Here is a 57,391-nt window from a genome sequence, read left to right on the forward strand (position 1 = left end):
ACACGATTACCCCGTGGTGCAAGCCTGCCTGTTGATGCTGGCGATGGCCGTCATGCTTGGCACCCTGCTAGGCGACATCCTACAAGCCGCAATGGACCCGCGCGTCCGGGCGGCGCTCGCATGACGCTGCCCGCCCCAATCCGCGCGCTGCGTCGCCCCGCAGGTGCCCCGGCTGGCCTCTGGCTGATCCTTGTGATCTTCGCCGCCATCGCGGCCCCGCTGCTGACTCCCTATGCCTATGATATTCAAGAGCTTAAATCTGCATGGCAACCGCCCTCGGCCAGCCATTGGCTTGGCACCGATGAATTTGGCCGCGATCTGCTCACCCGCCTGATGTATGGCGCGCGCACCTCGCTGTCGGTCAGCAGCATCGCCATTTCCATCTCAGTGCTCTGCGGCATGACCCTGGGCGCCGCCGCCGCATGGTTCGGCGGCTGGTTTGACCGCGCCGTCACCACCGTGGTGGACCTGACATGGAGCTTCCCCGAAATCCTGATCGCGCTGATCTTGGTCGCGATCATCGGCCCCGGCACCACCGGCACCATGGTCGCGATCTCGGTGGCATATCTCGCGCAATTCACCCGCCTGACCCGCGCCCAGATCATGACGCTGAAGGGCGAAACCTTCATCGAAGCCGCCGCCAGCCTTGGTGCCGGCAACGGCCATATCCTGTTCCGCCACCTGCTGCCCAACGCCCTCGCCCCCGTGCTGGTCAGCGCCATGCTGGCAACGGGCGATGCCATCATCCTCGAAGCCACCCTCGGCTTCTTCGGCCTTGGCGCACAACCCCCGGTGCCATCCTGGGGCGGCATGATGTCGGCAGGCTCGGCCCTCGTGTTCAAAGCCCCGTGGATCATCATCTTCCCCGGCCTCGCCGTCGCCATCACCGTCGTCGCGATCAACCTCTACGGCGATGCGCTGATCGCAGAACTCGACATCCGCGCCCGGATGCGGAGGGCGGTATGACCACGCTGCTGGAACTGCAAAACGTCAACGTTTCCATCGGCTCGGCGCAGCTGCTCGATGGCGTCAGCCTAAAGCTGGAACGCGGCCAAACTCTCGGCCTCGTTGGCGAATCCGGTTCCGGCAAATCCCTCACCGCGATGGCCGCGATGGGCCTGCTGCCCTTGATCGGTGGCCGCGTCAGCGCCGGTGCGGTGCGGTTTGACGGCCAAGATCTTGCCACCCTCACCGACCCGCAACGCCGCGCCCTGCGGGGCAGGCGGATCGGCTTTGTCACCCAAAACCCGATGACCGCGCTGGACCCCGTGCAACGCATCGGCGCGCAGATTGACGTGGTCTCCCGCCTGCATCTGGGTCTGACCAAATCAGCCGCCCGCGCCCGCACCCTTGATCTGCTGACGCAACTGCGCATCCCCGAAGCCCATGCCGTGGCCGAGGCTTGGCCGCATCAGCTTTCCGGCGGCATGAAGCAACGCATCGTCATCGCTATGGCGCTGGCAGGCGACCCCGAACTGATCGTCGCCGATGAGCCGACCACCGCGCTGGATGTCACTGTGCAGGCCCAAATCATCCAGATCCTCGCCGCCCTCGTGCGCGAAAAAGGCGTCGCCCTGCTGCTGATCACCCATGACATGGGCGTCGTCGCGCAAATCTGCGACCGGGTCGCGGTGCTCTATGCGGGCCGTCTGGCCGAGGAAGGCGCCGTCGCCCCGATTTTCGCCGCCCCGCAGCACCCCTATACCAAAGCCCTGATCAACTGCATCCCGCAGGAAGGCATGGCGCGTGGCACCCTGCGCGGCATTCCCGGTGCTGTCCCCTCCGCCCGCCAATACCCCACAGGCTGCCGCTTCCATCCCCGTTGCGCCAAAGCCACCGACGAATGTGCCGCCCAAATTCCACCTCTGACCGCCCGTGGCGATGGCCAAGCCGCCTGCCTGCACCTGCCAGAGCCCGCGCTATGACCGCCCCGATGCTCCAGATCGAAGCCCTGACCAAACGCTTCCAAACCGGCGGTGGTTTCCTCAAACGCCCCCGCGCCATGCTGGCGGTGCGCGATGTGTCGCTGACCATCGCCAAAGGCGAAGTCGTCGGCGTTGTGGGCGAAAGCGGCTGCGGCAAATCCACCCTCGCAAGACTGGTTTTGCGCTTGTTAGAGCCTAGTTCGGGTCGCGTCGTCATGGATGGAACCGACCTCACCAGTCTTGGCCCCAGCGCCTTGCGCGCCGCGCGCAAACGCATGGCGATGGTGTTTCAAGACCCGTATTCCTCGCTCGACCCGCGCTTTTCCGTGGCTGATGTGCTGACCGAACCCTTCACCGTGCAACGCCGCCCGCTGCTCCCCGGCCAGATCGCCGAAATGCTCACCGCCGTCGGCCTGCCAACCCACATGGCGACCAGCCACCCGCATCAACTGTCTGGCGGCCAGCGCCAGCGCGTCGGCATCGCCCGTGCCCTTGCCCTGCGCCCCGAATTTGTCGTGCTGGATGAACCGACCGCTTCCCTAGATGTCTCTATTCAGGCCCAAATCATTGATCTGCTGGCAGGCCTGCGCGATCAGATGGGCCTGACCTACCTGTTCATCAGCCACGATCTCGGCCTCGTGCGCTATTTCTGCGATCGCATTGTGGTGATGTATCTCGGCGCTGTGGTGGAAATCCTGCCCACCGCCGATGCCCAACCCCGCCATCCCTACACCCGCGCCCTGATCGACAGCGGTTTTGCCCCGGACCCGCAGCGCCGCCGTGCCATAGCCCCGCTCAGCGGCGAAATCCCCAGCCCATTTGACCTGCCCCCCGGCTGCGCCTTTGCCGGACGCTGCCCGCGCGCCACAGATCGCTGCCGCATAGAACGCCCCGCGTTGGATGCCTCAGCCCACCCCACCGCCTGCTTCCACCCGCTTTGAAAGCCCAATCATGCCCTTCCACATCCTGACCGGCTCTTTCGTCCACGAAAGCAACACCTTCAAAAAGGGCGAAACCACCCTGCAAGATTTCCGCAACGATGTGCTGGATCTGGGCCAAACTGCCATCGACCGCTTCGGCGATGTGAACGAAGAACTGGCGGGTTTCCTCGACATTGGCCGTGCCGCAGGCTGGCAGATCACCCACACCGTTTCCGCCCATGCCACCCCCGGCGCGCGTGTGGCGCCTGAGGCGTTTGACCATATCGCGGGCCTGATCTGCGATAGCGCGCGGCAGCATCGCCACACATTGGACGGAATCCTCCTTAGCCTGCACGGCTCAATGGTGCCGACGTTCTGCGAAGATGGCGAAGGCGAACTCCTGCACCGCCTGCGCGGCATTGTCGGCCCGGATATGCCCATCGCCGTCACGCTGGATCTGCACGCGATGGTCACCCCCGCGATGGTCGCGGCAGCGCAGATCATGGTCAGCTACAAAACCTATCCGCATATCGACATGCGCGAGACCGGCCGCCACGCCGCCCGCCTTCTGGATGCGATGCTGCGTGGTAAAACCCGCCCCACTACCCTGCGCACCCACCTGCCGATGCTGGATGAAGCCAACGCAGGCCGCACCGATGTGCCGCAAACCGCCGCCCTCTACACCCGCGCCACACAGCACGAATCCGAACCCGGCATCCTTGCGGTGTCGATCAACGCGGGCTTCGCCGAGGCTGATATTCTGGAGGCTGGCCCAACCGTTCTGGTCAGCTACGACCAGAATATCCCCTCAGCCGATACCCGCGCCCGCGCGATTGCCGAAGGTCTGGCCAATACGATCTGGGCGCAGCGCGACTCTGTCTCGAACGATTTCCTCACCCCCGCCACCGCCGCCCAACAAGCCCGCGATTTCGACGCCAGCCACGGCCCGCTTGTTATCGCCGACTACGCCGACAACCCCGGCGCAGGCGCCTACGGCGACGCCACCGCTTTGTTGCAGGCGCTGTTTGACGCCAAAGCCACAGGCGGCGCTTTCGCCCCGATGATCGACCCTCAGGCGGCAGCCATCCTGCACCGCCACACTGTCGGCGATCATGTCACCCTCGCCCTTGGCGGCAAGCAAGACCCCAGCTTTGGCGGCGGCCCGCTGAATGTGACAGGCGAAATCATCCACCTGTCCGATGGCAGCTATACCGGCAATGGCCCGATCCTCGGCGGCATCACCCACAGCTTCGGCCCCACCGCCGTTCTGCGCGTCAATGGCATTGATATCCTTGTCGTCACCCAGCCGGCTCAAATGCTCGATCTGATGCAGGTTCGCACCTTCGGCATCGAACCCGCCAGCTTGCGCTTTCTGGTGGTGAAATCCATGCAACACTTCCGCGCCGCGTTCGAGCCGATCGCGGGCAAAGTCATCGTCTGCGACACCGGCGCGCTCGCCACCCCGCAAGCCCACCTGCGGCCCTACACCCGCGTCCGCCGTCCAGTCTGGCCACTGGATCGCACTGGGTTTAGCCGCGCATAAACGGCTCTAAACGGCCTAAAGTAACGGTTCCACGGCGGCTTCCTCAAAGAACCGCACCATCCGCGCCGCGATCACATCCAGGTCCGACGCAACCGCCAGAGACGCCCGCGCCCGCGCCGCCACTTCCGCAGGCAATTTATCCGCATATTCCGCCACCAGCGCGGTCATGAACCCCTGCGTCATCTCGGGATGATACTGCGTGGTCAGCACGCTCCGCCCAATCGCAAAGCTTCCCACCGCACAATCCGCATTGCCCCCGAGCACCACCGCCTCCTCTGGCACCGCCAAAACTTGCTCTCTATGCGCCGCGTAGAGCCGCATTTGCGCCCCCTCCATCACCGTATCCACCGCCCCAAACACCCAACCGCCGGGGTTGTCGCCAACCAACCCGCCCAAAGCCACCGCAATCGCCTGATGCCCAAAGCACGCGCCAAACAACGGCTCTCCGCGCGCCACGATCTGCCGGATCAGCCCCAACAACCGCCGCACCCAAGCGTCCGAATCATGCACCGAGGCCGGGCTGCCGGTGATGATCCAGCCGTCAAACCGCGCCGCATCCGCCGGAAACTCGCCATCCTTCACCGAGAAACTGCTCATCCGCCACTCCGGCCGCAGCCCCTGCAACAGGCTGGCAAACTTCGCGCCATCCTTCGGATGCGCCTGCGCAAAGTCGCTCTCATCGGTGTTCGCCACCAGCACCGCAATATGCATAATCTTTCTCTTTACATATTTATGAACATGTATAGCATATTTATAAATCAGCCCCACGGCAAGCGAGGAAATATGACGCTCTGGACCCCCACTGACGATGGCCATGCCAATCTGTCCAGCCATGATGCCTTCGCGCAGGGTGCACCGCTGAACACCTTCGCCCGCCTGCGCCGCGAGGATCCGATGCACTGGACCGACTATGCCCAAGGCGAAAACTACTGGTCCGTCACCCGCCACGCCGATATTCTGGAACTCAACCGCCAGACCGATCTGCTGTCTTCCGCCCGTGGCATCCGCATCGAGGATCAGTCTTACGAAGAATATCTCGCCCGCCGCACCTTTCAGGAAACCGACGGCGCCGAGCATATGGCCACCCGTATCCGTGTCGCCAAAGCCTTCTCGCGCCCGGTGATCGCGCAGTTTGAACAGGTGATCCGCGACATCTGCATCGACATCCTTGATAATACCCTGCCGAAAGGCACTTTCGACGCCACCGCCGAAATCGCCCGCCAACTGCCGATGCGGATGCTGGGCCGCATCATGGGCACGCCCGACGAAGACCTGCCGTGGCTGGTTGCCAAAGGCGATGCGCTGATCGCCAACACAGACCCGGATTTCACCACCCATGTCCTCGACAAGATGACCACCGATGAATTCCGCATGATGCCGTTCAACTCCCCCGCCGGGGCCGAGTTGTTCGTCTATGCCAAAGACCTGATGGCCCGCAAAGCCGCTTCCGGTGACCGCTCGGGCATCTTGCCACTGATCATGGAACCCGCCGCCGATGGCACGGTGATGCCGGAACACGAATTCCGCAATTTCTTCTGCCTGCTGGTCGCCGCCGGCAACGACACCACCCGCTATTCCATCGCGGCTGGTCTGCAAGCCCTTGCCCATCAGCCCGAACTGCTGCCGCTGCTGCAATCCGGCACCGTCTGGGATACCGCCCCGGATGAAATCATCCGCTGGGCCACCCCGGCGATCTATTTCCGCCGCACCGCCACCCGCGATTTTGACTACCACGGCAAGCAGATCAAGGCGGGCCAAAAGGTGGTATACTGGTTCCTGTCCGGCAACCGCGATGAGACCGCCTTCGACAATCCGATGCGCGTCAACCTTGCCCGCCAGAACAACCGCCACATGGCTTTCGGGCAAGGCGGTCCGCATGTCTGCCTTGGCATGTGGCTCGCCCGCCTAGAGGTTCGTGTGCTGTTCGAAGAACTTGCCAAACGCATCCGCAAGATCGAACCTGCGGGCGATCACAAATACCTGCGCTCGAATTTCGTCGGCGGGCTGAAATCTTTGCCCGTCAGCGTCACGCTCAATTAAGCGACTAAAAAGCGGCCATCAGAGCCGCCTCAGGGAGTTACCATGACCGATCACCCCCAGCGCCTGCGCGCGATGTTCTGCGATCACCTGTCGATCATGCGCGGCAAATACCTGCCCGCCAGCAAGTTGAAAGACGACGAAAGCCGCTTCGCCCGCCCGACCTTTTCGGTGCATTACGACAAAGACCTGCTGATCGAAGCCCCCGGCACCAAGTGTCTCGAAGGCCTCCCCGACATGGCCCTGCGCTGGAAGGGCGACGAAATCCGCCAAGGCTGGGAGCCGAACACCAAAGTCGTGACCGGAGACCTCTACGCCGCCGATGGCACCCCGATCCCGATGTGCCCGCGCTCTGCCCTGAAACGCGCGGTTGCCGCGTGGGAGAAACACGGCCTGACCCCGAAAGTCGGCATCGAGCTGGAAGCTTACGCCTTCATCCGCGACGAAAACGGTCAGATCGTGCCCTACGACACCCCCGGCGGCGTGGTCTATGGCACCGGAAATTTCAGCGATCCCAAGCGCTTCACCGATGCGATCTGGAACAAGGCGCAGGAGATCGGCCTGCCGCTGGATCTGATCACCGCCGAATATGACACCCCGCAATATGAATTCACCCTGACCTTCGGCCCCGCTGTCGATCACGTCGATACTGTCGTGCTGTTCCGTCAAATGGCCCGCGAAATTGCTTGGGATCATGGTGTGATCCTCAGCTTCCTGCCGAAACCAATCCCCGGCAAAGGCGGCAATGGCATGCACATCAACCTGTCTTTCTCCGATGCCAAAGACCACAACGCGCTGGCCAATGGCGATCATGGCGACCCGAACAACCTCAACCCGCTCGCCAAAGGCTGCATCGCCGGCTGGATGCAGCATCACAAAGCCATGGCGGGCCTGATCGCCCCCAACGCCCAATCCTATAACCGCCTGCAACCTGCCAGCCTGTCGGGTTATTGGTGCAACTGGGGCGGCGACAACCGCAACGTCACCGTCCGCGTCTCTGCCGAAGGCGGCAAGAAGGCCCGGCTGGAACACCGGATGGCCGATGCCACCTCAAACCCCTACACCGCTACAGCCACCATACTGCAAGCCGCCCTGCTTGGCTTTGAGGGCAAATATGCCCTACAGCCGATGGAATCCGGCAACGGCTTTTCCTCTAACGACGCCACCCAAGGCACCGCCGCCTCCCTTTCCGAGGCGCTGAATGATCTGGAAGCCGACACCCCCCTTACCACCGCCGTAGGCGCAGGCTTGGTCGAAAACCACCTCTATATGAAACGCGCCGAGGTTGAGAAAACCGCCCTGCTTGATCCCGACGCCCTGCGCGATTGGTACATCTGGTATCTGTAGCCCGCCAATCCCTTCCAATCGGTAAACACACACGAGTGCGGCGCGAAAATCGCAAAGAATCCTCTGCCGCTTTCACATTGGCATAAATATCCCGGAGGCCCGGGGGCTGGCCCCCGGCATCTCCGCCAAACCGGAGCGTTATATGCAAGCCACCTGGCATCTCCCCAACGGTCAAACCGTCACCGCAACCGTCAAACCCGGCCTCAACCTGATGGAAGCCGCCGTCGCCAACAACATCCCCAATGTCATCGGCGAATGCGGCGGCTCGCTGTCTTGCGCCACCTGCCACGTCGTCGTCGATCCCGCATGGGCCGCCCGCACAGGCCCCCCCAGCGGCTTTGAAGACGACATGCTCGACGTCACCGACGCCGACCGCCAGCCCACTTCCCGCCTGTCCTGCCAGATCAAAATGACCGAAGCGCTGGATGGCATCATCCTGCACGTTCCGGGCTGATCCCCCTTGCAAACCGCCCGCGCCCGCGCCACACCCGGCAAAACCGCGAGAAGGCCCGTCATGACCCTCATCCCCGCCTGGATCAACGGCACCCTCACCGCCACCGATAAACTCGAAACCCACCGCCGCGGCCTGCGCCACAAGGCGGTCTCGGTCTTCGTCCTCTCGGGCGATCACGTCCTGATCCAGCAACGCGCCCTCAGCAAATACCACACCCCCGGCCTCTGGGCGAACACCTGCTGCACCCACCCGCACTGGGACGAACCCGCGATAACCTGCGCCCACCGCCGCCTGCACGAAGAACTCGGCCTCACCAACCTGCACCTCACCCCCGCCGGCCAAGTCGAATACCGCGCGCCCGTGCCCCCCGACATGATCGAACACGAACTCGTCGAGATCTTCACCGCCCACGCCCCCCGCACCCTGCACATCACCCCCAACCCCAGCGAAGTCATGAACACCGCCTGGGTCCCCCTCGCCAAACTCCTGCACGACACCCAAACCACCCCCGAAATCTTCACCCCTTGGCTGCGCATCTACCTGCACGACCACCCCGAAATCCTACAGCGCGCCCAGATAACCCAACCTTAACCACGCCCCGGCACCCTGCACCCCAGACAGGAGGCCACCATGCACCCCGACATCACCCAGATCCCCACCGCCGAAATCCTCGAAAACGCCCTGCTGCGCGACCGCTCGCACCTCGACACCGCAGCGCTTGAAGACCTCGCCGCCTCCATCGCCCGTGATGGCCTGCGCCAACCCATCGAGGTCTGGGCGCTCTCCCAACCCACCGAAACCCACCGCTACGGCCTGATCTCCGGCCTGCGCCGCCTCACCGCCACCCGCCTGCTGCACAGCCGCAACCCCAGCGCCCACACCACCATCCCCGCCTTCCTGCGCACCCCCGCCTCGATCCCCGACGCGATGGCGCAAATGATCGCCGAAAACGAAATCCGCGAAAACCTCACCCCGTGGGAGCGCGGCCTCACCCTCGCCACCTGCGTCGCCCAAGACCTGTTCCCCACCATCGACGCCGCCATCGCCGCCCTGCACCCCACCGCCACCAAACAAAAACGCACCCGCCTGCGCACCCTCGCCCTTGTGGCCGAGGAGTTAGAGGATGCCTTCACCACCCCCGAACTGCTCTCACAAAACCAGATCGAGCGCCTCGCAGCCGCCCTCCGAGGCGGCCTCACCCCCCTCATCCATCAGATTCTCAAGGAAAACCGGAGCTATAGCCTGCCCAGCCAATGGGCCGCCCTGATCCCGACGCTCGCCGAGGCCCTCGCCCCCGAGTCCGACCCCACCCCCACCAAACCCGGCCGCCCGCGTCGGCTGCTGACCCTGAAACAGGGGCTGACGATAAGGCGAGAAGTCTGCCGCAACGGCTGGATCATGCGCTTCACCGGGCCGGAAGCCCGCAAAGCAGGTTTGATCGACGACATTTTCGACGAAATCGAGCGGCAGTTTCAGCCGAGGGGGTGATCAGGGCGAGGAGGGGCCACTGAGAGTTGTGATGATGAAATTAATGACTATTTAACTCGATGATGAGAAGCTTGCGCTTGTCGACGGCTTCTTCAGCCCCATATGTCAAGAGTAAAGGTTGCTTGACTGACGTGCGGGCGAGCGGCTCGCGACGGCGAAAAGTGTGCCGAATCAGTCGCTAGAAGCGATGTACGGTTTGTCAAGATATTGTATGTTGTGCAGGTATAGGTGTAGAACTGTGTCAAGCCCCTTGACGCGGAATCAATCAAATAGGGGTAAGAGAAGTACAAACGATGACTAAAAGACTTAGCGGAGAAGCGCGTTCGACTGAAGCAGTCGAGGGCGCGATTGTCTTGGCGGTGCTTACCGCTGAGAGAGGGCCGCGGACTGAAGGCGTGACAAAGAATTGCCGCATTGGCGGCGTAGCTGGGTCTGAAGGATGCACGAGTGGCTCACATGTTGAGAGTCTCATGAGCACTTTTCTGGACACTGTTGAGTTTAGGCGGACAAAGGAGGCGACGATGTTTGATGATGCAGAAACTGGTGTGAAGTCCCTCTATCAGGCTAAGTGCCGCGACGAGGGCCTAGTCGATGTCAAGTTTCTTCACAAGAATCTTGATGAAGGCAGTCGTGAGCAAGTTCTTCAAGACCTACTCAATATACAAAACGCTATTTCGCAAGGCCAGACCCAACCACTCGATTTTGGTGACTTTAGCCTTAAAAAGGCCATATAAGCACAAGCAGTTGACTCTTACTTCTTCGCCGTATAGCCATAATTTGGGCCACGGCGAGAGGTAAAATTTTGTCTGACAAGCTGTTAAAGTTGTTTGATGCTTTTTACCAAGCCAAGCGAGTTAATCATTATTATTGGATGCACACTGACGGCGATGAAGCCGGCGGGAAAGTTAGTATTGAAAACCTTCAGTGGATTATCCAAACCCTCACAGGCTTTGTAATTGAAAAGAAGACTGTGAAGGTAAAAAGTGATTTCCATCGGGCGTTTGTCGAGCGTCATGAGGAAGGCAAAGTTAACAAAATTTGGGTTATGGAAGGCGAACACATCACTTGGCAACGGTTTGCAACTGTAAAAGAGATGTGCCATTTGCTTGTTGACCAGACCGGAGACCATCAGCCAGACCCTTGCCAGACAATTGATAGCTTAAAAAATGGTTCGGGGCTTTTCGATGACTTCTCGGTTCCAGAGGCTGACTCAGAACGGCTTGCTGAGATCATCGCGACCGAACTGATTTACCCGTTAGAGTATCGCAAACCGGATCGTGACAAAGTGCGAGAAGGGGCCTCAACCATTGATCAGATAGCAGAGTTGCGTGGCGTACCAAGCAAGTACATTTCGCTTGGCATTAGCGACACTTGGATAGCTGTCTGCGAAACGATTTGGAAATCGTTGAAAGATGTTGATCCTGCGAACTTGAACGAACACTTGTGAGGATACGTGCGCGTTCAGGGCGTAACCTATTACAATAGTAGAGGCATAACAAATCCTTAACGCCTCACCCCAATCCACTGATATAAAACAACAAAAAAAGGTCCCGAGTTGGGACCCTACCCGATCCGGCCCCGAACCCCGCCGGTCTGGCCCCGGTCCAGCAAAAGATGGTCGGCCAGAACGCAGGCCATCATCGCCTCCCCCACCGGAACCGCCCGGATCCCCACGCAAGGATCGTGCCGCCCCTTGGTGACCAGATCAATCTCCGCCCCGGTCGCATCAATCGTCTCCCGTGGCGTCAGAATAGACGAGGTCGGCTTCACCGCGAACCGCACCACCACCGGCTGCCCGCTGGAAATCCCGCCCAAGATCCCCCCCGCATGGTTCGACAAGAACTCGGGCCCATCCGCCCCCATCCTGATCTGATCCGCATTCTCAACCCCGGTCAACGTCGCGGCATCGAACCCGTCCCCGATCTCCACCCCCTTCACCGCATTGATCGACATCATCGCCGCCGCCAGATCCGAATCCAACTTCCCATAAATCGGCGCCCCCAACCCCGCAGGCACCCCCGAAGCCGTGACCTCAATCACCGCCCCCACCGAATTGTGGTCCAGCCGCAACCCATCCAGATAGTCAGCCCACTCCGGCACCGCGACCGGATCAGGACAGAAGAACGGGTTCCTCCCAATCTCCCCCGCATCAAACCGCGACCGATCAATCCCCATCACCCCCATCCGCACCATATACCCGCTGATGCGAACCTGAGGCGCCAACGAAGCCAACACCGCCCGAGCAACCCCCCCCGCAGCCACCCGCGACGCCGTCTCCCGCGCCGAAGACCGCCCACCCCCGCGATAGTCCCGGATCCCGTATTTCTGATGGTAGGTGATATCCGCATGCCCCGGCCGAAACGCCTGCGCGATGTTGCCGTAATCCTTGCTGCGCTGGTCGGTGTTCTCAATCATCAACTGGATCGGCGTCCCGGTTGTGACCCCCTCAAACACCCCCGACAGAATCCGAACCTCATCCGCCTCTTTCCGCTGCGTGGTGAACTTGCTGGTCCCCGGTTTCCGCTGATCCAGCCAAGGCTGCAAATCCGCCTCGCTCAACTTGATCCCCGGAGGACAGCCATCCACCGTGCAACCAATCGCAGGCCCGTGGCTTTCGCCCCAAGTGGTGACGCGAAACAGATGACCGAAGGTGTTCAGGCTCATGGGCAGGCTCCTCTTTGTTCCCCCAATAAGCCAAGCCCGCGCCAGACAGAAGATTTTTCGCAGAAAAATCGACACGCGGCTGAAATCCCCAAGCGACGCTTCCGCAAAAAACCTGCGCGGTGCGGCTTCACTCCTGACACCACGCTGTCAGCAGGGCTGTGCTTCTTACTGGACTGTGAACAACGTGATGAGGAAGCACAGGCTATGAAAAGAACACCAGTCAATCCGTGGCCGTGGTCGCTGAAGCTTGGTTACAATCAGGGCGAAATCCTGCAAGCCGCTAACCGGCACCTGATCTGCGCCGGCCAGAGCGCCATCGACGCCGAGGGCAATCCGCAGCATCCCGGCGATATGCGGGGCCAGTTGCAGCTTGCGCTGGATAACGTAGAGGCTGTCTTGAATGCGGCGGGTATGGGTCTGGCCAATGTCACGAAGCTGACCATCTTCGCCACTGATGTCGACGCGGCCATGCAGCACTTCGACCTGCTCGGCATCCGGTTCGGCCGACTTGGAGCTGCACCGCCGATGACTTTGCTGGGCGTCACCCGACTGGCGATTTTGCCGCTTATGATTGAGATTGAGGCGACCGCCGCCGACTAGCCGCAATGCCCTTTCAGGCCGTCCTCGCGCCAGATGTCCGGCGCGGGGATCCGGTATCGCGCGCTCAAGACTCGCGGGAACGGGCGCTGCATGCTAGAGAATAGCTCCGAGCCACCCTGCTTGGATGAACGCAGAAAGGGGAAGCCCATTCGCCGCGCAGAACGCCTTTTCAGATTGGTTAACCAAATGCGGGGCCGTGGTGTCAGCCGGGCAGATGACCTTGCTGCGCATCTGGAAGTCAGCAGCCGCACCATCTACCGCGACATTGCCCATCTTCAGGCCTCTGGTCTTCCGATTGAGGGCGAGGCCGGTGTTGGCTATCTGTTGCGGCCCGGTTTTGACCTACCAAGTATGACCTTCACCTATGACCAGTTGGAGGCACTGGCCGTCGGGCTTTCCTTTGCAGAGGCTGCGGGCGATCCGGCGTTGATCTTGGCCGCCCGCGAAGCCCGCGCAAAAATTCAAGCCAGCATGCCGCAGCCCGAGGCGCGCAAACTGGCCGATGCGCCGTATTTCACGTTGCGCCAAAATTCCCATGCTCCGCCACATGCAGCGTTGCTGCGCGCTGCGATCCGCAAGCGGTTCGTGGCGCAGATGATCTACAGGGGCGCAGGCGGAGAGTGCTCTGATCGCCGTGTCCGCCCTCTGGCGATCTGGAACTTGAGCGATGGCTGGATGTTTTCGGCTTGGTGCGAACTGCGGCAAGGTTTTCGCACCTTCCGGTTCGACCGCATCGCAGAACTGGCTTTGACCGAGGACAGGTTTGACGATGATCCTGCAGCCGGATTGCGCGCTTTCATGGCGCAAGATGAGTGTGCGGCATAGGATCATTGAGCGATGGCTGCTGTGTCTCAGCAACATTGCGGGCTTAACGCACTTAAATGCTTGCCAGACAAAGAGTGTTACGGGGGTGCAAACCCTAAAATTTGGTAAACTGCACACCCATAACCCATTGAAATCATAGCCGCACGCATCGTGTCCACGCGTGGACACGCCTCATCCCAAACTCCCCCTTGCACCTAACACGGGTTTCCCTATGCTTCGCCCCACCTCGGGGTGCCCACGGTCGTTTTGTTGAAACGACCCGAAGGATGAGATGCAGCGATGCGGACCCGTTGAACCTGAACCGGATCATACCGGCGGAGGGAAGGTGCTGGATTTCTCCATCCCCGACCATTTCCGTCGCAACGTTGGAGAGACACATGACCACCAAACTCCTCGCTGCGGGCCTCGCTGTCATCGCCTCACAGGCGGCAGCCGACACCCCCGTTCTTACCGTGCTGACCTACGACAGCTTCACCTCTGAATGGGGCCCCGGCCCCGCAATCGAGAAGGGCTTTGAGGCCAGCTGTGGCTGTGACGTTCAATTCGTCACCGCAGGCGATGGTGCCGCTTTGCTGGCACGGGTTAAGCTGGAGGGGGCGGACAGCAAGGCCGATGTCGTGGTCGGCCTTGACACCAACCTGACCGCTGCGGCCACGGCAACCGGGCTGTTCGCGCCGGTCACGGCCCAGCCCAACACGCTTCCGGTGCCGTTCGAGGATGCAAATTTCGTGCCGTTCGACTGGGGCTACTTTGCCTTCGTCTATGACAAGACCAAGGTGGCCACCCCGCCAAGTTCGTTCGAAGAACTGGCGGCGTCTGATCTGAAAGTGGTGATTCAGGATCCGCGGTCTTCCACACCTGGTCTGGGGCTGGTTCTGTGGGTGAAGGCGGCTTACGGCGACAAGGCCCCGCAGGTCTGGGCCGATCTGGCGGATAACATCGTCACCGTGACGCCCGGCTGGTCGGAAGCTTACGGCATGTTCACCGAGGGGCAGGCCGATATGGTGCTGTCTTACACCACCTCGCCCGCCTATCACCTGATCGCCGAGAATGACGATAGCAAGGCGGCGGCGGCGTTTTCAGAAGGGCATTACATGCAGGTTGAAGTGGCGGGCAAGCTGGCCTCGTCGCAACAGTCCGCGCTGGCGGATCAGTTTCTGGCCTATCTGACGGCGGATGCGGCGCAGTCTGTGCTGATCACCACGAACTGGATGTATCCGGCAAAAACCCCGGCGGAGGGCTTGCCGAAGGGCTTTGAAACGCTGGTGCAGCCCGCGAAATCCCTGCTGATGTCGGCATCTGAGGCCGACGCTGCCCGCGCACCCGCGATTGCGGAATGGCAAGCCGCGCTGTCGCAATAGGCCCAGCCCTTGGGCTGAGTCTTGCCATCGCCGTGCTGATTTTAGGCAGTGCGGCGATGGTGGCCGCACGCGCGGACAGCTTTGCCTTGGCCCCGGCGGATTGGCAGGCCCTGCGGTTTACCGTGCTGCAAGCCAGCCTTTCGGCGGGGATTTCAAGCTTGCTGGCGATCCCGGTCGCCCGCGCCTTGTTTCGCCGCCGCTTTCCGTGGCGGGGGGTATTGATCCGGCTGCTGGCGGCCCCGTTTGTGCTGCCGGTTGTGGTGGCTGTGATGGGGCTGCTGACGGTGTTTGGCCGGGGTGGGCCGATCAATACCGGGCTTGAGTGGCTGGGGCTGCCCGAGGTTTCGATCTTTGGCCTGCATGGCGTGGTGTTGGCGAATGTGTTCTTCAACATGCCGCTCGCCACCCGGATGTTGCTGCATGGTTGGCAGTCGATCCCGGCGGAGCGGTTTCGTCTGGCGAAATCGCTGGGATTGCCGCCCTCCGCGCAGTTCCGGCATCTGGAAGCACCGATGTTGCGCGCACAGCTTCCGGGGATTTTCGCGGTGATCCTGTTGATTTGTCTGGCGAGTTTTGCCATCGCGCTGATGCTGGGGGGCGGTCCGAAGGCCAGCACGCTGGAGCTTGCGATCTACCAATCCTTGCGGTTTGAATTTGATCTGGGCCGCGCGGCCATGCTGTCGGCAGTGCAATTTGCGCTCTGTGCAGGCATCACCCTGCTGGCGGCGCGGATGACCTTGCCGCAGAACTTTGGTGCCGGATTGGGGCGCAGCCTTGACACCCTCGCGCCGCAAGACTGGCGGGAGGGGGTGGATGCGCTGACCATTGCGGCCGCCGCGCTGTTCCTGTTTGCACCGTTGCTGGCGGTGGTGATCAAGGGGTTGCCCGGTTTGCTCGATTTGCCCAGCGGGCTGTGGCCCGCGGCACTGCGTTCGGTGTCTGTTGCTGCGGTGTCGGCAATTCTGGCCTCGGGCGTGGCGCTGATCTTGGCGACAGCTGCCGCACGCAGCCGCAGTCGGATGATCGAGCTTGCCGCCATGCTACCGCTTTCGGCGAGTTCGCTGGTGCTCGGCACCGGCTTGTTTCTTGCGGTCCGCCCCTTTGTGACGCCGGAAACCCTAGCGCTTCCGGTGACAGTGCTGGTCAATGCCACGTTGACATTGCCCTATCTGTTTCGCCTGCTGTTGCCCGAGGCCCGCCAGTTGGAGGCCGATTATGGCCGTTTGACCGCCACGTTGGGTCTGCCACGCCGGTCGGAGTTGCGGTTTATCACTTTGCCCCGGCTTGCGCGGCCTTTGGGCTATGGCGCGGGGCTGGCGGCGGCGTTGTCGATGGGCGATCTGGGGGTGATTGCGCTGTTTGCAGGGGATGGCGGCGCAACCTTGCCGCTGTTCGTGCAGCATTTGATCGGGGCCTATCGGTTGCAACAGGCCGCCGCTGCGGCATTGATCCTTGTGGCGCTCAGCTTTGCCTTGTTCTGGGCCTTTGACCGATTGGGAAGCCGCTATGCTGACGCTTGAAACGCTGGTTTTGCAACAAGATGACTTCCGGCTGACAGCTGACTGGCAGGTCGCGGCGGGCGAGCGCGTGGCGCTGATCGGCCCATCGGGTGCCGGAAAATCGACGCTGCTGATGGCTTTGGCCGGGTTCTTCGCGCCGGCGCAGGGGCGCGTGCTGTGGCAGGGCCGCGATCTGGCCGAGATTGCGCCGGGGGATCGGCCGCTGACCATTCTGTTTCAGGATCAAAATCTGTTCCCACATCTGACGCTGGCGCAGAATCTTGGGTTGGGTCTGTCACCGACCCTGCGGCTGAGTTCTGCGCAGACCGCGCAGATCGACACTGCACTGACACGGGTGGGCCTTGCAGGCATGGGGGCACGCAAGCCGGGGCAGCTTTCCGGCGGGCAGCAGGGCAGGGCGGCACTGGCACGGGCCTTGCTACGGGCGCGGCCCGTGCTGCTGCTGGATGAGCCTTTTGCCGCCTTGGGCCCCGCCCTGAAGGCGGAGATGCTGGAGCTGCTGGACGAAGTTGCCACCGCCACCGGGGCTGCGGTGCTGATGGTTACGCATGATCCCAGCGATGCCAAGCGCTTTGCCGACAAGACGGTGTTGGTGGCGGACGGCGTTGCGCAGGCGCCGGTGGTTACAGCAGAGCTGTTCGCCAATCCGCCGCAAGCCCTGCGCGATTACCTCGGGTAGCCCATCAAGGCCGGGCATTAAAAAACCCCGCGCGAGGCGGGGTTTTTCCGACAGCAATGATCCAAAGATCAGTGCACTTTCTTGCCTTTGATGCCAGCCCACAAACGCTTGTTGGACAGATACAACAGCGAGGACAGGATGATCAGGAACAGCACGGCTTTGAAGCCAACGTCCTTGCGGTCATTCAGCTTCGGTTCTGCCGACCACATCAGGAAGGCCGACACGTCTTCCGCCATGTGCTTCACGTCATTCGGCGCGCCATCGGCGAATTCCACCTGACCATCGCTGAGCGGCGGGGACATCGCGATCCAACCGGTCGAGAACGCGTGGTTCTCATAGAAGGTCGTTCCGGCTTCTTCTTTGGTCTCACCGGTGTAGCCCGCCAGAATAGCGACGATATACTCGGGGCCGCCCATGCCTTTGAGAACCTGGTTGATGCCCAGGCCATAGGGGCCGTGGAAGCCTGCACGCGCCTTTGCCATCAGCGAAAGGTCAGGCGCGCCTGCTGCGGTGTTGGCCGGGAAGTGATCGGTCGGCAGACCTTCACGATCTTCGCCGGTTTCCTTGTCGACCACGGTGAAGGCCTTGGCGTAAGCGCGGACCTGATCTGCTGGCAGGTGCGGACCACCTTCGTCCGACAGGGCACGGATCGGCACGAACTTCAGGCCGTGGCAGGCAGAGCAAACCTCGGTGTAAACCTGAAGCCCGCGTTGCAGCTGATGCTCATCATAAGTCCCGAACGGGCCCTCAAAGCTGAAGGCCACGTCCTCGATATGGCCGCCACCTTCGGCAGCGAGCGCCACGCCTGTCATCAGACCCAGTGCAGAGACAGCGCTGATTGCGATTTTGCGAAACATCTCAGTCAGTTCCTTTCTCTCACTCAGCCGGATCGGCGTAGTGCGACTTGAAGTCTTCTTCGATCGTGGCGGGTTGCGGCAGCGGTTTTTCCATCACACCCAGCAGCGGTAGGATGACAAGGAAATAGCCAAACCAGTAGAACGACGCGAACAGCGAGATCCACGGATAGATGCCATCGGTCGGCATGGCGCCCACCCACATCAGGATCACAAAGTCGATCACCAGCAGCCAGAACCAGCCCTTGAACATCGGGCGATACTTGCCCGACCGCACCGAGGAAGTGTCCAGCCACGGCACCAAAGCCATCACCGCGATTGCACCGAACATCGCCAGAACGCCGAAGAATTTGGCGTCGATGATGCCGAAGGAGAGGAATTCGACCACTTGCACCACGAAGACATCGGCGGTGAAGGCGCGCAGGATCGCGTAGAACGGCAGGAAATACCATTCCGGCACGATATGCGCGGGCGTCGAAAGCGCGTTGGCTTCGATGTAGTTGTCCGGGTGGCCAAGGAAGTTCGGCATGAAGCTGACGACTGCGAAGAAGATCGCCAGAACGACGGCCAGCGCGAACAGGTCTTTGATCACATAGTAGGGCCAGAACGGCACGGTGTCTTTCGCGGCCTCTTCCTTCGAGGTGCGCCGGACTTCAACACCCGTCGGGTTGTTGTTGCCGGTGTTGTGGAACGCCCAGATGTGCAGGGCCACAAGTGCTGCGATCACGAAGGGCAGCAGGTAATGCAGGCTGAAGAAGCGGTTCAGCGTGGGGTTGCCGACCGCCGGGCCACCCAGCAGCCATTCCTGCAAGACTGGGCCAATGCCGGGGATCGCGCCGAACAGGCCGGTGATCACGGTGGCACCCCAGAACGACATCTGACCCCAAGGCAGAACGTAGCCCATGAAGCCGGTCGCCATCATCGCCAGATAGATCAGCATGCCGATGATCCAGGTCACTTCGCGCGGGGCTTTGTAGCTGCCGTAGTACAGGCCGCGGAAGATGTGCAGATAGACGGCAAAGAAGAACAAAGACGCGCCGTTGGCGTGGATGTAGCGCAGCATGTAGCCGCCGTTCACATCGCGCATGATATGCTCGACCGAGGCGAAAGCGAAATCGACATGCGGCGTGTAGTGCATCGCCAGCACAATGCCGGTGACAATCTGAAGCCCAAGGCAGAACGCCAGAACGATGCCCCAGATCCACATCCAGTTCAGGTTTTTCGGCGTCGGGATCATCAGCGTGTCATAGGCAATCGCGACAATCGGCAGGCGGTTGTGCAGCCAGGTCTGAAAGCCCGGCTTCGGTTGGTAATGGTCGTGCGGAATTCCGGCCATGATTTCTGTCCCTTACCCGAGCTTGATCGTGGTTGCGTTTTCGAACTTCGCCACCGGAACCGGCAGGTTGCGCGGTGCCGGGCCTTTGCGAATGCGACCAGCCGTGTCGTAGTGCGAACCGTGGCAAGGGCAGAACCAGCCGTCGAACTCGCCCGCGTCACCCAAGGGCACGCAGCCAAGATGGGTGCAAACGCCCATCATCACCAACCACTCACCCGCTTCATCCAGCGTGCGGTTTTTGTCTTCTGCCGTGGCCGTAGGGTCGAGGTTGGCGTTCTCGGCACCGGTGTCGGGAAGATCGGTCAGTGCAACCGCGCGGCCCTTCTCGATGTCATCGGCGTTGCGGCGGCGGATGAACACCGGCTTGCCGCGCCATTTCACGGTGATCTGCGTGCCAACGGCGACGCCCGAGATATCAACCATGATCGACGCCAAAGCGCGGGTGTCCGCCGAAGGGTTCATCTGATTGACCAGCGGCCAAACCGCCGCGCCAGTGGCAACAACGCCCGCCCCGGCGGTTGCGTAATACAGGAAATCCCTGCGGGTGCCTGCGTGATCGTCTGCGTGGGACACGAGAACTTCTCCCTTCAAAGGCCGCAAGGCGCGCGGCCGATATATAGCTGCGGCCCCGGTTTCCCGGAGCCTTACACGGCGGGTTTAGCCACAGAACGCGCGGGCGTCCAGCGGACAAAGACGCACAGGGGCGGCGGAAATCAGCTTTTCCTGAAGTGCGACCTTGAAGCTACGCAATTCATTCCTATCCACCGCCCGATTTAGGCTTTCCGGCGAAATTAAAGCGATTTTGTCAGGTTTATCACCTCAGATCGCCACCGGTTTTGTCGCCTGCATGGCCGGACGTTTGGCAAATTCGGCCTGCCAAGCCGCCAGCTTTGGCCGCCCCTGCCGCCAGTTCCGCGCGTCCAGTCGGAAATCGAGGTATTCCAGCGCACAGGCCAGCGCGAACTGCGGCATGTCCAGCGGGCTGTGCAGGTGATCCATCCACTCTGCCTCGATCAGATCCAGTGCACGGCTGGCCTTGGTCCATTGCGCCTCGATCCATTCGGGAAACTGCTTGTCTTCGGGGCGCAACCGCACTTCATAGACCATCGCCAGGGCGGCTTCGAGAATGCCGTCCACCGTCGCCTCCCGCGTCAGGGTCTGCCACAGCGCGGGGGCGGAGGGATACAGCGTGCCACCCGCCAGATCGTTCAGATACCGGCAGATCACGCGGCTGTCGTAGATCACTCCGGCATCGGTTTGCAGCGCGGGGATCTTGCCCAGCGGGTTCTGCGCCACTGGCAAACTACCGGGGGCCAGCGGCGTGCCGCTGACATGTATCACCTCGACCTGATCCTTCAGGCCAAGTTCCAGAATCACCACCATGACCTTGCGGCCGAAGGGGGTGGCGGGCGAGTGGTAAAGCAGCATGGGGTCTCCAGTATGCAAGGCCGTGATTCGCGGGGCCGATCGGGGTTTGCGCCAGTTAAGCCGTCCTCTGGTCCGCATGACAACACTTGTCAGTTGCCAACTGCCGCCGCGCCATCGCAGGCTGCGAACATCCTTGCCGGAGCTTTGCTGTGCGCGCCCTTGTCCTTGCTGCCTTTCTCGCCACGCCTGCGGTGGCTGAAGATGCCTTTCAATGGGTGGTTCAGCCCGGTTTTCAAGACGCTGGTGCCGCGCATCACGGCGTGGTGCCGCTGAAGCAGGGCGATCTCTGGGGGCTGATGGGGCGTGACGGCCAATGGCTTGCCCCCCCGCAGTATCAGGCCGTTGGCGATCCCGGTGAGGGGTGGTTTCCGGTGCAGAAGGCGGGAAAGTGGGGAGTCGTCGATGTGAACGGCGCCGAGGTTGCGGGCTTCGACTATGAGTCCATTGGCAAGCCCGCCACCTATACCCCGTTCCGGTATCAGGGCCAGTGGTATGCGCTGGCGCCCAGTGGCAATTTTGAACCCAATCCGCTGCCGTTTGACACGTTTCTTGCCAATGATGGCAGCTGCATCACTGGCACCCAGAACAACAATTTTGTCAGCTATTCGGGTGGCACAGAGCCTTTCACTCAGACTCTGCCCGAGGTGCAAGACGCGCTGCCGCCGTCCGAAGGCTTTGTCGCGATCAAACTGCCGGGCGGCTGGGTGCAGCTGAACTGTGCCGATGGCTCGTCGGTGGTGGGCGATGATGCGCCCTTCCCGGCGATGCGCGGCGTCAGTGACAGCCATGCGGCAGTGCAGGGCGATCAAGGCTGGGGCTATGCCATCCCCTACGGTGTCGGCATCGAGTTTGGCGGCGATTATACGGCGGCGGGCGATTTTTCCGAAGGTTTGGCCCCGGTGCAGATCGCAGGTGGAAAATGGGGCTATATCAACGGCCAGAATGAACTGGTGATCCCGCCAGAGTTTGACCGCGCCTATGGCTTTGCCGATGGGCTGGCAGGCGTGCTGATTGGTGACAAGCGCGGCTTCATCACCCCTGACGGCACATTGGTGGCCCAGCCGCAGTTTGATGATTTCTGGCGGCATCACGGTGGCGTCGTCCCCGTGCGTATCGGCGATCTGTGGGGGGTGATTGCCCCGGATGCGACTGATCCGCTGACCCGCTTCAACCTGCCACTGGCCAATCTGACCGCAGCCCAGGCCCAGCAGCCGAAGGGGTTCGATCTGGTGCCGTCAAACCCGCATTACTATGTCGCGCAAGACGATGTCTCGTTGCACTCCATCAGTTTTGCGCAGGATGGCACAGCAATGCTGACCGTACTTGCCGCCAATTTCAACGCTGAACTGGCGCTGTGGGACATGCGCAGCCACCGCTTGATCCGCAAGGTCAAACAGCCCGACCTGACCCAAGCCATGCTGATCCCCGGCACAAATCTGATCGTGACCGGCTATGCCTCGGGTCATATCGCCGTGCTGGACGCGCTGACAGGCGCCGAAGTGTTCCGGCTGCATCCGTTCAAAGGCCCGGTGCTGGATATGGTTGTCTCGCCCGATGGCAAGATGCTGGCAATCGCTGACGGCACCACTATCCGCATCTGGGATACCACCACCGGGGCCAGCCAGCCACCGTTGTATGAGCCCGCACACAAGCTGCGCTTCACCGCTGATTCGACACAAATCTATGCTGCAACCCTGCGCGGCGGGTTGGTGCGGCTGGGGTTGGCTGGTGCGATCCTCGCCCGTGTGCCGGAAGGGCCGCCACCGGAATATCCGATGCAACTGACCTCTGCGGTGCCGACGATGGCGCTTGGCCCGGATGGCACCCTGGTGCTGGCGGGCAGCCAGTTGGTGCAGCAGCCGGATGGCTTTTACAAACCGCAGAACTGGTTGGATGTGATCACCGAAACCGGCAACCGCCGGATTGAACTGCCCGCCAATCTGGACCGGGTGATGACGCTGGATATCTCGCCCGATGGCAAAGTGCTGGCCTATTCCGGCACGCAATCCGATCCCTATGTCGCCTATCTTGCCAGCGTCAATCTGGCCGATGGCACGCTGATCGCTGGGCAAAGCCTTGATAACTCTAGCGAAGCGCAGGCAAAAGGCATGCCGCGCGCGCTGTCGGCGCTGGATCGGATCAGCTTTGCGCCGGATGGCGGCCTTGTGCTGATCGGCTCGGAAGGCACCGATATTCTGGCGGTTGATCCCGTCACCCTGACCAAACAAGCCACCTTCGCCACACGCCTTGCCATCGCGCAAAGCGGCACGGCCCTGCTGGACGGCCATCGCTTTTTCACCAGTGACGGCGGCGGCACGGTCTGGGTCTGGGATCTGGCGCAAGGCCGGCTTGAGGCACGGGTGGCGATGGCTGATGCGGGCTTTGGCGTGGAAGAGCAGATCGAGCCTGCGGGGGATCGGTTTTACCTCTATTCTGGCCTTGAAGAAGGTGCGGCTGCGGCGTTTGACATGCAGACGCTGACACAAATCCCCCTCAGCCAGGATGAGATCAACACGCTTCTGGCCGATATAGATTACGACCCGTCGTTGCCCTATTCGGATGAGATGAACGCGCAACTCAGCCAACTGCCCGGCGGTGGCGCGCGCGCGGCTTTGTTGGGGGGACGCGCAGCGGTGATGCTTGATTCGGTTGGCATTCATCGCGCCTACGATCTGAAAACCGGGGCGCTGCTGGCCGAGTTTCTGGCCACCCCCGATGGTGAATGGCTGATGCTGACGCCGGAAGGCTTCTTCGCAGCCTCGCCGAACGGCGCGCAGCTGGTGTCTGTGTCCAATGGTCTGCGGGCGTTCTCGGTCGATCAGGTTTATCAGGCCTTGTATCGCCCCGATCTGGTGGCGGCCAAACTTTTGGGCGACCCGGAAGGGCTGGTTGCCAAAGCCGCTGCCGAATTGGACCTCGCCCGCGTGTTAGGCTCTGGCCCCGCGCCGATCACCCGGTTCAAACTGCCGACAGCGAAATCCTCTGACCCAGAATATGAGGTCGAGATCGAGTTGCAAGACGAAGGCGGCGGTATTGGCCGCATCGAATGGCGGCTGAACGGCATGACTGTCGAGGTGCAGCCAACCCGTGCCCCCGTCGCCTTGGACGAAGACCTGCCCACCGCGAAAGCCCGCGTGGCGCTGGACCCCGGCGACAATATCATCGAGGTGGTGGCCTATAACGCGGCGGGCCTGCTCGCCTCGCCCCCCCGCCAGATGACCGTGACATGGGACGGCGTGGCCAGTTCCGAACCGCCCGCGCTGCATGTGCTGGCGGTGGGGGTGAACGATTATGCCGATGGCCGCCTCCAGTTGAAATACGCCGCAGCCGATGCGCAAGCCTTTGGCAATGCGATGAAAAAATCCGGCGCTGGGCTGTTCAAGACGGTCAACGTCGTCACCCTGCTGGACAAGGATGTGACCGAAGCCAAACTGGACGCCGCCTTCACCGAAATGGGCAAAAAGGCGAAATCGCAGGATGTGTTCCTGTTCTTCCTCGCGGGCCATGGCAAAACGGTTGAGGGCAAATATTACTTCATCCCACAGGATTTCCGCTTTGAAGGCGATGATCCGATCCGTGATCGCGGCATTGATCAAGACCGCTGGCAGGAATGGGCGGCGCGGGTGAAGGCGAAAAAATCGGTGATGATCTATGACACCTGCGAAAGCGGCAGCCTGACCGGCACCCGGTCTGTTGATGCCGCGATGGCGCAGTCGGCGGCGGTAGAACGGCTGACGCGGGCGATGGGGCGCACGATTCTGTCGGCCTCGACCGACGATGCCCCGGCGCTGGAGGGCTACAACGGCCATGGCGTGATGACCTGGGCGATGCTCGATGCGATGGGCAAGGCCGATACCAATGGCAATGCCACCATCGAAGTGACCGAACTTGCCAGCTTTCTGGATGTGACAGTGCCCGAGGTATCCTTTGCCGCTTTCGGGCTGCGGCAAATGCCGCAAATGTCGATCAAGGGGTCTGATTTCGCTTTAGGATCAATGGTTTCCGTGCTGGATGCCAGCGCAGAAAGTTTCCCCGCGACTCTCAGCCATGTCGTCGAGGGCGGCACCGATGTGCTGGACGCACCCGGTGGGGCGGCGGTTTTAGTGATCGAATCCGGGGTGTTTTATGGCGTCTACAAGATCGAGGAAAAGGACGGCTTCGTGCGGATTGCCAAGGATGGCACGGCTTTGGGCTGGGTCGCGGCAAGCGCGCTGACCCCGTTGCAATAGCGGCGACTCAATCAGCCCAAATCGCGCCGCATCAGCGCGGCGATCTCCTGCGACCCCGCATCGGTTTGCTGCGCCAGATGATCGGCAGCACTTGCCCGCACCTCGGGCGCTTTGTTCTGGTTCAGCTTCCAGGTGCCATCCACCGAGGCCACCTCAAACCGAAACGGCAGGATCATACGCAGCATCCGCGGCAGCGCGCCTTCAGACATCTTCTCTGACCCCCAAGGCTGTTTCGGCAGCAGGCGGGTTTCATGCTCGGCAGACAAGGCGTCAACATGCGGGTGCAGCGAAGATTCGGGCAGCGGCGACAGCACCCCCCGTAGATGCACCGCGATATAATTCCACGTCGGCACCTGATCGCTGATGCCATACCAATCCGGCGAGATGTACGCATCCGGGCCGGAAACCATGATCAGGGCGGGAAGGCCCGCTGTGCAGGCGCGCGCAATCGGATTGGATCGTGCCAGATGCAGTTCTGCAAAGCTGGCATCGGGCGACAGCAAGAACGGCACATGCGCCGCCAAAGGCCCCTCCGCGCCGTTCACCGACAAGATCCCAAAGCCGCGCGCACGGGCGAAGGCGAGGTTGTCTTGTAACGGAGTGGTGCGGAACGCGGGATTAGGGTGCATGGCAGGCTCCATAAGTGCTCTCACAGCGCCTAAGCGGCGCTGAGCCTCACGACAATCTAATCTTTCTTATCTCGCATTAGACAGACGCATCTACCGCGTACCCAGCGCAACCCAGCCAGCGCCAATGAAAAAGCCGCCAGAGATTGCTCTCGGCGGCCTATTCGGTGCTGCTGCGCGCGATCAACCCTGACGGGCCTTGTAGCGCTTTTGCGTCTTGTTGATCACATAGACGCGGCCTTTACGGCGCACGACCTGGCAATCACGATGACGCGTCTTCAGCGAGCGGAGCGAGTTTGCAACCTTCATGGCTGTCTCCCTTGTTCGCGGCGCGTCTTCGCGCCAGTTGAAAAGCGTTGCCCCCTTGAGAGGAGCGGCGAAATGGTGGGCGGTACTGGGATCGAACCAGTGGCCACTACGATGTCAACGTAGTGCTCTACCGCTGAGCTAACCGCCCACAAACCTGACGTTCCCGCCCAGACTTTTCACCTGACCAAGCGCGGCCAAACAAAAGGACGCGGGCGGAACCGCGTCGGATGGCTGGGCTATAAACAGAGTCGCAGCCCTGTTCAAGGGGGTAAAGGGGGGTATCGGTAAAGGATATTTTGCAGTTATATCACAAAGTAACAGGAGTGTGGCGTGTCGCAGGTCTATCGAATCCATCGCCCTGAACGGCAAGATACTGCCGTGGTGTTTGCCTCGCCGCACAGCGGGCGGGTCTATTCAGCGGCGTTTCTGGCGCAAACGGTGTTGTCCCGCGATGTGATCCGATCTTCGGAAGATGCCTTTGTCGATCAAGTGTTTGGCGCGGCTGTGCAGCATGGTGCGCCGCTGCTGGTGGCCGATGTGCCGCGCGCCTACCTCGATCTGAACCGCGCCCCGGATGAGTTTGACCCCGGCGTAATCGAAGGCATCGCCCGCGTGCCGCACAACCCGCGTATCTCCTCCGGTCTGGGGGTGATTCCCCGTGTGGTGTCCGGTGGGCGGCTGATCTATCGCGGCAAGCTGGGTCTGGCCGAAGCCGAAGCGCGGATTGCCGAGGTCTGGCACCCTTACCACCGCGCGCTGCGCCAGTTGCTGGAAGAAACTCACAGATCCTTTGGCGAGGCAGTGCTGATCGACTGCCATTCGATGCCACATGAAGCCATCGACGGCCACGGCCGCCCCGGTCAACCCAAACCCGATGTCGTGCTTGGGGATCGGTTTGGTGCTGCGGCGGGTCGGCATGTGATGGACGCAGTCGAGGCGGCGTTTCAACGCGCGGGCCTGCGGGTGGCGCGCAACACCCCCTTCGCCGGGGCCTTTATCGCGCAAAGCTACGGGCGGCCCTCGGCGCGGCGCCATGTGATCCAAGTGGAAATTGATCGCGGGCTTTACATGGATGAAGCCACCATCACCCCGCACAGCGGCTTTGAGGATTTTAAGGCCCTGATGGCCGAGGTGATCGCCGAGATCGTCGGAATTGGTCGCGAGCAGCTGCCTTTGGCGGCGGAATAGCGGTTCTTTGGGGCTGGCCGTCCTTGGGCAGAGAGTGCCAAGATGCATTGCGGCATGGCCCCACACACTCAATCGTTAATAATGTCTTAAACTCACCACATCAAGTCATTGATATAAAACACATAAAAAAGGTCCCGAGTTGGGACCGCCCCACTATCGCAACGCCCGCCCCTTAATGATCGCCTCCCGGCCAAAACGGGCACGGATGGCATCAGTGGCGCGCTCAGCCGCGGCACGCTTGCCTGCCGTGGGGTCCAGCAGATCGGCGGAAAGATCGGCCTGCGCCTCGGGGGCAAGATCGCTGATGCCGACGCCGATCAGCCGGTAGGGGCCTTTGCGATCGGTCTGATCAAACAAGGCACGGGCAGCACGGTAGATTCGGTCGCTCAGTTGCGTGGGGTCGGTCAGGGTGTGGCGGCGGCTGATCAGCTGGAAATCCGAGCGTTTCAGTTTCAGGGTGACGGTCTTGCCCGACAAAGCCTTGGCCTTGGCGCGGTCGGCCACTTGCTCTGCCAACCGCCAGAGGTGACCATCCAGCAGATCGGGATCAGAGGTATCCTCAAAGAACGTCGTCTCCTTGCTGATCGACTTCAGCTTCTCATCTCGATTGACCCGCCGCGTATCCAGCCCCCGCGCGAGGTGCCACAATCGGTCGCCCATGCTGCCGAAGCGGGCGATAAGATCGGTGCGGTCCCAGCGCAAAAGGTCGTTGATGGTGCGGATACCGGCCTTTTCCAGCGAAGCCTGCGCAGCGGTGCCGACGCCCCAGATGATGCGGACGGGTTTGGGACGCAGGAAGGCTTCGGTTTCGGCACGGCCAATGATGGAAAACCCGCGCGGTTTGTCGAGGTCTGACGCAATCTTGGCGAGGAATTTGTTGTGCGACAGGCCGATCGAGCCTGACAGCCCCAACTCATCCTCCATCCGCTTGATCAGCCTTGCCAGCACCACGGCGGGGGCCGCGCCGTGCAGGCGTTCGGTGCCGGTGAGGTCGAGGAAGGCTTCATCCAGCGAGAGCGGTTCGATGGCGGGGGTCAGCGCCTCCATCATCGCGCGGATGGCACGTGAGGCGTCGACGTAGACGGACATCCGGGGTTTCACCACCACGGCTTCGGGGCAGAGTTTCAGCGCCTGAAACATCGGCATCGCAGACCTCACCCCGTGGATACGGGCGAGGTAACAGCAGGTTGAGACCACGCCGCGGGTGCCGCCGCCGACGATCACGGCTTTGTCGCGCAGATCAGGATTGTCGCGCTTTTCCACGCTGGCGTAGAAGGCATCGCAATCCATGTGGGCGATCGAAAGCAGGTTCAATTCGGGATGGGCAAGCAGACGCGGAGAGCGGCAGCTTGGGCAGCGGACTCCGACTTCAAATTGGGTGAGGCAGTCGCGGCACAGGCTGGGCATGGCGGGATTATGCCAGATCGGAGGCGGGGTTGTCCACGTGTGGCGCATCGGGGCGCTTTATATAAATCAATGGGTTAGTGGTGTGGCGTTTACGATTTGTTTACTGTTGCGTCGGTAAGGGGCGTTGGTCTGGCTGCGGCGTGGGAATGTTCTATACTCGGGCCGGAATGGCGGAAGAGGCGGTATGGCGGGGCTGATCAATCAAACCTTAGTGGTGGGCGCGAGCGGGCGGGTCGGGCGGCTGCTGGCGCGCGCTTGGGCACGGGTCGGGCAGGCTCCAACTTTGCAGCACCGTGGCGAGGCATTGGCTGCGGATTTGCCGCAGGTGGAGTGGCATCCGCTTTCGGGGGCTTCGCTGGATAAGGGGCGATTTCGGGCGATGATCGTGCTGGCGGGGGTGGTGCGGGGGGATATGACGCTGAACGCGCTGTTGGCAGAGGCGTGCTGTGCGGCGGCGGTTCAGGCGGGGATTGCGCAGGTTTTGCTGGCCTCGTCCTCGGCGGTTTATGGGGTGAATGGCGGACTGGCCTGCCGTGAGAATACGCCCACGCATCCGGTAAATGACTATGGCCGTTCCAAACTGGAGGCTGAGGCCGTGGCCAACGGTTGGCGGGCGCGGGGCCTCGCGATCACGGCTTTGCGCATTGGCAATGTGGCGGGGGCGGATGCTCTGCTGGCGGGGATACAGCCGGGCCAGCCGACCATGATCGACTGTTTCGCTGACGGCACGGGGCCGGTGCGCAGCTATATCGGGCCGATCACCTTGGCGGATGTTTTGGCGCGGTTGCTGGGGCAAGACCTGCCGCCTGTTCTGAACCTAGGCGCACCGCATCCGGTGGCGATGGCCGATCTGGCACAGGCGGCGGGGGCGGATTGGCGCTATCAGGCAGCACCCGCGACGGCGTATCAGCGTATTACGCTTGATTGCGACCTGCTGGCACAGCATTACCGCTTTGCTGAAGACCAGTCAGACGCCGCCACAATGGTGGCAGAATGGCAATCCACCCGAGGGCCGCAATGACGCCGATGAAACGCTTTCTGGATGTGCTGGCGGTGCTGGTTTTGGCGATTCCGCTGCTGCCTTTGGGGCTGCTGACCGCGCTCGCGATCCTGATTTTGGATGGCCGCCCGGTGATCTACTGGGCCGAGCGGATGAAGACGCCGACGCAAAGTTTCAAGCTGGCGAAGTTTCGCAGCATGACGGTGCAGCCTGCGGAGTCAGGCGTTTCAGGCGGCGATAAATCCAGCCGGATCACCCGGACCGGGCGGTTTATTCGCCGCACGCGGCTGGATGAATTGCCGCAGCTTTGGAACGTGCTGAAGGGTGATATCAGCTTTGTCGGGCCGCGCCCGCCGCTGCGCGAATATGTCGAACGCTTCCCCGAGATTTACGCGCAGGTGCTGAAATCGCGCCCCGGCATCACCGGGCTTGCGACGATCGTGTATCACCGCCACGAGGAACTGCTGCTGGCGCGCTGCAAGACGGCGGCGGAAACCGATGCGGTCTATGCGCGGGCTTGCGTGCCGCGCAAGGCCAAGCTGGATTTGATCTATCAACGGCGGCGCAATCTGCGGTTTGATTTTTATCTGATGCTGAAGACGGTGTTCAAGCAGCTGCCGTTATAGGGTTGTCGCAGGATGCGAGTCAGCAAGAGGGGCGGGCGAGCATGAGCGCGAAGCAACGGATGAATGACGGCATCGCCGCCGCCCGCGCCTTGGTTGCGACGGGCGATTTCGATGCCGCGACTGCGATTCTGGATGGGTTGACCGCAGATCGCGGGATCGCCGCCTTGCCCGCGCAAACCGCACTGGGTTTGCCGCGCAGGCTGCATGCGGCGCGGCTGCATCTGGCGAAAGCGCAGGGCGATGCGGTTGCGCGGGCGGGGTATCAGTTTCATCTGGTGCCTGCGCCCGAGCTGCTTGCACCGTTGTTCCGGTTTTCAGCGGCGGAGCGACAGGGGATTGTGGCGGCCAACCGTGTGGCGGTGCCACGGGTGATCCATCAGATCTGGATCGGCAGTCTGCCGGTGCCTGCTTCGGTGGCGGCATGGCGGCATCATGCGGTGGTGCAGGGCTATCAGTATCGGCTGTGGCAAGAGGCCGATCTGGCGGGTTTGGGACTGCCCGATCAGCCTGTTTATGCGGCGATGCTGGCGCGCGGGGATTATCCCGGTGCGGTGGATGTGGCACGCTATGCGATTTTGGCCGCTGAGGGCGGGATATATTTGGATTGCGATTGGTATCCGGCGCGGGATGACATCAGCTTTCATGACCTGCTGCCGCTGATCGGCCTGACCGCCTGGGCCGAGAGCGTGCCGCGTCACACCGGGTTGGGCAGTTTGTTGTTGGGCAATTCGTTTATCGCCACGCCACCGGATCATCCGGCGCTGCATCGGCTGAATGCGCGGTTGGGGCAGGCGCTTGATCTGCTGCCGGAGGCTCCGGCGTGGTGGTCAACCGGGCCTTTGGTGTTCACACTGGCTGCTCGGGGTGGGGCGGTGTGTGTTGCGCCGCAGACGTTGATTGCGGGCGCATTGCCGGACCGTGCCGCTGTGGCCGAGGTGGAAGCATTGCGGGCACGGGCTATGGCTATGGAGGATGGATTGCTGATCGCGTGGAAATCATGGTGAGGCGATCAGGTCGGGCAGGCTGACCCAGCGGCAGCCCGGATGCGTGGCGGTGAGGGCGAACAGCCGCGTCAGGAAGCCCCAGACCTGTGCGTCATGCACAAGGTGGTGGGTCAGCAGGCCAACCGGGGCATCGCTGCGCTGCATGGCGTGGGCGATTTCGTCCATCAGCAGGGCATCGGGGCGGCCAGAGCGGCTGCCGCGCCAGTCGATCACATCGACATGGGTGTTGTAGAGCGGCAGGGCGGTGGCGGCTTCGGGGCCGTAGACGGACAGGGCTTTGAAGCCGAGGGCGGGCAGTTCTGTGATGATGTGTGGCGCGATACGGTTCCACGGCGGCACGAGCACGGGGGTGAATTGCTGGGGGTGGAGTTGCGCGAGATGGCTGAAGCCGCGCGCGAGTTCGGCAAGGATCTGGTCGATTGGGCGATGCGGGCCGAGTTCCTGTTTCTTTTCGCCAACGGGGGCGTGGTTGGTGTGCGACCAGCCATGCACGGCGACCGAAACGGCTTTTGCGGCGTCCAGCCGTTTGGCCAGAGTGGCGCCGGAATCGGCGGGTATGACGGCGAGGGTGACGGGGACGTTTGCGGCTTCGGTCAGTGACAGCAGGTGGTCTAGCGCTGCGGTGGGTTCTGTGGCGTCGTCGTCGCGCAGCCAAAGCTTTGCGGGATTTCCATTGGCGGCGCGCAGATCGAGGGCGCGGATCAGGGATGTGGTCATGGTTTGGGCTCGACTATGGTTTGCAGCAGGGTGTTCAGGCGCTGGGCTGCGCCTGTTATCGAGTGGTCGCGCTGAACGCGCAGGCGGGCGGCTTGGCCCATGCGGCGTTGCAGGGCGGGTTCGGTCAGCAAGCGTGTTATGGCTGTCGCTGCTGCCGCATCGTCGCCGGGTTCGGTCAGGAAACCCGTTTCACCGTCAGTCACCACTTCAGGCACGCCTGCGGTGCGTTGGGCTATGACGGGGACGCCTGCGGCTTGGGCCTCGAGATAGGCGAGGCCGTAGGCTTCTCCACAGCCGGGCCAGATATAGGCCGAGGCTTGTGTAAGGGTGGCCGCGATTTGGGGCTGGGTTTGCAGGCCCAACCATGTCAGGCGATTGGGCGGCAGGTCTGCGAACATCGCCTGCACCTCGGCGCGCTGCGGGCCATCGCCGATCACGCTGAGATGCCAGTGCAGGCCGGGCGGCAACAGGGCGAGGGTTGCAGCGAGGCGGCGGTAGCTGTCGCGCTTGTCGCCTGCGCGCATCATCGCGACCGTTACCAGATGGCCGGGCTGCGGGGTGGCGGGGGCAGAGAAGACATCGGTTTCGATGAAGGGCGGGAAACGGGCGAGGTGGGCGGTGGGGGTGGCGTCATGCAGGCCGTTCCTGTCGCGGGCGGTGAGGCAGAGGTTGAGGCTGGCTTGCTGCACGGCGTTCCCTACCTGGGCCTGCATTTCCGTCCAGATGCCGATGTTGCGGCGGGCGGAGAGGGAGGCTTCAACCGTCACATAGGGCAGCGCGAAGCGGTGGGCGAGGTTGGGGCCGAGCATGTCGGGGGATTTGTAATAGGGGTGGTAGCAGAGCCACAGATCGGGCGGATCATTGGCCCAGAGGGTGCTGATCCGATGGGCTTCGTCGTCGGCATCGGCGCGCAGTTTGGTCCAGCCTGCGAGGTCTTGCGGATCGCCCAGATAGGCGCGTAGGTCTGAGGCCAGATCCACCTGATGCCCCGCTTGGGTCAGGCAGCGCGTCAGCAGTTGCGCCATCAGCCGATCGCCCGAGGGCACCGGATGCGTCGGGGCCTTCAAAGGCGCGTAAAAGGCGATCCGCAGGTGGCGGGTGGGCGGCGGCATCGGGCAATGATCCTAAGGGTTTGCAGGTCTGCGCCAAGGTTATGCGCAAAGCCTGTGGAGGGCGACTGGAATCGCGCAGAGCCGCGCTCAAGCTGTTGCGATCCTTGACAGGCTTGGCAAACTGGCCCATTTCCAGATGACCCTCAGCTGTGGCGGAGTGAACCTTGCCCCTATCCCATCTTCTTGAAAACATCACCAACCGAACCGCCCGCGTTGGGGTGATCGGTCTGGGTTACGTTGGCTTGCCGCTGGCGATCACCGCCGCGCGGGCGGGGTTTCGGGTGACGGGATTTGATACCGATCCCGGCAAGATCACCGCCGTTGACGCCCGCAAAAGCTATATCGAGGCGGTGCCGGATGCGGTGCTGGCCGACGAGGTGGCGGCGGGGCGCTTTACCGCAACGGCAGATTTCGCCGCGCTGGGCCTGTGCGACGTGATCGTGATCTGCGTGCCGACACCGCTGACGCGGCACCGCGAGCCGGATTTATCTTTCATCACCCGCACCTGCGACGACATCGCAAAGACCCTGCGCGCGGGGCAGGTGATTGTGCTGGAATCCACCACCTATCCGGGGACGACGGACGGCCCGGTGAAGCGTATTCTTGAAGCGGGCGGGCTGGTTTCAGGCAAGGATTTCTACCTTGGCTTTTCGCCGGAACGCGAGGACCCCGGCAACCGCGCTTTTGATACCTCGACCATTCCCAAGGTGGTGGCGGGCGATGGCGCTGAGGCGGGGCAGTTGGTGGCAGCGTTCTATGGCGCAGTGGTGAAAACCGTGGTGCCGGTGTCGTCGACCGCGACGGCTGAGGCGGTGAAGCTGACTGAAAATGTTTTTCGCGCAGTGAACATCGCCTTGGTGAACGAGCTGAAGGTGATCTACGAGGCGATGGGCGTCGATGTCTGGGAAGTGATCGAGGCCGCCAAGACCAAGCCCTTCGGTTATATGCCGTTCTATCCCGGCCCCGGTTTGGGCGGTCATTGCATCCCGATTGACCCGTTTTATCTGACGTGGAAAGCGCGGGAATATGACATTCCCACGCGCTTTATCGAGCTTGCGGGAGAGATCAACTCGGGGATGCCGCGCCATGTGGTGTCTCGGCTGGCTGAGGCGTTGGATCAACGGTTGGGGCTGGCTTTGAGCCGCTCCAAGGTGTTGGTGATCGGGCTGGCCTATAAGAAAAACGTGCCAGATATTCGCGAGAGCCCGTCGTTGAAGCTGATCGAACTGATCGAAGAACGCGGGGGGCAGGCGTCTTATCATGATCCGTTTGTTGCCGAGATTCCGAAAACGCGGGCTTATGGCGCGTTGATGGGGCGCAAGTCGGTGACACTTGATCGGGCGACGGTGGACGGTTTTGACGCGGTGCTGATCGCAACTGACCATGATGGTCTGGACTATGCCGGGCTTGCGCAGTGGTCGCGGTTGATCATCGACACCCGCAACGTGTTTGCGCGGAATGGCATTGTGGCGGATCATGTGGTGAAGGCTTAGGGCGCGGTGATGGCATCCCATGCGGTTGCTGTGCTGGCGGATGCGCATTTCCACGATCCGGGCGGCGATTTCGGCGGCGCTGGGGTGCTGGTAGACGGCGTGCGGCTTGTGCTGCGCAGTTGGGCGGATACGCGGATCGCGGCGCGGGCGTTCAATGAAACTGCGGGGGCGTTGGCGGCGGCGCTGGAGAAAGTTGCCGCTGCCGGGGTGCGTCATGTGGTTCTGGCGGGGGATTATTCCGACGACGGGCAGGCGGAGAATATCCGGCGTTTGGTTGACGTGTTGCAGGGATTTGAGGATCGGTGCGGGCTGCGGTTTTATGCCATTCCCGGCAACCATGATCTTTATGGGCCGCATGGCAAGCATGTGACGACGCGGTTTGTCCGCGCTTCGGGGCAAACCGTGATGGTAACGAGTGATGCGGAGCAGGCGGAAGCCGGGGCGGTTGTGACGCCTGCGATGCGCTGTGGCGGGCAACCTGCGGCGCTGTTGCCGATGGCGCGGTTTGGGCTGTTCCGCCAGCCGGAGTATCTGCATTGGGAAAGCCCGTTTGGCGCAGATGATCGGCCCGAGGCGCGGATGTATGATGCTGTGGCGGTTGATGGCTCGGTGACGCAGCGGTTGATGGATGCGTCTTACCTGGCGGAGCCGGAGCCGGGGCTGTGGCTGTTGATGATCGACGCCAATGTGTTTGAACCACGCGCGGGGCGGCCGGATGCGACGCGCAAGAAGGCGTTCATCGGACCGTCAGATGCGGGGTGGAATGCGCTGCTGCGGGTGAAGCCGTTCTTGCTGGATTGGATCAGGGATGTGACCGCGCGAGCACAGGCCTTGGGCAAGGTTCTGGTGACGGTTTCGCATTATCCGGTGCTGGACCCGTTTCAGGATGTTTCGGGGTCAGAACGGGCGTTGTTTGGGGACACCGCGATTGTGCGGCGCACTCCCGGCCCGCAGGTGGCGCAGGCGTTGATTGGTGCGGGGCTGCGCTGGCATATCGGCGGGCATATGCATGTCAACGCCACCACACGCACGGCGGATGGGCGGTTGATCGATCTGTCGTTGCCGTCGCTGGTGGCGTTTCCTCCGGCGTTCAAAATTCTGCGTGCCAGTGGGGACGTGGTGAGCGCCGAGACCGTTTCGCTGGCGGATGTGCCGCCTGATGTCGGTATTTCAGCGGTGTATCGGGCGGCGGGGCAAGGCGAGGCGTTGCCGCTGGGGGCGTTGTTGGCGGCGCAGCGGCGGGCGAATGTGCTGGAGCGGCGACTGGTGCATGACTGGCCAGCTGCGGTGCGGGCGTTGGTGATGGAGCGGAATGCGGGGTTTCTGGTGGAACTCGTCGGGGGGGATGTTGCGGCATTTGCGGGGCAGCATGGGCTGGATGCTGGGGCGATTTGTGCCTGCCCGCTGCGTGATTTGATTGCGGATGCTTATCTGCTCAAAGTCGCGGGGCCTTTGGCGGTGCAGTGGGTAGCGGCGGACAGGTTGGCGTTGTGCCGGGCGTTGGCGCTGGAGTTTGGGGATGAAAGTGCTGATCCGCACCAAGGTGCGCGTGGGTTTTTGCAGCGGTTTTTGTCGGTGCTGAAGGTGTCGCTGGATCGGATGGACGCGGAGGATAGCGCGATTATCCCGGCTGCGGCAGGTTTGTCGCGCGGGCGGCCACCACGATATCCAGCGGTTGACTGAGGCCGCGAATATCCACGGTTTGCGGCAGGGTTTTCTCGGTCGGCTCAAGCCCCGACAGGCTCAGCGCGTGGGCCGAGACGGCGACCTGCACGCCAAGATCCTTGGTTTTCTGCTCGAGACGGCTGGCGATGTTCACCGTCTCGCCCAAGGCAGTCAGGCGGGCGACGGCTTCGGTGCGATGCGCGGCACCGATGCGGCCCAGAATGGCGGGACCGGAGTGGATGCCAATGCCCATCGATAGTGGCTCGGGCAGTTCTTCGCGCAGGCTTTGGTTCAGGCTGTCGAGCACGCCACCCATCGCGCGGGCGGCGGCAATGGCGCGGCGCGCGCCTTCGGCGGGCGTGGTCTCCATGCCGAAGATCGCCATGATGCCATCGCCCATGAATTTATCGACAAAGCCGCCGCTGTCTTCGATCGCCTCGGCCATCCGACCGAGAAACTGGTTCAGCAGGAAAACTACATCAAAGGACAGCCGCCCCTCGGACATTTTGGTAAAGCCGCGCAGGTCGCAGAACAGCAGCGTGACCTCGCTTTCAATGCCCCAGTGGTATTTGTCAAAACCGTTTGACTGACCGGGTTCCAGATTGGCGGGCAGCAGGGTGGAGATCGTCAGATCGGCGGTGGGGCGCAACTGGCAGGCCAGCCGCACATTCGCAGGCGCACCGACGCGGCGCAGCACCTGCTGTTCGGTGACAGAGGCCGGGGGCAGTTGATCCAGCCCTTCCAGCACCCGCACGCGGCAGGTCGAACAGCGCGCCCGCCCGCCGCAGACAGAGGCATGCGGGATGCGGTTCATCCGGCTGATTTCCAGCACGGAAAGCCCGCGCGGCGCTGAAATCACTGGGCCATAGGCATAGCGCACCAACACCCGCGCGCCCATCTTGTTGCTCATTTGCAGCAGCAGCCATCCGCCGACTGCCGCCGCCAATATCGCGAAATAGCTGTAGGAGCCGAGCTGGAAATTCTGTTGCATCTCAGCGAATTGCGCGGCGTTGAACGGGCTGGAGACGCCGCCGCGCAGATGAATCATCCGTCCCGCCGAGACATAACCCGCATAGGCCAGTGACGGTATCAGCACGGCGAGACCGTTCAGCGCCCAGAGATTGCGGCGATACCACGGTTTTGGGGACAGCCACATGTGGATGCCGATACAGCCATGAATCCAGACCAGTGCCACCAGCAGCGCCAGTCGAACGCCCTCACCCGGCCACATCGCCCAGAGGGCATAGGTGTAATTGTCGGTGACGCCAAACAACTCGTGTGCGCCACGGGTGCCGAGCACATGCCGGATCAGCAGGATCGGGATCAGTAGCCCGAACAGCAACTGCACCAGCCCGCGGGTGCCGATGCGCCATGTGCGCAGGCGGATGAAATGGGTGATGCCCAAGCCAAAATGCACCAAAGCGGCGAGACACAGAACCAGCGTGCCGATCAGGCTGCGGGTTATGAACTGGCGGATATCTTGCCCTGTCTGCATCGCTTCAAGCGAGACCAGCCCAAGCGCATGGTTCAGCAAATGCGTGGTGGCAAAAGTGAACAGCACCAGCCCGGACCACAGCCGCAGCTGTGCGATGCCGGGGCGAGAGCGTCGCCACCATCGCCGCGCCGCCCGAGCTGGGGATGCAGCCGCTTTGTTCATAGCTGTGCTCTGCACATTTGCGCTGGATCTGAAGGGCAACTGGGGAACGAGGTTTGCATCTAGGCAAGAACCACAAGATCTACAGGAGCCGCAAGCCCCGCCACGCCTTCGCCGTCGCGCCGCAGCACGCCGGGATTGACGTAGCCTTGCGCTTCGGCGCGGCTGTGGGTGCTGGCGTCGGTCAAGGCGCGGGTGTGCTGCGTCTTGTTGGCGCTTTCCAGTTTCGACGCCAGATTGACGGCGTGGCCGATCACGGTGAATTCATAGCGCCCTTGCGAGCCGACAATTCCCACCGTCACATCGCCGGATGCCACCGCAACGCCGGTCGCAAAACGCCCCGGCCAGCCCAATGCGGCGAACTCATCTTGCCGCGCATCCAGTGCGGCGATCACTGCCGAAGCGGCACGCAGAGCATCTGCGGCATAGGTTTCGCCCGGTTGCACCGCCCCGAATGTCGCCAGGATGCCATCGCCCATGAACTTGTCGATCTGGCCGTTGTGTTGTTCAATCTCTGTCAGGGTGATCTGCTGGTAATGCGCCAAAATCCGCATCGCTGTTTCAGGTGGCAGTGCCAGCGCGGTTTTCGTAAACCCCCGCACGTCGACGAACATGATCGCGGCGGGGCGCACCTCGCCTTGCCCTGTGCCCGGAATATCGTCGGATTGCGTGATCAGGTCTGCCACTTCCGGCGCGAAGAACTGGCTGAGATCTTCAGCGGCGGCATGGCTTTGAATGGCGTCAAACAGCACAGAGCGCGCCCGGAACAAGGCGATTGTCAGAATAAGCGTGACCCCCAGCAGGGTGATCACCTTGTCAATCTCGGCCCCGATCAGAATGGTGTTCGAGGTCAGGTATTCGACATAGTTGCGCGTGACATGCATGTTGTTCACATGCGTCAACGCATAAAGCACCATAAAAACCCAGCCTGACGCCGCAATCAGCCCCGACATCAAGACATAGCGCGGATCAAAACGCAGGGCGCGCAAGGCGATGAAAAAGAACAGATAAATCATCGTTGGTGATTTGAGATAGAAGGCAGGCGGCTGGTGATACTGGATGTGGAACGAAAAGATCATGCCACACAGCAGGCCCACATCCACCACCATCGACAGCATCAGATACCAGCCGGGCAGCACCATCCGGTAGGACAGGAAAACCCGAAACAGGGTAAACACCAGATAGGCGGCCAGCGTCATCGGCACAAAATTTTCGCCCGTAGTGCCTTCTGCGCGGGGTGCCACCCAATACAGCATGCCAAGAAATCCGACGATGCTGAGCTGCGCCCAGCTTATCGTCTGTTCGGCGGCGGTCTCACGGCGGTCAATTTCGGCCATGACGCGGGCAGGCATGGCTTCGCCGTGTGGGTCGCCTGTCCAGATGTAGACAAAAAAGTCGCGGATGAAGGAGGGAATATAGGGCACGTGACTCTCCTTCTTCTTTCCGTAATCGCCGTTTGCTCGAGGCGGCGTGATCTGAGAAAGACGCAGCTCTTAGCTGGTTTTTCCGTCACAAAAAAGCGACATTTCTGCGAGCGGAGCGAAGGTGCCGAAATGTTCAGAAGCAATCATCTGCGGAGCCGCTCTCAAACCTCAATCACCTGAAGATCACGCCCGCAGAATGCGCCCGGAAACAGGCGTTGCGCGGCGCGCTCGATCTTGGTCAATTCGGCATCGGTGCGGTTGAAGCTGTGGTGAAGGAAGCCGACCTGCTTGGCACCCGCTGCCTGTGCCAGCCGCACCGCCTGTTGCCAGGTGGAATGGCCAAAGCCTTTGAAGGTCGCCATTTCCTCATCCAGAAAAGTGGCGTCGTAGACAAACAGATCCACCTTGTCGATCAGGCGCAAAACATTGGGGTCCAGCGTGCCGGGTTCGTGCTCGGTATCGGTGATGATGGCAATCGAGCGGTCCCCAAACTCTACGCGGTAGCCCACGGCATTGCCGGGATGGTTGAGCATCCCCGTGCGGATCGTCACGCCGGGATAGGGGGTCAGCACATCGCCTGCGGTGAAATCACGCGCATCAATCCCGGCGCTGCAATAGTCGGGCCCGATGGGAAAGAACGGTTTGCGCATGAATTCCGACAGCATCTGCCGGGTGGTCATTTCAGCGCCCATATGGCCGGACCACAGTTTGAGCTTTGACTGGCCGCAATACATCGGCTTGAAGAACGGCAGGCCGCAGACGTGGTCGTAATGGGTGTGGGTGAAGTAAACGGTGAGGTCTTTGCAGCCTTCGGCGGCGAGGGCATGGCCAGCAGCCAATGCGCCGCTGCCCGCATCGAACATGATGACATGCTCGCCACAGCGCATTTCCATGCAGGTGGTGTTGCCGCCGAACTTCTGGAACTGCGGGCCGCTGACCGGCAAGCCGCCACGCGTGCCCCAGAGTTTGAGCTGAAATTTCGGCTGCCCGGTCATGCGCCAAACCGGCCCGAAAGCCGCCCTCTGCTGTGCCACGGACACAGGCCAGAAGCTATTTCATTGCCGCGTATCGCCAAGATCAGACTTCCCCAGATCGCTGATACAGCAAAGGATAAGAAGCATCGCGACAAGATGCGAGGCCATATTGCAGGGCGATCAGAAAAGACTAGGCCCAGTGCGGGCAGTTTGGTCCAAAGCATGGCAATTCCCGGCGCGAACCTGAACGCCGGTCAGCGCTTGGAAAGTTCTGCGACCCGGCTGCGGGCTTCGGACAGCTCTATGGTGGTTTGGCTGAGACGATCTGCCAGCACGCGGACGACTTCGATGGTCATTTCCGGGAAATCGGACATCAGTTTGAAGAAATTGTCCTTGCTGATTCGCAAGGCTTCAACCGAGGTTGCGGCCCTGACGGTGGCGGTGCGGGCCACATCGCAGAGGATGGCGATTTCGCCGACGATGGCGTTTTCATCAAGCTCGGCCACCTTGATCTGTCCGGTTGGACCATCGACGATCACGTCCGCGCGGCCAGACAGAAGCACAAAGGCCGCATCGCCCGCGTCACCCTGCCGGCAGATAACCTCACCCGCGCGGTAGGAAACCCGCTCGGACGTGAAGGCCAGCAGCTTGAGCTTTGCCGGAGAGACCCCGGCAAACAGCGGAACCAGCTTCAGCATTTTGACTTCGTCATTCAGTAGCACGTCGTCACCTTCCTACCGTTCGGGCCGCTGGCGAGGCCAAGCCGCAACAGGCTTGCCCCTCAACTATGCCGACATCAGTTCTTTGAAGATACCATTCTTTTGTGAAAGTTCTGCATGAGAGCCGTCTTCTACCAGTCGGCCACGCTCAAAAACCGCGACTCTGTCGAATTGTGCGGCAAATTTGGCGTTTGAAATCACCCAAGCCACGGCGGGGGCGCGGCCATCTCGGCGCAGATATTTCAATGCGGCGGTCAGCACCTGTTCTTGTGTGCGGGTGTCGAGTGCCGAAAGCGGGCGGTTGAACAGATAGTAGTCGGACCGCCGGATCAGCGCGCGTGCCAAGGCGAGTTTCTGCCGCTGCACCGAGGTCAGCCGCTTGCCGCCCGCGCCGATGTGGAAGTCGAGCCCGATCGACAATAGCGTGTCATAGATGCCCAGTTCACGCAGCACCCCGCCCGCCACCGCGTAGATGCGTTCAACACCGTCGCGATATTTCTGGCTGATGCGGCCAAACAACATGTTGTCCAGCAGGGTGCCGGAAACCATGTATTGCTCGGGGTCGTAAAACTCGATGGCGTCTTTGAGGTTGGCCGGAAGCCCTTCGTGGAAAGCGGCCCTGAACTCAACGATCTGCGTCATCATCTTGGGTGTAAGCAGACCGAAACGATGCCGGGGTTCGATATAGTCAAAGCTGAGGCGGATCATCATGGCGCGGTCGCTCTGGGTGATGTTCGCGGTGCTTTTATCTATGTTTTTCAACAGCATCGCATAGGCTGGGATGTCGTCGGATTTCATAAAGGTCAGTTGCTGGAAGAACGGGTGATCCGGCGGCAGGTCGCTGAACAATTCGATGGCGTTGCGGGCGATCTCGGTGCCCATCGTAAACAGCGTATCGGCCAAGCCGCGTTGTTTCAGGACCGACAGGAAATACGGGTTGCTGATGATCGCGCCAGCCTTCAGGTCTGAGGTGCGGGCATTGCCGAACAGCAGGTTTTCGATCACCGTGGCTTCGACATTATAAGCGCCGGGTTCAAACGGTTCGATCAGCCCGTTCAGGTCGGCTTTGGTCAACGCGTCGCGCAGCACCCGCCGCATCTCGACCGTCTTGGCTTTCAATGCACCATGTTCGGCCAGATTGACGTTGGACCGCAAAGCAAGATCGAACATGTCGCGGGTCAGCGCCACGGCATCAAGTGCGGCATAAACCGACGGCATCAGCGCTGCCTGATTTGCTGCGCCCTGATGTTCAAAGTCGATCCAATCCGAGTGAATGTCGAACTCGGGGTTGCCTGCCCAAACCGCCTCGCGCTTTTCCCACTGACGTTGCGTCAGCGCGGCACCTTCAAACACGCGGTCGGTGATCGGCGCGTGTTTCAGCCCGTAAAGCAGGTTGTCGCGCACGGTTCCGAAGAAGAAATAGGCCTCGGTTCCCGCATAGGTGATCGAGCGACCACTGAGCGATTCGGGCAAACTGTGCAAATCAAGAGTGCCGATGTTGATCTGGCCCTGCGTTGGCCAAACGATCCGTGCCAGCACCTCGGCCATGATATCTGCCCCCGAGCCTGCGTTGCCGATGATGGCAACCGACTCGCCGGGTAACAGCGAAAAGTTGACGCGCTCCAGCCCGACGGCCCCGGTATCATCGGTCACGCCGAGATTGATCGCAGCAAGCGGCCCGGTCAGTTTGCCGCTCGCGCGTTCTGCCGAAACCGCCTGAATCTCGGGTTCCAGCAGACCGTCTACCGCGAATTGGCCGATCACCTGACTGTATTTGATCTGCACGTCCTGACGGTTCTGATCCCAGTCGATCAATTCCTTCAGCGGGCCGGGAAGATCCTTGTAGGCCCCGATCACCGCCACAAGCTGGCCAATGTCCAACTGACCTTGCAGGGCCAGATAGCCCCCTACGCTGTAGAACAGGAAGGGGGTCACCGAGGCGAGGAAGTTGTTGATGAATTTCACCAGGAACTTCCACTGATAGATGTCGAAGCGGATTTTATAGATCCGGCCCAGCCGCGAGGAGATATCGGCGCGCTCAAAGTTTGAGGTGTCATAAGCGTGGATGGTGTTGATGCCATCGACGATCTCGCTGACGCGCCCGGCAAGTTCGCGGGCGGTCAATTGCCGCTCGCGTCCCAGAACCAGCAGACGGCGGCGCATCCGGGGAATGATGAAGGCCTGCACCGCAACCAATGCTGCGGTGATCAGCCCCAGCGGGACGCTTTGCACAAAGATGAAGGCCAGCGCCATGATGGCCTGCCCGCCCAGCAGCGCGGGGGCGACAAAGGCGTCGCCGGTAAAACCGCCCAGCGGTTCGACCTCGTCCTTCACCATGCTGGAGACTTCGGCGCCTTTCAGGCGTTTGAAGGTGGCGGGCGGAAACCGCAAAATGTGATCGACCAGCGTGAAGCGGATGCGGCGCAGCAAGCGTTCACCCAGCCGGCCCTTGTAGGTGTTGATGTAGTATTTGAAGAGCCCGTTGACGATAACCAGCAGCAAAAACACGCTGCTGAGCGCAAACAGCGTGCCAAGACGATCCAGCGCGATGCCGTCAAACAGCGTGACATTGCCGAAGAACGGCAGATCAAACGCGATTTGCATGAAGGTCTGGGTCGCGGCGGGATCGGCAAAGCCATCGCCCTGTATTGGCCCGTTGACGATCTGCTTGGGCAGGTTGAGCGACAGGAAATACGGGATCATCGAAAGCGCTACGACCGCCAGCACCCAAAGCTGTTGCCGCTTGGTGTGGGTCCAGATGTAGCGCGAGATATTTGGGTCCAACATGGCCTTATGGCTCTCCACAGATCGGTCGGCGCCTTGATGAATAACCTAAGGTGCAAAGGGTCATGTCGTGCCAACCAAAATGGGGGTCAGGGTCAAGCAGAGCATGGTTAAAAAGCCGTCGTGCCCGCCACTCAACGCCAAGCACAGTTATGAGGCAAGACGTTTATCATTGCGCCCCCGCCGGTTGCAATGCCGCTTTGGCTTTCATCTGGGTTGCAGCCTGCGCATAGCCCCCTGCGGCACCGTCAATAAAGTGCATGTGATCCTGCGCCCGCAGCGAAGGCACGATGCAGGTGACCAGCGCTTGATCCTGCTTGTGCAGGCCAAATTGGCAGATGCCAGAGGCAGCGGCAGAGTCGAGCAGGGCCTCGATTTCAGCAAGCCCGGCGGCGTTGATATCAATCGTCATCTTCAAGCCATCGTCAAATTTGCGAAAATCGGTGTTGCGGGTCATCTCTCGCACATAGGCACGCGCGTTGAACCCGCCAAGCGTCAGATTGGTGCGATAGAGCAGCACCATCATAAAGATCGCTCCTATCACTTTGATCTGGGCCATCAGGCGATGTCCCCGCTGGGCGCGCGCGTTGATCTCGGCGGCCAGACCGCCCAACGTCAACTGTGGCACTGGTCCTTCCGGCGGCAGCGGGTTGCCCAAGCCGCCCGCCTTATTCGCCACCGCCACCACATCCGACACCAGCGCCCGAAAAGCCTCAGGGCGAGCTGTTCCGGTGGGCATAGCGATGATCGAGACGATCTGGCCATTGCGTGACTGGATCGGGTTCCAGCGGCACGACATCCCGGACAGATCGGGCCGGTTTCCGGGCGCGGCCATCGCAACTGCAAAACGGCCCTGCTTCATTTGCTTCTCGGCCCAGGACGACCCGCCACCGGCGAACATTGCGAAGGTCATATCCTCGCTGGCCCGAAACCGCGCGATCCGCACATCCAGCCCCGCCGCCCGCACCGCGTCCAAGGGAACCATGGCGGTGCGCATGTTCAGGCCCAGATCATCCTCGATCCAGCGCGCGACCGCCGCCAACGCCACGCTGGCTGCCGCAATGCCGTTCGGGGGCACCGCGATCACCGCGCCGTCGCCGCCAAACACGAACGGATAGTCGCTGCCCTCCAGCACATTCAGAACAGCGGTGATCACCGAGGCCCCAGCCATGTTGACGGATTTATATTTGCCATGCGCAATTGCTTCGGTCGAGGACACAACATCAGCCACAGCCAACGCCCAGCCATCTGGCAGCGGTCGGTAGCGTGTCAGATTGGCCACATCTTCAAACTCGGAAAAGGTCGGCAGATCTGACAGAAAAGCAGAGGCGTTCTGATCGGTCATCTTGGCACGCTAGCATAATTTTTACAGGATGCAGGTGCCATAAACTCATATTTTCTGAGCGCGATCACACGACTTCGTGTGGGTTGATCCGGGTTTTGGCGGGGGCGACAAAGTGGCCACGATCTGATCATTTCGGGGCTGACGGAGCCAATTTCAACACCCGGCGTTGCATTTTGATTGCAATTCGCGAGAACTCTCGCTTGCAATGGCCTTGCCAAGCAACCGGATCCAGCATGATCCACGCCACAGGACGGAATGGGTCAGACCGGATGACACGACAAGAACTTGGCATGGGCATGGATTTGCTGCGGGTAGAGGACGTGAAAGTGTCGTTCCCGCTGGCCACTGGCCAAGTCGATGCGCTGAAGGGCGTGGGGCTGCGGGTGTTGCCCGGCAAGATCACGGCGCTGGTTGGCGAGTCCGGTTCGGGCAAGTCGGTGTTGGGTCAGACCATCATGGGGATTCAGCCGGATATTGCGCGGGTGAGTGGCCGCGTGCTGCTGGCCGATCCGGCAGCGCCGGGGGGCACTGTGGAGTTGCTGGGTCTACCGCGCGATGGGCGCCTGATCCGCAGCGTGCGGGGCCGCAAGATCGGCATGATCTTTCAGGAGCCAATGACCTCATTTTCCGCGCTGCACACCATCGGCAACCAGATCTCGGAAGCGTTGCGTATCCATGAGCCGGTCTCGGCCAAAGAACAGCGCGAGCGGTCGGAAGATATGCTGTCGCTGGTGGGGTTCACCAAGCCCGGCAAAGTCTTTGACATGTATCCGTTTGAGCTGTCGGGTGGCATGCGGCAGCGCGCGATGATCGCGATGGCGCTGATTTGCCGACCGCAGTTATTGATCGCGGACGAGCCGACAACCGCGTTGGATGTGACGATTCAGGCGCAGATTCTGACGTTGCTGCGCGATCTGCAACAGCGTCTGAACATGGCGATCCTGTTGATCACGCATGATCTTGGTGTGGTGGCCAATGTCACCGATGAGGTGGTGGTGCTGTATCAGGGCCGGATCATGGAATCCGGGCCGGTGGATGACATTTTCCGCCGCCCGCAGCATCCCTATCTGAAGGGGCTGATGGCTGCGATTCCGCATTTCGGTATGAAGCAGGGTGAACGACTGCGTCCGCTGCGCGATATTCAGATCAACCGCGACAAGCTGATGACCGCGATTGGCGGGGCGAAGGCTGTGGCGAAGGCCCCTGCACCTGAGGTGCTGCTGTCGGTACGCAACCTGTCGAAGACCTATGAAACCCGCGATCAGGCTTGGGATATTCGCAAATCTGCCAAGCCCGCGCCTGCGGTGGATGGCGTCAGCTTTGATATCAAGCGCGGCGAATGCCTTGGGTTGGTGGGCGAAAGCGGTTGCGGCAAGACCACGGTCAGCAAGATATTGATGCGGGCGGTGACCCCCGATACGGGTTCGGTGATCTATGATGACGGCTCTGGCCCGGTGGATGTGCTGAACGCGAAGGGGGACGATCTGCAACGTCTGCGCACGCAGATTCAGATGGTGTTTCAAGACCCGGTGTCGTCGCTTTCTCCGCGCATGACGGTGGGCAATATATTGTCGGAACCGCTGGATATTCATCGCCGTGGCTCGGTCCCGCAACGGCGCGAGACGGTGGATGCGCTGCTGGGAGCCATTGGTTTGGGACAATCTGCACGCCACCGCTATCCGCACAGTTTTTCGGGTGGACAGCGGCAGCGCATCGGCATTGCCCGCGCGCTGGCCTTGGCGCCGGGGTTGATTGTGTGTGACGAGCCGGTGTCGGCGCTGGATGTCTCGGTGCAGGCGCAGATTCTGAACCTGTTGAAAGATTTGCAGAAAGATCTTGGGCTGACCTATTTGTTCATCTCGCACAACCTTGCCGTGGTGGACTATATGGCAGACCGTGTGGCGGTGATGTGGGCGGGCCGGATCGTGGAAATTGCCGCGCGAGAGACGATCATGACCGCCCCGGTGCATCCCTATACCAAGGCGTTGCTGGCTGCTGTGCCCTATCCTGACTTGGACCGCCGCTTGGATTTTGCCACTTTCAACGGCAACACCGCCCTGACCAGCGCCAACTGGGCGCAGGCGTTCCGCACTGATCCCGAAGCACAGGCCGCGCTTGCGCCGTTGGATCTGGGGGACGGGCATTTCGTGCTGGCGCGCAAAACCGCTGACGTTGGGGATCTGAAACCATGATCACCCGCCGCACCGCCTTGACCCTGCTTGCCTCAGTCGCGCTGCCCAGCATCAGCTTTGCGGAATCGCCGTTTTTCGCGCCCGAGGTTCGGATGGGCAATCTGCCGCCGCTGCCCGAGCGCCTGCCACGCAATCCGCGCGTCATCGACTTGCCCGCGATGGGGCGCAGCACCGGGCGTTTGGGGGGTAGCGTGCGGATGCTGATCAGTGGGCAACGCGATGTGCGGTTGCTGCCGATCTACGGCTATTCCCGGCTGGTGGGCTATGACGCCGATTTGAAACTGGTGCCGGATATTCTGGCCGGGTTTGAGGCCGAAGAAGATCGCGTCTACACCCTGCATCTGCGCGAGGGTCATCGCTGGTCAAATGGCAGTCCCTTCACGGCGGAGGATTTCCGCTATTGCTGGGACGATATGATGAACAACGCCGATCTGTATCGCGGCGGCCCTCCGGTGGATCTGATCGCCGATGGCAAGGTGGTGGAGTTCAGCGTCATCGACCCGGTGACGGTGCGTTACACCTTTGCCAGCCCGATGCCGGATTTTCTGCCCAAGCTGGCAGCCCCCTTGCCGCTGATCCTGTTTGTGCCAAGCGCCTATATGCGGCAGTTTCACCCCCAGTATCAGACTGCGGAAAAACTGGCTGAGCTGATAGAGATCAACCGCGTTGATGACTGGCAGGGGCTGCATGCCAAAATGGGCCGCTCGATCCGCCCGGAAAACCCGAGCTTGCCGACGTTGGAGGCGTGGCGTCCGCGCACTGCGCCGCCTGCCGAGCAGTTTGTGTTCGAGCGCAACGCCTATTTCCACCGCGTCGATCAGATCGGCCAGCAACTGCCGTATTTTGACCGCATCGTGATGGATGTGGCGTCAGCCGATATCATTCCCGCCAAGACCGCGACCGGGGAAAGCGATTTGCAGGCAGGTGGCATCAGCTTTCCCGATTACACGTTGATGAAGCAGGCGGAAAAGCTGCATCCGCTGAAGGTGTCGTTGTGGCGGCGCACCCAGGGGTCGAGTGTCGCGCTGCTGCCGAACCTGAACTGCAAGGATGTGGTCTGGCGCAAGCTGTTCCAAGATGTGCGGATGCGGCGGGCTTTGTCGGTGGCGATCAACCGGCATGAGTTGAACAAGGTCAATTTCTTTGGCCTTGGGCGCGAAAGTGCCGATACGGTGCTGCCGGAAAGCCAGTTGTTCCGACCGGAATACGCGACGGCCTGGGCGCAACATGATCCTGATCTGGCGAACGCCTTGCTGGATGAGTTGGGCCTGACTGAACGCGGCGGTGGTGGTATCCGCATTCTGCCCGATGGCAGGCAGGCTGGGATCGTGGTGGAAACGGCGGGCGAAAGCACGCTGGAAACCGACGTGCTGGAACTGATCGTTGATCACATGCGCGATGTGGGCATTGCGATTTATATCCGTGCGTCGCAGCGCGACATTTTCCGAAGCCGTGCGATGGGCGGAGATGTGCAAATGTCGGTCTGGCAGGGTTTGGACAATGGGGTGCCGACGGCTGATATGGCCCCCGATCAACTGGCCCCGACCCACAGCGACCAGCTGCAATGGCCGATCTGGGGCAGTTGGTATATGTCGGCGGAAACTGCGGGCGAGGCCCCTGATCTGCCCGCCGCGCAACAGATGATTGCCCTGCTGAAGCAATGGCGTAAAAGCACCACCACCCAGACGCGGGCCGAGATTTGGGCTCAGATGCTGACACTTTGGGCCGATCAGGTGTTCTCGATTGGCACCGTCAACTCGGCCCCGCAGCCGATTGTGCGCGCGGCCCGGATGCGCAATGTGCCGGAAGATGCGCTGTATGGCTTCACGCCGACCAGCTTTCTGGGCGCTTACATGCCCGACACCTTCTATTATGCAAGGGAGTAGGCCATGATCCGCTACATCCTGATGCGCACGCTTGCGATGATCCCGACGTTGTTCCTGATCTCGGTTCTGGTGTTTTTCATCATTGAACTGCCACCGGGCGACTACTTTGAAAGCTATGTGTCCGAGCTGCGATCCTTGGGCGAATCCGCAGATCTTGCCGAAATCGAAATGCTGCGCGAGCGCTACGGCTTTGATCAGCCGCAGGTGATCCGCTATCTGTGGTGGGTCGGCGGTATGCTGCATGGCGACTTTGGCTATTCGTTTGAATATCGCCTTCCGGTGAATGAGGTGGTGGGGGATCGGCTGTGGCTGACCGTGCTTTTGTCCACCGTCACCATCCTGTTCACCTGGATCGTCGCCTTTCCCATCGGGATTTATTCGGCGACGCATCAGTATAGCTGGGGCGATTACGGGCTGACCTTCCTTGGTCTCTTGGGCATCGCGGTGCCGAACTTTGTGCTGGCCTTGGTGATGATGTATTTCGCCAATATCTGGTTTGGCGTCTCCATTGGCAATCTGATGGACCGTCAGTTTCTGAACGAGCCCATGAGTTGGGCGAAGTTTTCCTCGATCCTGTCGCATATCTGGATCCCCGTGGTGATCATCGGCACGGCAGGCACCGCCAGCATGGTGCGCCGTCTGCGTGCCAACCTGCTGGATGAGTTGCACAAGCAATATGTCGTCACCGCCCGCGCCAAGGGCCTGCATCCGTTGAAGGTGCTGGTGAAATATCCGCTGCGCATGGCGCTGAACTTTTTCATCTCGGACATCGGTTCCATCCTGCCCGCGATGATCTCTGGGGCCGAGGTGACCGCGATCGTGCTGTCGCTGGAGACCACAGGGCCAATGCTGATCCGGGCGTTACAAAGTCAGGATATGTATCTGGCCGGATCGTTCCTGATGTTTCTCGCGTTTTTGACGGTGATCGGGGTGTTGATCTCTGACATCGCGCTGACGTTTCTTGACCCCCGCATCCGTTTGGGCAAAGGCAGCAGCAAATGAGCGAATTGCCAAACCAGACCAGCCCGTTGCCCGCCCCCGGTGCGGCGATGGGGCATTTCGTCTCGGACGCCCCGTTCGATCCCTATGAGGCAGAGAACGCGGCGACGGCCAAGGGCAAATTTGCCGAAGCCTCACAACTGCAACTGATGTGGTGGAAGTTTCGCAAGCATAAGGTGGCGCTGTATTGCGGGATATTCCTGATCCTGATGTATGGCTCGATTCTGATCAGCGAGTTTCTGGCCCCCTACAGCCAGCAGGCCCGCAACACCGATTTCATCTATGCCCCACCGCAAGCGGTGCATCTGTTCCATGACGGCGAATTTATCGGCCCGTTTGTCTATGGCCGCACGCAAGTGCTGGATATGGAGACGCTTCAGCGTGTTTACACCGATGATCCGAATGATGTGCAACGCTTGCGCTTCTTCTGTGAGGGCGATGCCTACAACTTTTGGGGCCTGATCCCCGGCGATACCCACTTGGTTTGCCCAGCCAAGGGTGGGCAGTTTTTCTTGTTGGGCACCGACCGTCTGGGCCGCGATGTGTTGTCGCGCATCATCTATGGAGCACGGATTTCGCTGACCATCGGTATCTTCGGCGTCACCATGAGCTTTATCCTTGGCATCGTGATCGGTGGCCTTGCCGGCTATCATGGCGGCTGGTTCGATGCGCTGACCCAGCGCGTGATCGAGGTTTTGCAATCCATCCCTTCGATCCCGTTGTGGATGGCGCTGGCCGCGATCATTCCGGTGACGTGGAGCCCGATCCTTGTCTATATCGGCATCACCGTGATCCTTGGTTTGTTGGATTGGACCGGCCTTGCCCGTGGGGTGCGATCTAAACTCTTAGCCCTACGCGAAGAAGACTATGTGTTGGCCGCCCGTCTGATGGGCGCGGGCAGTGGCCGTATCATCGGGCGTCATATGATCCCCGGCTTCATGTCGCACCTGATCGCCTCGGCTACGTTGACGATTCCCGGCATGATTTTGGGCGAAACCGCGCTCAGCTTCCTTGGCATCGGTCTGCGCGCGCCGATTTCAAGCTGGGGCATCCTGTTGACCGAGGCGCGCAGCGTGAACATCATCGCACTTTACCCGTGGCTGATGTTCCCTGTCATTCCCGTGATCCTGGTGATCCTTGCTTTCAATTTTCTCGGCGACGGGCTACGCGATGCCGCCGATCCTTACAAATGACTGGCCCTGCCCATGAACCGCTCTCTCGCGAGGTTACCTGAATGAAGCACCCGTTAGAGAATGCGCGGATTCTGATGTACAGCCACGATACGTTCGGGTTGGGACATCTGCGGCGCTGTCGCACCATCGCCCACGCGCTGGTGCAGGAATACAGCGGATTGATGGTGCTGATTGTCTCGGGATCGCAGATCGCCGGGGCGTTTGATTACCGCGCCCGCGTCGATTTTGTGAAAATCCCCTCGGTGATCAAGCTGCGCAACGGCGAGTATTCCTCGCTGTCCGAGCATATTGACGTGCATGACACCATCAAGATGCGGCGCTCGATTATCCGGCACACGGCGGAAAGCTTTGATCCTGACATTTTCATCGTCGACAAAGAACCGATGGGGCTGCGTGGTGAAATCGAAGAAACCCTCGCCTATCTGAAAGCCAAGGGTACCACGCTGATTTTGGGGCTGCGCGAAGTGATGGATGCACCCCGGTTGCTGGATGCCGAATGGAAGCGCAATGATGTGATGGGCAAGATTGATCGGACCTATGATCACATCTGGGTGTATGGCCCGCCGGATTTTTACGATCCGCTGACCGGTCTTGATGTGCCACAATCGGTGCGGGATCGGATGGAGTTTGTAGGCTTCCTGCAACGCCGCTCGGCCCAGGAAAAGCTGTCGGAAAAGCGACGCGAAAGCGATTATCTGCTGGTTACCACTGGGGGCGGTGGTGATGGCGCCGATCTGATCGACAACGTGCTGAACGCCTATCTGCACGACCCCAGCCTGACGCAAAAGGCGCTTGTGGTGCTTGGCCCCTATATGCCCGGCGATCAGCGCACCGAGTTTCTGCGCAAGGGTCAGGCGATTCCGCAGGTTGAGGTCATCGAGTTTGACACAAGGATGGAAGAGCTGATCGCAGGCTCGGCAGGGGTGGTGGCGATGGGCGGCTACAACACCTATTGCGAGATATTGTCCTTCGACAAACCCGCGCTGATCGTGCCGCGCACCACCCCGCGTGAAGAGCAACTGCTGCGCGCCACCCGCGCCGCTGAGCTGGGTATGATTGAAATGCTGCTGCCCGAAGAAGCCGCCGATCCTGCGCGGATGGCTGCCGCGCTGCGGGCCTTGCCGCATCGCCCGCATCCATCGGATGCGGTGCCGGGGCTGCAACTGGAGGGCCTGACCAATATCGCCCGGCTGGTGGGACAGGATTTGCACGCCCGCGCCGAGAATCCCGGTGCTTTGTGGATTGCAAAGTGAGTGCAGACCGCCGCCCTGCCTTGAATCAAAAGCGTCTGGTGGTGGTGGTCAAGGGCTACCCCCGACTGTCAGAGACCTTTATCGCGCAGGAATTGCGCGGGCTGGAATTGGCGGGGCTTGATCTTGTGATCGTCTCACTGCGCCATCCGACCGACAAGAAGCGCCACGCCGTGCATGATGAAATCGCGGCCGATCTGCTGTATCTGCCGGAATATCTGCACAAAGAACCGCTGCGGGTACTGCGTGGGTTGTGGGCGGCTTGTCGTCGCCCCGGTTTTGGCGCGACCCTGCGCGGCTGGCTGTCTGATCTGCGCCGCGATCCCAGCCGCAACCGCCTGCGCCGCTTTGGGCAAGCTGCCGTGCTGGTGGCGGAATGGCCAAAGGGGGGTGCATGGCTGCATGCGCATTTCATTCACACTCCGGCTTCCGTGGCGGATTACGCAGCCCGCATCATGCAAATCGGCTGGACGGTTTCGGCCCATGCCAAGGATATCTGGACCTCACCGGATTGGGAACTTTCGGCCAAGCTGAACCGGGTGAAATGGGCGGTGACCTGCACCGAGATGGGGCACAAGCATTTGCAATCTTTGGCGGATGACCCGGCGCGCGTGCATCTAAGCTATCACGGGTTGAATCTGGATCGCTTCCCGCCCTTTACGCAAAGCCGCCCCGCTCGCGATGGCTCGGACCCCGCTGATCCGGTGCAGATCGTCAGCGTTGGTCGCGCCGTGCCGAAAAAGGGCTACGACACTTTGCTGTATGCGCTTGCCCTGTTGCCGCCCGATCTGCATTGGCGTTTCAGCCATCTGGGGGGCGGTGGGGAACGTGAAAATCTGCAAGCGCTTGCCGCGACGCTGGGCATAGCGGGTCGCATCCATTGGCAAGGCTCGGTGGATCAGGCCGAGGTGCTGGCGGCTTACCGCAGCTCGGATCTGTTCGCGCTGGCCTGCCGGATCACCGCAGATGGCGACCGGGATGGCTTGCCGAATGTGCTGGTTGAGGCCGCAAGCCAAGGGCTGGCCTGTATCTCGACCACGATCTCGGGCATTCCCGAACTGTTTCGCAGTGGCGAAAATGGCTGGCTGGTGCCGCCTGACGATGCTGTCGCTCTGGCGGCTGCACTGAAAACCGCGATCACCGCGCCCGGTCTGCGCCAGCAATACGGCAGCGCCGCTGCAGCTAAAGTCCGCGCGACGTTGGATTATCACCACAGCGTCAATCAACTCGTCAGCCTGTTCGCTGCCGAAGGTCTGTATCCATGACCGCTAAAGCCCCCTCGGTGTTCTTTTACGTCCAGCACCTGTTGGGCATCGGGCATCTGGCCCGTGCCAGTCGTGTTGCCCGCGCGATGATCGCGCGGGGGATGGACGTGACGCTGGTGACCGGAGGCTTGCCGGTTCCGGGCTTCCCCGGTCCCGGTATTCCCCATATCGCGCTGCCGCCGATTGCAGTGGCGGATGGTGCGTTTGCTGGCCTTGTCACGGCCAGCGGAGAACCCGCAGATGAGGCTTATCTTGAGGCCCGCAAGAACCAGTTGCTGGCCGCCTATCATGCCGCCAAGCCCGATATCGTGATGCTTGAGGCGTTTCCGTTTGGCCGCAGGCAGGTGCGTTTTGAACTGCTGCCACTGATCGACGCCGTCGACGCGACGCAGCCTCGCCCGGCGCTTGTCACCTCGCTACGCGATATTCTGCAGCGCCGCAGCAAGCCGGGTCGCGATGAAGAAACCGTCGCCCTGATCCGCCGTGCCTTCGATCTGGTGCTGGTGCATGGCGACCCCAGCTTTGCTGCGCTGGAAGACAGCTTTGCGCTTGCCGATCAGATCACCGACCGCATCGCCTATTCCGGCCTTGTCTGTCCACCCGCGCCGCCATCGTCTGAGGAAAGCTTTGACGTGGTTGTTTCGGCAGGCGGTGGTGCCGCTGGCAAGCACCTGATCGCTGCGGCGGTTGGCGCGGCGCGGTTGCTGCCAGATCTGCCGCGCTGGTGTATCATTACCGGGCCAAACCTGCCGCAGCCCGATTATGACAGCCTTGGTCAGAACCTGCCCTCTAACGTGACGCTTGTGCGGTTCCGGTCCGACCTAACAAGTCTGATGACGGGCGCGCGGCTTTCCGTGTCGCAGGCGGGTTACAACACCGTCGCGGATATCCTGATGGCGGGTTGCCATGCCTTGTTGGTGCCCTATGCGGTGGATGGTGAAACCGAACAGACCGACCGCGCCGAGCGGCTGGAACGCATTGGTCGCGTCGGTGTGATCGCCGAGGCAGCGCTGAGCGATGTCAGTCTCGCGACAGCGATCAGACATGAAATCGCCCGCGATCTTCCAGCCCAGGCCCTGCAGATCAGCGTGGATGGCGCGGCGCAGAGTGCAGAAATTTTGTGGGCCCTGGCTAAGGCCAAGAGACAGGGCTAGTCCAAAGCCATGTAATCGGGGCAAGGCTTTTTCGCAAGCGATGGGTGCAGCCAGAACATTTGCTGCTGGTTCAGGGCAGTGACGGCAGGATACGTTCAGGCCATTCCTTCAAAACCGCCGTAGGCTACCCCAGCAAATCTGTGGCTGGGTTATCCTCAATCTCGACATCGGCATAGTAGCGCTGCGCCTGAATGGCCGAACGGTGCAGCGACAGTTTCATCGCTGCGGCCAGCGGTGCGCCATCAAGGGCTGCCTGCGTCAGAAAGCCTGCGCGCAGGCCGTGCGGTGTGGCGTAGTCTTCGGGCAGGCCCGCGAGTTTCAGGCGGTGCCGCAGGATGACGCGGATCGCGTCGGGAGCCAGCTTGCGGGACAGAGCGCGGCCCGACTGGCTGATAGGGCGGAACAGCGGGCCAGAGTCGATGGCCAAAGCCTCGATCCAGCCGATCACCGCGCGGGCGGCGCGGCCCTTCAGCGGCAGGCGTGGTGCATCCACTTTGCCGGTAGTCTTGGTTTCCAGCAGCCGCACCCAGATCAGCCCCTTGCTGGCATATTCCTCGGTGCCGATATCCTCGCGGTAAAGATTGGTGATCTCGCTGCGACGCCTGCCTCCAGAGCCAAAACCCAGCATCAGGATGGCCCGGTCGCGAAGTCCGCGCGTAGTGTCGTCACAACTGGCCAGCAGTTTCTCAAGCATCTCCCGATCAATCGGGCGTGGTGATTTTGAAACCCTTGGTCGGGCTGCCGCCTTACGGCCCTTCGCGCGGGCTTGCTTGAGCAAAGGTGCCTCGAAGGGCGAGGCCAGATTTTTCATGCGGTGAAACGCCCGCCATGACGCAATGCGGCGGTCCAAAGTGGCCGGGGCGGGGCAGGTCAGTTTGATGCGCAGGCCAAGCGCGATCAGTTCCTGCGCGGCATCTTGGGCGGAACCGGGTTTGTCGGTGAGATCAACGGTGTGATCAAGTACGAACCGCAGCGCAACGCGCTCGATTTCAGGCCAGACCAGAGCTTGGCCGAAGACCGCCGCTTTCCACGCCGAGATATAAGCCAGATCGCGTTCCCAAGCCCGCAAGGTGTTTGCTGGCGTCCCACGCTTGTACAGCGCGGCGAGCGCCTCTTCGTCGGCAACGGAAAGGGCGGCGTAAGAGGGCAGGGGCAGCGGCGGCAAAGACTCACCTCACATTGGGTCGGGCGAAGAGGTCGCAAGTCAGGGGGAAGTCCCTACTGACTTGAGTGCAGGATGCAGGAATAAACGGTGAGCTTCAAAGGCCAAAACATAAAGGAGCGTCGTTTGTGGCAGGTATTTCCGGCTAGAGATTAGCCATCCGACAGCGTGCTATGGTTCCCCGCGATAAAGCGATAGCCGACGCCGGGTTCGGTCATCACATAGCGCGGGTTGGCGGCATCATCGCCCAGCTTGGCGCGCAACTGGCGAATGAACACCCGCAGATACTGGCTGTCTTCGGCATGGGCAGGCCCCCAGAGCGTGCTGAGGATCATGGTTTGCGTCACCAGCCGCCCGGAATGCGAGGCCAGCATCCACAGCATGTCAAACTCGCGCCGCGTCAGATGCAGCGCCACGCCGGCCTGTGTCACCTGATGCAGCGCCGCGTCGATCCGCAGATCCCCGGCCTCGATCACGGCGGGGACGGCTTCGGTCGGGCTGCGGTCGCGCAAAAGGCTGCGCACGCGGGCGAGCAGTTCCTTGACGCTGAAGGGTTTCACAACATAATCCTGCGCCCCCGCATCCAGCGCCGCCACCTTGCCCGCCTCGTCCGAGCGCACCGACAAGATCACCACCGGAACCGTGCTCCACCCGCGCAGATCGCGCAGCATGCTCAGGCCATCGGCATCCGGCAGACCCAGATCCAGGATCAACAGGGTCGGCGTTTCGCGGGCAGCGGCCAGCAGGCCCTCGCGGGCGGTGGCGGCCTCGATCACGCTATGGCCATCCGATTCCAGCGCCACCCGCAAAAAGCGACGGATCGGGGCTTCATCGTCAACGACAAGGATACGCGCGGCGGCTGTCATGGGGTCTTGGCAAGCTTTCACAGAGCGGGGACGATCAAGAACGATCCGGGTTCAGGATCTTCAGCGTGATCACGATACGCGTGCCGGTGCCGTTTGGCCATGTGGCTTCGGCGCGAATGTTGCCCCCCATCGCCTCGATCAGCCCGCGGCAGATCGCAAGGCCAAGC

The 57,391-nt window shown here is 61.5% G+C and carries 51 protein-coding genes, 1 tRNA gene and 1 riboswitch (2 of these 53 running past the window's edge); of the genes, 31 read left to right on the forward strand and 21 right to left on the reverse strand.

Annotation, left to right across the window (positions count from 1 at the left end; genetic code table 11):
- The 5 genes in view from U1A24_RS08325 to U1A24_RS08345 are tightly spaced (at most 10 nt apart) and all read left to right on the forward strand, a layout consistent with a single transcriptional unit that may run on beyond the window.
- Window positions 1–124, forward strand: the 3' end of a protein-coding gene (locus U1A24_RS08325) for an ABC transporter permease (RefSeq protein ID WP_322321516.1). 803 nt of this gene lie to the left of the window's left edge; 124 of the gene's 927 nt are visible here — the last part of the coding sequence; the start codon falls outside the window, past its left edge; the stop codon is at window positions 122–124.
- Window positions 121–966 carry an ABC transporter permease gene (locus U1A24_RS08330; RefSeq protein ID WP_322321517.1) on the forward strand — a complete coding sequence of 282 codons (846 nt, stop codon included), beginning with the start codon at window positions 121–123 and terminating at the stop codon, window positions 964–966. The genes U1A24_RS08325 and U1A24_RS08330 overlap by 4 nt, the downstream gene beginning before the upstream one ends.
- Window positions 963–1,925, forward strand: coding sequence for an ABC transporter ATP-binding protein (locus U1A24_RS08335; RefSeq protein ID WP_322321518.1), 963 nt, complete (start codon window positions 963–965; stop codon window positions 1,923–1,925). The genes U1A24_RS08330 and U1A24_RS08335 overlap by 4 nt, the downstream gene beginning before the upstream one ends.
- Complete coding sequence (locus tag U1A24_RS08340) at window positions 1,922–2,866, forward strand: ABC transporter ATP-binding protein (RefSeq protein ID WP_322321519.1); 945 nt, start codon at window positions 1,922–1,924, stop codon at window positions 2,864–2,866. Before U1A24_RS08335 ends, U1A24_RS08340 begins: the two co-directional genes overlap by 4 nt.
- A gap of 10 nt (window positions 2,867–2,876) precedes the next feature.
- Window positions 2,877–4,388, forward strand: a complete 1,512-nt coding sequence (locus U1A24_RS08345) for a M81 family metallopeptidase (protein ID WP_322321520.1) — start codon at window positions 2,877–2,879, stop codon at window positions 4,386–4,388.
- 15 nt (window positions 4,389–4,403) lie between these two features.
- Here U1A24_RS08345 and U1A24_RS08350 read toward each other — a convergent pair whose 3' ends face one another.
- Window positions 4,404–5,099 (reverse strand): type 1 glutamine amidotransferase, encoded by a 696-nt coding sequence (locus U1A24_RS08350; RefSeq protein ID WP_322321521.1) that lies wholly within the window; start codon window positions 5,097–5,099, stop codon window positions 4,404–4,406.
- A gap of 72 nt (window positions 5,100–5,171) precedes the next feature.
- Between U1A24_RS08350 and U1A24_RS08355 the strand changes: the two genes are divergently transcribed.
- The 7 genes from U1A24_RS08355 (at window position 5,172) to U1A24_RS08385 (ending at window position 11,161) form a co-directional block, all read left to right on the forward strand.
- The gene (locus U1A24_RS08355) at window positions 5,172–6,428 is read left to right on the forward strand and encodes a cytochrome P450 (protein ID WP_322321522.1); all 1,257 of its coding nucleotides are present in this window, start codon (window positions 5,172–5,174) and stop codon (window positions 6,426–6,428) included.
- Window positions 6,429–6,470: 42 nt separating this feature from the next.
- Window positions 6,471–7,772, forward strand: coding sequence for a glutamine synthetase family protein (locus tag U1A24_RS08360; protein WP_322321523.1), 1,302 nt, complete (start codon window positions 6,471–6,473; stop codon window positions 7,770–7,772).
- Between the two features lie 142 nt (window positions 7,773–7,914).
- Window positions 7,915–8,226 carry a 2Fe-2S iron-sulfur cluster-binding protein gene (locus U1A24_RS08365; protein WP_322321524.1) on the forward strand — a complete coding sequence of 104 codons (312 nt, stop codon included), beginning with the start codon at window positions 7,915–7,917 and terminating at the stop codon, window positions 8,224–8,226.
- A gap of 60 nt (window positions 8,227–8,286) precedes the next feature.
- Complete coding sequence (gene idi / locus U1A24_RS08370; RefSeq protein WP_322321525.1) at window positions 8,287–8,817, forward strand: isopentenyl-diphosphate delta-isomerase; 531 nt, start codon at window positions 8,287–8,289, stop codon at window positions 8,815–8,817.
- 39 nt (window positions 8,818–8,856) lie between these two features.
- Window positions 8,857–9,714, forward strand: coding sequence for a ParB/RepB/Spo0J family partition protein (locus U1A24_RS08375; protein ID WP_322321526.1), 858 nt, complete (start codon window positions 8,857–8,859; stop codon window positions 9,712–9,714).
- Between the two features lie 521 nt (window positions 9,715–10,235).
- Window positions 10,236–10,448 (forward strand): hypothetical protein, encoded by a 213-nt coding sequence (locus U1A24_RS08380; protein WP_322321527.1) that lies wholly within the window; start codon window positions 10,236–10,238, stop codon window positions 10,446–10,448.
- 68 nt (window positions 10,449–10,516) lie between these two features.
- A complete protein-coding gene (locus tag U1A24_RS08385; protein ID WP_322321528.1) occupies window positions 10,517–11,161 on the forward strand; it encodes a hypothetical protein in 645 nt (214 codons plus the stop codon).
- Between the two features lie 116 nt (window positions 11,162–11,277).
- On the opposite strand, the gene aroC is transcribed toward U1A24_RS08385, so the two are convergent.
- Complete coding sequence (gene aroC / locus U1A24_RS08390; protein WP_322321529.1) at window positions 11,278–12,378, reverse strand: chorismate synthase; 1,101 nt, start codon at window positions 12,376–12,378, stop codon at window positions 11,278–11,280.
- Here aroC and U1A24_RS08395 point away from each other — a divergent pair.
- The 5 genes from U1A24_RS08395 (at window position 12,355) to U1A24_RS08415 (ending at window position 17,363) form a co-directional block, all read left to right on the forward strand.
- On the forward strand, window positions 12,355–12,978 hold the full coding sequence (locus tag U1A24_RS08395; RefSeq protein ID WP_322321530.1) for a RidA family protein: 624 nt from the start codon (window positions 12,355–12,357) through the stop codon (window positions 12,976–12,978). The genes aroC and U1A24_RS08395 overlap by 24 nt on opposite strands.
- A gap of 90 nt (window positions 12,979–13,068) precedes the next feature.
- A complete protein-coding gene (locus U1A24_RS08400) occupies window positions 13,069–13,803 on the forward strand; it encodes a helix-turn-helix transcriptional regulator (RefSeq protein WP_416173475.1) in 735 nt (244 codons plus the stop codon).
- 217 nt (window positions 13,804–14,020) lie between these two features.
- Window positions 14,021–14,143: riboswitch (TPP riboswitch) on the forward strand.
- A gap of 37 nt (window positions 14,144–14,180) precedes the next feature.
- Window positions 14,181–15,164 carry a thiamine ABC transporter substrate binding subunit gene (gene thiB, locus U1A24_RS08405; protein WP_322321532.1) on the forward strand — a complete coding sequence of 328 codons (984 nt, stop codon included), beginning with the start codon at window positions 14,181–14,183 and terminating at the stop codon, window positions 15,162–15,164.
- Window positions 15,140–16,684 (forward strand): thiamine/thiamine pyrophosphate ABC transporter permease ThiP, encoded by a 1,545-nt coding sequence (locus U1A24_RS08410; protein ID WP_322321533.1) that lies wholly within the window; start codon window positions 15,140–15,142, stop codon window positions 16,682–16,684. The genes thiB and U1A24_RS08410 overlap by 25 nt, the downstream gene beginning before the upstream one ends.
- Window positions 16,671–17,363 carry an ATP-binding cassette domain-containing protein gene (locus tag U1A24_RS08415; protein WP_322321534.1) on the forward strand — a complete coding sequence of 231 codons (693 nt, stop codon included), beginning with the start codon at window positions 16,671–16,673 and terminating at the stop codon, window positions 17,361–17,363. Before U1A24_RS08410 ends, U1A24_RS08415 begins: the two co-directional genes overlap by 14 nt.
- Window positions 17,364–17,431: 68 nt before the next feature.
- On the opposite strand, the gene U1A24_RS08420 is transcribed toward U1A24_RS08415, so the two are convergent.
- The 4 genes from U1A24_RS08420 to U1A24_RS08435 all read right to left on the reverse strand — a co-directional run bounded on the left by U1A24_RS08420 (window position 17,432) and on the right by U1A24_RS08435 (window position 20,981).
- Complete coding sequence (locus tag U1A24_RS08420; protein WP_322321535.1) at window positions 17,432–18,220, reverse strand: cytochrome c1; 789 nt, start codon at window positions 18,218–18,220, stop codon at window positions 17,432–17,434.
- 19 nt (window positions 18,221–18,239) lie between these two features.
- Window positions 18,240–19,553 (reverse strand): cytochrome b, encoded by a 1,314-nt coding sequence (gene petB, locus U1A24_RS08425; protein ID WP_322321536.1) that lies wholly within the window; start codon window positions 19,551–19,553, stop codon window positions 18,240–18,242.
- Window positions 19,554–19,565: 12 nt separating this feature from the next.
- A complete protein-coding gene (gene petA / locus U1A24_RS08430) occupies window positions 19,566–20,126 on the reverse strand; it encodes a ubiquinol-cytochrome c reductase iron-sulfur subunit (RefSeq protein ID WP_322321537.1) in 561 nt (186 codons plus the stop codon).
- A 246-nt stretch (window positions 20,127–20,372) separates the two neighbouring features.
- A complete protein-coding gene (locus U1A24_RS08435) occupies window positions 20,373–20,981 on the reverse strand; it encodes a glutathione S-transferase (protein WP_322321538.1) in 609 nt (202 codons plus the stop codon).
- A gap of 149 nt (window positions 20,982–21,130) precedes the next feature.
- On the opposite strand from U1A24_RS08435, the gene U1A24_RS08440 reads away from it, so the two are divergent.
- On the forward strand, window positions 21,131–25,210 hold the full coding sequence (locus U1A24_RS08440) for a WG repeat-containing protein (protein WP_322321539.1): 4,080 nt from the start codon (window positions 21,131–21,133) through the stop codon (window positions 25,208–25,210).
- Between the two features lie 11 nt (window positions 25,211–25,221).
- On the opposite strand, the gene U1A24_RS08445 is transcribed toward U1A24_RS08440, so the two are convergent.
- The 3 genes from U1A24_RS08445 to U1A24_RS08455 all read right to left on the reverse strand — a co-directional run bounded on the left by U1A24_RS08445 (window position 25,222) and on the right by U1A24_RS08455 (window position 26,293).
- Entirely contained in the window at window positions 25,222–25,839 is a 618-nt protein-coding gene (locus U1A24_RS08445; protein ID WP_322321540.1) for an FMN-binding negative transcriptional regulator, read from the reverse strand.
- A gap of 180 nt (window positions 25,840–26,019) precedes the next feature.
- Window positions 26,020–26,145: a type B 50S ribosomal protein L36 gene (gene ykgO, locus U1A24_RS08450; protein ID WP_023666132.1), complete on the reverse strand. Its 126-nt coding sequence runs from the start codon at window positions 26,143–26,145 to the stop codon at window positions 26,020–26,022.
- Between the two features lie 73 nt (window positions 26,146–26,218).
- Window positions 26,219–26,293, reverse strand: a tRNA-Val gene (locus U1A24_RS08455).
- A 182-nt stretch (window positions 26,294–26,475) separates the two neighbouring features.
- Between U1A24_RS08455 and U1A24_RS08460 the strand changes: the two genes are divergently transcribed.
- Entirely contained in the window at window positions 26,476–27,333 is an 858-nt protein-coding gene (locus U1A24_RS08460; RefSeq protein ID WP_322321541.1) for an N-formylglutamate amidohydrolase, read from the forward strand.
- Between the two features lie 153 nt (window positions 27,334–27,486).
- Here U1A24_RS08460 and U1A24_RS08465 read toward each other — a convergent pair whose 3' ends face one another.
- Complete coding sequence (locus U1A24_RS08465; RefSeq protein WP_322321570.1) at window positions 27,487–28,740, reverse strand: DNA polymerase IV; 1,254 nt, start codon at window positions 28,738–28,740, stop codon at window positions 27,487–27,489.
- A gap of 184 nt (window positions 28,741–28,924) precedes the next feature.
- Here U1A24_RS08465 and U1A24_RS08470 point away from each other — a divergent pair, with 184 nt between their 5' ends.
- From U1A24_RS08470 to U1A24_RS08480, 3 genes are read left to right on the forward strand one after another with little or no spacing between them, the layout of a single operon-like run.
- Window positions 28,925–29,761 carry an NAD(P)-dependent oxidoreductase gene (locus tag U1A24_RS08470; RefSeq protein ID WP_322321542.1) on the forward strand — a complete coding sequence of 279 codons (837 nt, stop codon included), beginning with the start codon at window positions 28,925–28,927 and terminating at the stop codon, window positions 29,759–29,761.
- Window positions 29,758–30,366 carry a sugar transferase gene (locus tag U1A24_RS08475; protein WP_322321571.1) on the forward strand — a complete coding sequence of 203 codons (609 nt, stop codon included), beginning with the start codon at window positions 29,758–29,760 and terminating at the stop codon, window positions 30,364–30,366. The genes U1A24_RS08470 and U1A24_RS08475 overlap by 4 nt, the downstream gene beginning before the upstream one ends.
- Window positions 30,367–30,407: 41 nt before the next feature.
- Window positions 30,408–31,370: a glycosyltransferase family 32 protein gene (locus U1A24_RS08480; protein ID WP_322321543.1), complete on the forward strand. Its 963-nt coding sequence runs from the start codon at window positions 30,408–30,410 to the stop codon at window positions 31,368–31,370.
- On the opposite strand, the gene U1A24_RS08485 is transcribed toward U1A24_RS08480, so the two are convergent.
- Together U1A24_RS08485 and U1A24_RS08490 are read right to left on the reverse strand one after the other, a co-directional pair.
- Window positions 31,362–32,087: a polysaccharide deacetylase family protein gene (locus tag U1A24_RS08485; RefSeq protein ID WP_322321544.1), complete on the reverse strand. Its 726-nt coding sequence runs from the start codon at window positions 32,085–32,087 to the stop codon at window positions 31,362–31,364. The two genes, U1A24_RS08480 and U1A24_RS08485, sit on opposite strands and share 9 nt — an antisense overlap.
- Window positions 32,084–33,199 carry a glycosyltransferase family 4 protein gene (locus U1A24_RS08490; RefSeq protein WP_322321545.1) on the reverse strand — a complete coding sequence of 372 codons (1,116 nt, stop codon included), beginning with the start codon at window positions 33,197–33,199 and terminating at the stop codon, window positions 32,084–32,086. The genes U1A24_RS08485 and U1A24_RS08490 overlap by 4 nt, the downstream gene beginning before the upstream one ends.
- Window positions 33,200–33,363: 164 nt before the next feature.
- Between U1A24_RS08490 and U1A24_RS08495 the strand changes: the two genes are divergently transcribed.
- Window positions 33,364–34,692: a nucleotide sugar dehydrogenase gene (locus U1A24_RS08495; protein ID WP_322321546.1), complete on the forward strand. Its 1,329-nt coding sequence runs from the start codon at window positions 33,364–33,366 to the stop codon at window positions 34,690–34,692.
- Window positions 34,693–34,701: 9 nt separating this feature from the next.
- Window positions 34,702–36,375, forward strand: coding sequence for a metallophosphoesterase (locus U1A24_RS08500; RefSeq protein WP_322321547.1), 1,674 nt, complete (start codon window positions 34,702–34,704; stop codon window positions 36,373–36,375).
- Here U1A24_RS08500 and U1A24_RS08505 read toward each other — a convergent pair.
- The 6 genes from U1A24_RS08505 to U1A24_RS08530 all read right to left on the reverse strand — a co-directional run bounded on the left by U1A24_RS08505 (window position 36,314) and on the right by U1A24_RS08530 (window position 45,257).
- Window positions 36,314–38,014, reverse strand: a complete 1,701-nt coding sequence (locus U1A24_RS08505; RefSeq protein WP_322321548.1) for an adenylate/guanylate cyclase domain-containing protein — start codon at window positions 38,012–38,014, stop codon at window positions 36,314–36,316. The two genes, U1A24_RS08500 and U1A24_RS08505, sit on opposite strands and share 62 nt — an antisense overlap.
- A gap of 59 nt (window positions 38,015–38,073) precedes the next feature.
- Complete coding sequence (locus U1A24_RS08510; RefSeq protein WP_322321549.1) at window positions 38,074–39,435, reverse strand: adenylate/guanylate cyclase domain-containing protein; 1,362 nt, start codon at window positions 39,433–39,435, stop codon at window positions 38,074–38,076.
- A 161-nt stretch (window positions 39,436–39,596) separates the two neighbouring features.
- Window positions 39,597–40,430 carry an MBL fold metallo-hydrolase gene (locus tag U1A24_RS08515; protein ID WP_322321550.1) on the reverse strand — a complete coding sequence of 278 codons (834 nt, stop codon included), beginning with the start codon at window positions 40,428–40,430 and terminating at the stop codon, window positions 39,597–39,599.
- A 233-nt stretch (window positions 40,431–40,663) separates the two neighbouring features.
- Complete coding sequence (locus tag U1A24_RS08520) at window positions 40,664–41,131, reverse strand: cyclic nucleotide-binding domain-containing protein (protein ID WP_322321551.1); 468 nt, start codon at window positions 41,129–41,131, stop codon at window positions 40,664–40,666.
- Between the two features lie 63 nt (window positions 41,132–41,194).
- Window positions 41,195–43,915, reverse strand: coding sequence for an ABC transporter ATP-binding protein (locus U1A24_RS08525; RefSeq protein ID WP_322321552.1), 2,721 nt, complete (start codon window positions 43,913–43,915; stop codon window positions 41,195–41,197).
- 166 nt (window positions 43,916–44,081) lie between these two features.
- Window positions 44,082–45,257 carry a DUF3095 domain-containing protein gene (locus U1A24_RS08530; protein ID WP_322321553.1) on the reverse strand — a complete coding sequence of 392 codons (1,176 nt, stop codon included), beginning with the start codon at window positions 45,255–45,257 and terminating at the stop codon, window positions 44,082–44,084.
- 233 nt (window positions 45,258–45,490) lie between these two features.
- Between U1A24_RS08530 and U1A24_RS08535 the strand changes: the two genes are divergently transcribed.
- The 7 genes from U1A24_RS08535 to U1A24_RS08565 are packed head-to-tail and all read left to right on the forward strand — an operon-like array spanning window position 45,491 to window position 55,196.
- Entirely contained in the window at window positions 45,491–47,449 is a 1,959-nt protein-coding gene (locus U1A24_RS08535; RefSeq protein ID WP_322321554.1) for an ABC transporter ATP-binding protein, read from the forward strand.
- Window positions 47,446–49,335 carry an ABC transporter substrate-binding protein gene (locus U1A24_RS08540; protein ID WP_322321555.1) on the forward strand — a complete coding sequence of 630 codons (1,890 nt, stop codon included), beginning with the start codon at window positions 47,446–47,448 and terminating at the stop codon, window positions 49,333–49,335. The genes U1A24_RS08535 and U1A24_RS08540 overlap by 4 nt, the downstream gene beginning before the upstream one ends.
- Before the next feature lie 3 nt (window positions 49,336–49,338).
- Window positions 49,339–50,337: an ABC transporter permease gene (locus U1A24_RS08545; protein WP_322321556.1), complete on the forward strand. Its 999-nt coding sequence runs from the start codon at window positions 49,339–49,341 to the stop codon at window positions 50,335–50,337.
- On the forward strand, window positions 50,334–51,527 hold the full coding sequence (locus tag U1A24_RS08550; RefSeq protein WP_322321557.1) for an ABC transporter permease: 1,194 nt from the start codon (window positions 50,334–50,336) through the stop codon (window positions 51,525–51,527). Before U1A24_RS08545 ends, U1A24_RS08550 begins: the two co-directional genes overlap by 4 nt.
- A 41-nt stretch (window positions 51,528–51,568) precedes the next feature.
- Window positions 51,569–52,780, forward strand: coding sequence for a glycosyltransferase family protein (locus U1A24_RS08555; RefSeq protein ID WP_322321558.1), 1,212 nt, complete (start codon window positions 51,569–51,571; stop codon window positions 52,778–52,780).
- Window positions 52,781–52,800: 20 nt separating this feature from the next.
- Entirely contained in the window at window positions 52,801–54,042 is a 1,242-nt protein-coding gene (locus U1A24_RS08560; RefSeq protein ID WP_322321559.1) for a glycosyltransferase family 4 protein, read from the forward strand.
- Window positions 54,039–55,196, forward strand: coding sequence for a glycosyltransferase family protein (locus U1A24_RS08565; RefSeq protein WP_322321560.1), 1,158 nt, complete (start codon window positions 54,039–54,041; stop codon window positions 55,194–55,196). Before U1A24_RS08560 ends, U1A24_RS08565 begins: the two co-directional genes overlap by 4 nt.
- A gap of 124 nt (window positions 55,197–55,320) precedes the next feature.
- Here the strand turns inward: U1A24_RS08565 and U1A24_RS08570 are convergent, their stop codons facing one another.
- The 3 genes from U1A24_RS08570 to U1A24_RS08580 form a co-directional block, all read right to left on the reverse strand.
- Window positions 55,321–56,361 carry a tyrosine-type recombinase/integrase gene (locus tag U1A24_RS08570; protein WP_322321561.1) on the reverse strand — a complete coding sequence of 347 codons (1,041 nt, stop codon included), beginning with the start codon at window positions 56,359–56,361 and terminating at the stop codon, window positions 55,321–55,323.
- Window positions 56,362–56,510: 149 nt separating this feature from the next.
- The gene (locus tag U1A24_RS08575; RefSeq protein WP_322321562.1) at window positions 56,511–57,224 is read right to left on the reverse strand and encodes a response regulator; all 714 of its coding nucleotides are present in this window, start codon (window positions 57,222–57,224) and stop codon (window positions 56,511–56,513) included.
- A 34-nt stretch (window positions 57,225–57,258) separates the two neighbouring features.
- Window positions 57,259–57,391 carry the end of a sensor histidine kinase KdpD gene (locus U1A24_RS08580; RefSeq protein ID WP_322321563.1) on the reverse strand. It continues 2,543 nt past the right edge of the window, so 133 of the gene's 2,676 nt are visible here — the last part of the coding sequence; its start codon lies off the right edge, out of view; its stop codon occupies window positions 57,259–57,261.

The sequence above is a fragment of the Cypionkella sp. genome, assembly GCF_034376685.1.
Classification (GTDB): domain Bacteria; phylum Pseudomonadota; class Alphaproteobacteria; order Rhodobacterales; family Rhodobacteraceae; genus Cypionkella.

Coding starts and splice junctions, on each gene's coding strand:
- U1A24_RS08330 (WP_322321517.1), top strand. CDS start 121: ATGACGCTGCCCGCCCCAATCCGCGCGCTGCGTCGCCCCGCAGGTGCC.
- U1A24_RS08335 (WP_322321518.1), top strand. CDS start 963: ATGACCACGCTGCTGGAACTGCAAAACGTCAACGTTTCCATCGGCTCG.
- U1A24_RS08340 (WP_322321519.1), top strand. CDS start 1,922: ATGACCGCCCCGATGCTCCAGATCGAAGCCCTGACCAAACGCTTCCAA.
- U1A24_RS08345 (WP_322321520.1), top strand. CDS start 2,877: ATGCCCTTCCACATCCTGACCGGCTCTTTCGTCCACGAAAGCAACACC.
- U1A24_RS08350 (WP_322321521.1), bottom strand. CDS start 5,099: ATGCATATTGCGGTGCTGGTGGCGAACACCGATGAGAGCGACTTTGCG.
- U1A24_RS08355 (WP_322321522.1), top strand. CDS start 5,172: ATGACGCTCTGGACCCCCACTGACGATGGCCATGCCAATCTGTCCAGC.
- U1A24_RS08360 (WP_322321523.1), top strand. CDS start 6,471: ATGACCGATCACCCCCAGCGCCTGCGCGCGATGTTCTGCGATCACCTG.
- U1A24_RS08365 (WP_322321524.1), top strand. CDS start 7,915: ATGCAAGCCACCTGGCATCTCCCCAACGGTCAAACCGTCACCGCAACC.
- idi (WP_322321525.1), top strand. CDS start 8,287: ATGACCCTCATCCCCGCCTGGATCAACGGCACCCTCACCGCCACCGAT.
- U1A24_RS08375 (WP_322321526.1), top strand. CDS start 8,857: ATGCACCCCGACATCACCCAGATCCCCACCGCCGAAATCCTCGAAAAC.
- U1A24_RS08380 (WP_322321527.1), top strand. CDS start 10,236: ATGTTTGATGATGCAGAAACTGGTGTGAAGTCCCTCTATCAGGCTAAG.
- U1A24_RS08395 (WP_322321530.1), top strand. CDS start 12,355: ATGACCGAAGGTGTTCAGGCTCATGGGCAGGCTCCTCTTTGTTCCCCC.
- aroC (WP_322321529.1), bottom strand. CDS start 12,378: ATGAGCCTGAACACCTTCGGTCATCTGTTTCGCGTCACCACTTGGGGC.
- U1A24_RS08400 (WP_416173475.1), top strand. CDS start 13,069: ATGCTAGAGAATAGCTCCGAGCCACCCTGCTTGGATGAACGCAGAAAG.
- thiB (WP_322321532.1), top strand. CDS start 14,181: ATGACCACCAAACTCCTCGCTGCGGGCCTCGCTGTCATCGCCTCACAG.
- U1A24_RS08410 (WP_322321533.1), top strand. CDS start 15,140: ATGGCAAGCCGCGCTGTCGCAATAGGCCCAGCCCTTGGGCTGAGTCTT.
- U1A24_RS08415 (WP_322321534.1), top strand. CDS start 16,671: ATGCTGACGCTTGAAACGCTGGTTTTGCAACAAGATGACTTCCGGCTG.
- U1A24_RS08420 (WP_322321535.1), bottom strand. CDS start 18,220: ATGTTTCGCAAAATCGCAATCAGCGCTGTCTCTGCACTGGGTCTGATG.
- petB (WP_322321536.1), bottom strand. CDS start 19,553: ATGGCCGGAATTCCGCACGACCATTACCAACCGAAGCCGGGCTTTCAG.
- U1A24_RS08435 (WP_322321538.1), bottom strand. CDS start 20,981: ATGCTGCTTTACCACTCGCCCGCCACCCCCTTCGGCCGCAAGGTCATG.
- U1A24_RS08445 (WP_322321540.1), bottom strand. CDS start 25,839: ATGCACCCTAATCCCGCGTTCCGCACCACTCCGTTACAAGACAACCTC.
- ykgO (WP_023666132.1), bottom strand. CDS start 26,145: ATGAAGGTTGCAAACTCGCTCCGCTCGCTGAAGACGCGTCATCGTGAT.
- U1A24_RS08465 (WP_322321570.1), bottom strand. CDS start 28,740: ATGCCCAGCCTGTGCCGCGACTGCCTCACCCAATTTGAAGTCGGAGTC.
- U1A24_RS08470 (WP_322321542.1), top strand. CDS start 28,925: ATGGCGGGGCTGATCAATCAAACCTTAGTGGTGGGCGCGAGCGGGCGG.
- U1A24_RS08475 (WP_322321571.1), top strand. CDS start 29,758: ATGACGCCGATGAAACGCTTTCTGGATGTGCTGGCGGTGCTGGTTTTG.
- U1A24_RS08480 (WP_322321543.1), top strand. CDS start 30,408: ATGAGCGCGAAGCAACGGATGAATGACGGCATCGCCGCCGCCCGCGCC.
- U1A24_RS08485 (WP_322321544.1), bottom strand. CDS start 32,087: ATGACCACATCCCTGATCCGCGCCCTCGATCTGCGCGCCGCCAATGGA.
- U1A24_RS08490 (WP_322321545.1), bottom strand. CDS start 33,199: ATGCCGCCGCCCACCCGCCACCTGCGGATCGCCTTTTACGCGCCTTTG.
- U1A24_RS08500 (WP_322321547.1), top strand. CDS start 34,702: ATGGCATCCCATGCGGTTGCTGTGCTGGCGGATGCGCATTTCCACGAT.
- U1A24_RS08505 (WP_322321548.1), bottom strand. CDS start 38,014: ATGAACAAAGCGGCTGCATCCCCAGCTCGGGCGGCGCGGCGATGGTGG.
- U1A24_RS08515 (WP_322321550.1), bottom strand. CDS start 40,430: ATGACCGGGCAGCCGAAATTTCAGCTCAAACTCTGGGGCACGCGTGGC.
- U1A24_RS08525 (WP_322321552.1), bottom strand. CDS start 43,915: ATGTTGGACCCAAATATCTCGCGCTACATCTGGACCCACACCAAGCGG.
- U1A24_RS08530 (WP_322321553.1), bottom strand. CDS start 45,257: ATGACCGATCAGAACGCCTCTGCTTTTCTGTCAGATCTGCCGACCTTT.
- U1A24_RS08535 (WP_322321554.1), top strand. CDS start 45,491: ATGATCCACGCCACAGGACGGAATGGGTCAGACCGGATGACACGACAA.
- U1A24_RS08540 (WP_322321555.1), top strand. CDS start 47,446: ATGATCACCCGCCGCACCGCCTTGACCCTGCTTGCCTCAGTCGCGCTG.
- U1A24_RS08545 (WP_322321556.1), top strand. CDS start 49,339: ATGATCCGCTACATCCTGATGCGCACGCTTGCGATGATCCCGACGTTG.
- U1A24_RS08550 (WP_322321557.1), top strand. CDS start 50,334: ATGAGCGAATTGCCAAACCAGACCAGCCCGTTGCCCGCCCCCGGTGCG.
- U1A24_RS08555 (WP_322321558.1), top strand. CDS start 51,569: ATGAAGCACCCGTTAGAGAATGCGCGGATTCTGATGTACAGCCACGAT.
- U1A24_RS08565 (WP_322321560.1), top strand. CDS start 54,039: ATGACCGCTAAAGCCCCCTCGGTGTTCTTTTACGTCCAGCACCTGTTG.
- U1A24_RS08575 (WP_322321562.1), bottom strand. CDS start 57,224: ATGACAGCCGCCGCGCGTATCCTTGTCGTTGACGATGAAGCCCCGATC.